This is a genomic window from Nocardia sp. NPDC047038 (assembly GCF_040644075.1).
Classification (GTDB): Bacteria; Actinomycetota; Actinomycetes; order Mycobacteriales; family Mycobacteriaceae; genus Nocardia; species Nocardia sichangensis.
On the sequence record NZ_JBEYVQ010000002.1, the window covers coordinates 107,788 to 163,649 of the forward strand.

A 55,862-nucleotide genomic window follows, 5' to 3' on the forward strand; every position below is an offset into this window, starting at 1 on the left:
GCCGCCAGTCCGATCAGGCGCTGTCGCGGGCGAGCGCGATCGACCCCAGCCTGGACGGGTGGGTCAGCACGTTCGTCATGGCCGCGCACAACACCAAGATCGTGCGCCGCAGCAACGGCCTGCTCGGCTGGGTGTACGGCAAGAACTTCCGCTACCGCGAAGTGATGAGCGCGGGGAAGTCCCGGGTGGCGCCGCTGGTAGCGGCGGGGATGGCGGGCGGCATCGTGGCGGGCATGACCGCGGGTGCCCTGCTGTCGCGGGCATCGGCGGGCCGCAAGCTGCTCGATCGCGTGCTGCCCAAGCCGGGCACCGGACCGAGCGAGCAGGCCCGCAAGAGCGGCTGGTTCAGCATGAAGACGTTCGCGCACACCACCTCGGGCGCGAAGTACGTGGCCACCTTCTCCGGCACCGGCGACCCGGGATACCAGGCCACCGCCGTACTGCTCGGCGAGAGCGGTCTGTGCCTGGCGTTCGACACGGAGAAGCAACCCGAGCTCGCGGGCATTCTCACCCCGGCCGCGGCGATGGGCGACGCCCTCACCGAGCGACTGCGCGCGGCGGGCATGACGATCACCGTCGACCGCGCCTGAGGGACGCGCTCCGGTGAATCTCGCACGCAAGACGATGAATGCCCCCGCGCTCGCCGCGGTGTACGAACGCGCCTGGCGGCCGACGCTGTTCTATCTCGCCAGTGGGCGGACGACCGCGTCCGACCGCCGCGACGCGGTCACCGCCCTGCGGCTCGGCGGCGCGCAGAAGGTGCTCGACATCGCCTGCGGACCGGGCAATTTCACCAGATACCTGAGTGAGGCGCTGTCCGGCGAGGGCTATGCGATCGGCGTGGACTACTCGGAGCCGATGCTGGCGCGCGCCGTCGCGGACAACGCCGGACCGCGCGTCGGGTATCTCCGCGGCGACGCGCGCAGGCTCCCGTTCGCGGACGGAACCTTCGACGCGGTCTGCTGTTTCGGCGCGCTCTACCTCATTCCGGACCCACTCGTCGCCGCTCGCGAGATGATTCGCGTTCTCGCTCCCGGTGGCCGGATCGCCATCACCACCAGCCACCGGGCGGCCAACCCCATCGGTGAGATGAGCCGCGTGGTCGGCGGTTTGAGCGGGCTGCGGGTGTTCGGCGCCCGGACCTTTCCCGCCCTGTTCGCCGAGGAGGGTTTGGTGGAGATCGACCAGCGGGTCCATCGCCTGCTCCAGTACGTCAGCGCGACGAAGCCCGCGCACTAGACCTCCGAGGTGACGGCCCGGATCAGGAACTCGAGCTTGTCCACGGTCCGATCGAGCGGAAGGGTGCTGCGCTCCACCCGGCACATCGCCACCGTGCCCTCGACCGCGGCGACGATCAGGGTGGCGGTCGGCTCGGCGTCGGCCTCGCTCGCGCCGTGGTCGCGCAACGACCGCGTCAGCAGGCCGGTCCAGTTCTCGAACGCGGCCGCGGCGGCCCGCTGCGGCTCGTCGTCGTCCCCCTGGCCCTCGATCGCGACCGCGAGCACCGGGCAGCCGGCCTGGAAATCATTGTCCGCCAGAACCTTCCGCCACATGTCGACGAACGACCGCAATCCCGCGACCGGCCCGGCGGGCAGCCCTTGCGCGAGTTTGCGGGCGGCCAGCGCATCGGCGAAGCGCACGGCTTCGGCCGCCAGCTGCGCTTTGCCGCCGGGGAAGTAGTGGTAGGTGGATCCCAGCGGAGCCTGGGCGTGCTTGGCCAGTTCCCGCACGCTGGTCGCGTTCAGACCGCGGCGGCGGATCATGTCGGCCGCGCCTGCCACCATTCGATCCCGCGCCTGCGGCGTTTCGGCCACCATTCTCCTCCCATGTTCATGACGACTGTCATAGCCTATCGCGCGCAGGCGTGCGCGCGGCCGTGCGCGGTGGAACGCGACCCGCCGCGCGCGGTCAGCCGATGTCCTGCACTATCCGCCGCTGCGGGTCACCGGTATCGCAGCCGGTTCCGACGACCAACGCGGTGACGGCGGGCGGGTGCGGGCCGTTGAGCAGGATGAGCACCGCGTCGCCGCCCTGGAACGCGATGTCGGCCGAACCGAGGACGGTGCGGTCGAGCCCGTTCGCGTGGACACAGCGTTGCAGCGCTTCGGGGTCGGAGAGGGAGCCGCTGACGGCGTGGCGGCCCAGCGCGCCGAGGGCCATGGTGGCGGTGACTTCGTCATTTCCGATGGCGGGTCGCGCGGTGGGGGCTCGGTGGTCACGGCCGTCCATCGCCGAGATGGCCGAGCCGGCTGCGGCAAGGGCGACGATCGCCGCGGCTGCCGCGGCGAACCAGCGCGCCCTGGCGCGGCGATGCTCGTCGACAGCGACCGAAGGAGCCGTGCCGCGTTGGGAATATCCGATATCGAGCCGGGCCTCGCCCGCCCGCCCGCGCGCGATCGCGTGGACCGTGGTGTCCTGGGGTGATCGGAGCGCTTCGATGAATTCGGTCAGCCGGGCGGTGACGTCCTCGGGCATGGAGTGGATGACGCGTTCCTCCCGGCTCAGTGCACCCAATTCCGCGCTGATCTCATCCAGCCCGCGCAGATACCGCACCGCCTGCGGATCACGCGAGACGATCGGCCACAACTGCTCGCGCTGCGCGGCCGTCACATTGCCGGCATGCAGATCGGCCAGCAACCCCGGCGGGAACGGAGGCTGCGGCACCGTCCGGGTCGCCATCGCACCTCCGTTGTTCGCGTCCGACATCGCACCGATCCCCTCACCCCCAGGCCCGCCTGTGCATCGTTCAAACGGTCGTCACTGTTATTGGACGCATCCCGACTGCTCTCGGTTCCCCGGATCGCCGAGAAAATCCAATTGCTTTTTCAACCACTGCCGCGTATGAACGCACCGGCTTCGATCGTCCCATCGGGCACGGCGAGCAACCGCCCTCGAGCCGCTGTAAACAGCTCGGGGACAACGGATCTGTCACGCTCCCGGCGAATGCCAGCTAGCCTCACTCCACAAGATCGCGTATTCCAGCCAGAGGACCCCGCCATGAACAGTCCCCTACCCACGCCCGCGTCCGCCCGAGGAGAGGCAACCGGGGATCTGCTCGCGGGAAGGACCGCCGTTGTCACCGGGGCGAGCCGTGGCATCGGCCTGGCGATCGCGATCAGGTTCGCGTCGGAGGGCGCGAACGTCGCGATGATCGCCCGCACCCAGGAGCCGCACCCCAAGCTGCCCGGCACCATCCACACGGCCGCCGCGGAAGCGGAGGCCGCGGGTGGCGCGGTACTGCCGCTGGTGGCGGATGTCCGCGACGACAAGGCGATGGCGGAGGCGGTCGATCGGATCGCCGAGCGCTTCGGCGGCATCGATATCCTGGTCAACAACGCGGGATCGGTCGATCTCACCGGCGCCGAGCAGATCGGCATGCAGCGCTACGACCACATGCAAGCCGTCAATCTCCGCGCGCCGTTCCTGCTGTCCAAGCTGGCGCTGCCGCATCTGCGCGCCTCGGCGACGGCCGGGCGGAATCCACATATCCTCACCCTCTCCCCGCCGCTCAACATGAACCCCGAGCACGTGGGCAACGGCGTGGCCTACACCGTCTCCAAATACGGTGTCAGCATCGCCACCGTCGGTCTGGCACACGAGTTCCGGCCCTACGGCATCGCCGTGAACTCCCTGTGGCCGCGCACGAAGATCGACACCGCCGCGGTGCGCAACCTGCTCGGCGGTGCGGAAGCCGTCGCCGCGTCCCGCAACCCGTTCATCTGCGCGGACGCCGCTTTGCTGATCGTGACCAGCCCCGCCGCGACCTACACCGGCCGGCTGCTCCTGGACGAGGATGTCCTCGCTTCCCATGGCCGCACCGACCTGGACCACTACCGAGTCGTACCGGGCTCCGGCGCACTCGCCAACGACCTTTTCATCGACGCGTAGAACACAACCGCGGAGATAGCCGAAGCACGCACCCGCACTGGCTTTTCGGCCTCGAGATCAGCTTGTTCCGCAGGCGTCGGCAGGAACCGCCGCGACCCACGGTGCGCGTAAGGCGATCCGCCGCGGTGGTGGCTCGCCGATGTCACGGCGCGGACGGGGCGGTCCCGAGATCGACCATGCGGTGCAGGATCGCGGGCGCCAAGGCCAATTCGAATTCGGTTCCGCTGCTTTCGAACACGAAGGCCAGGAAGTCGTCGCGCGGTACCGGGGCCAAGCGGACCGAGCACTGCTCCCCCACGACCACCCAGCCGCCGACGGTCAACTGATCGGACATCGCCCCTCCCACCCTTCGATACTTCCGACAAGTGGACTATGCCAGTTGCGGCGCAGGGGTGTCAACGGCGGAAATCGGTCGCTGACCTGGCCGGATACTCCTGCTCCATGATCGGGCGGCCGGGCGGGTGGACGCTCTGGCGGTACTCCAGCGCGACGCCTCGGACGTCAAGACCGATGCGGTGCACGACCAGCACCGCCGCCGGATGCGGGAGCGCGAGACGGCGGCGTTCGTCGTCCGTGGCCAGCCGGGCGCCGACGCTCTCGCGCACGACTGCGGCGGCGCGGCCGATCACGGCCTCCAGACACCGCACGACTCCGCCCGGCACGGGCACCGTCCCGTGCACCAGCGTCGCGGCCGCGGCGAATTCATCGGGATACCAGCATGTGACCAGCCGAACGGCCCCGGAGCCGTTCTCGTACAACAGCTTCACACTGATCACCGGACTGGCCGTCGGGAGACCGAGCGATTCGGTGACCTCTCGCGGTCCTTCCACCATTTCAGCTCCCAGCACGGTCACCGAATCGGGCTGGGACGCGGACGGTCCGTATCGGGGCGCGCTCTCGCGCATCAGCGCCGAGCGTTCGGCCACGTAGGTGCCCGACCCACGACGTGACGTCACGATTCCCTGCTGCCGCAGCGTGTTCAGCGCCTTGGCGGCGGTGGGCCGGGCGACCTTCCAGCGGGCGGCGAGTTCGCGCTCGGACGGCACCTCGGCGCCGGGAGCCAACTCCCCGCGCTCGATCAGATCCCGCAGATGCCCCGAGATCTGCAGATACTTCGGGACTACGCCATCGATTCCGGCCACCGGTCGCCTTCCCCACACCGCCCCTCGGACCGCTGGTCAGTGTAACAACGGCGGAGACGGGCGCAGAGGCCTTCACACAAGCCCGTACCGAGGCGGTCCGCCGCGCTGAACCGCCCGGTAAAGTGCGAATCCAGTACAGCGCGGTACGAACAGGACCGAGCGGAAGGGGGCTTCCACGTGGCGGTACCCGATACCGGACAGGGGACGGCGCGCGAGCTGTACGCGGCGGCCATCGGCGCGGGCGGGAGCGAAAGGTTCGAGCTGGACACGGCGGTCGCGGAGAATCTCGCCGCCGCGTGCGACCAACTGGTCGACGATCTGGGCCGCGCGATGGCGGGCGAACACCTCGTCACCGAGGTGACCGGCTTCCCCGATCTGCCGACCGGGCACGGCCTCACCCGCGGGTTCTCCGCCAAGGGAAGGCAATACCTGGACACCCTGGCCGCGTTCCAGGAAACGGCGCTGCTGTTCAAGGCCGCGTATCTCGCCGCGGCCAATCGGCTGGCCGACGCCGAGGCGGCGAATCAGGCCGCACTGCGGCTGGTCGCCGACTATCTGGAGCCCCGTTGAGCGCGCACCCGCGCGCCGGGACCGACTGAGGGGGACGACGGATGGCAGACTCCACGGCACGCGCCGCCGCCGACGGCATCCGGCAGGAACTGGCCGGATTCACCGACGACGCAACCGATCCCGCCTACGCGCCGGATCGGGAACTGTTCGGCGCCTACACCCACCAGCAGATCTGGGAGCTGGTGCACGAAGCGCTCGATCCGGCGGCATTGGGCCGGATCGCCGCGGCATGGCAGGCCAACGCGACCGCGGTGGCCGAAGCGTTCCAAGCCTTCTCCGATGCCACCAACCGGGAATTCGCGCGCTGGTCGGGCCGGGCAGCCGACGCCGCGGTGAGCGCGACCAGGCAGTTCGTCCGCGCGGGCGGGGATACGCACGACGTGTGCCGGGCGGTCGCTCGGCTGATGGAGTTGAATAGCGATGCCGCGCAGACGGTCCGGGGCGCGATCGCGCCGCCGCAGCGGTATCGGCCGCTGGCGGACCCGGCCGCAGAAGCGGTTTACGGTGGAAAACGTAGGATGGAACACGATAGTGCGGCGGCAGACATCGAAGCGGATGTCCGGGACACGATGACTTACGTCTACACCCCGACGATGCCCGCCACCGGCGACCGCGTTCCCCGATTCCCCCGGCCGCAGGAAGGTTCGGCGGCCGACAACGCACCCGGCGATCCGGATTCCGCGCGCGGAGGCGGCGCACGGTGAAATGGGTGCTCACCCCGGACGAGTTCACGCATGTCTGGACGAACGAAACGAGCCTGGACCGTAGGCCCTACCCGGTCAACATGGTCCCTTCGGCCACCGCGCGGACCGAGTCGGAGTACCACGCCCTCCATCTGCCGCAGCGCTTCGCCCGCCAAGCCGATCCCGATCTCGCCGCCGCGCTGGTGCTCTGCGCGCGCAACGACGCGACCACCATCACCGTCTCGGGCGAGCGTTCGGCGCTCTCGCGCAACGGCAGCGGGTCCGAGACCGAACGGATCCTCGCGTTCGCCGCGGTGGTGCACAACCACGCGGGCATCCTGGTCGCCACACCGGACCGCGTGACCGTACAGATGTGCCACGCCCGTGCCGTGGGCGAACGCTTGGTGCAGATCATCGGCTCGGCGCGACCGGGCAAGCTCGCCCCGATGCGGGAGCCGCAGGACGCGGTGCTGAATCCGGATCGCACCGAGCCGTTCGTCACCAACGGTCATCGCGGCGCGGCGAAGTTCCGCCAAACCCTGCGCAAGCCGGTGGACGGGCGTGGCTTCATCACCGTCACGGTGGAGCCGGAGAACCCGATGTCCCCGCCCACTCGCCATCGCACCTGGCTGGACTTCACCGGCGACGGTCGCTACTTGCTCACCACCGCGCACGATCTCATCCTCACCCCGGTGTCGGACGAGGAATTCGCCACTCAGTTACTGCGGCTCGCGCAAGTGTGACGTGGCCGAACCGCCGCGCGATTAGGTTGGAGCCATGCCGAAATTGTGGACGGTGCCGCCCACCGAGGCCATGCGAGCCGATGGCTTGCGCGTAGCCGAGCTGGACACCTCCGGGACGCCGGGGTTCACCGGCGGCAAGAAGGCGGGCGTGCCCTTGCTCGCCGAACGCGCCCAGGTGCTGTCGGATCTGCAGGAGAAGCTGTACGCCAACGGCCGGGCCGGCGGCGACCGCCGCAACGTGCTGCTGATCCTGCAAGGCATGGACACAGCGGGCAAGGGCGGTATCGTCCGGCACGTCATCGGATCGGTCGACCCGCAGGGCGTGGACCACGCCGCGTTCGGGGTGCCGACGCCGGAGGAGAGCCGCCATCACTATCTGTGGCGCATCCGGAAGGCACTGCCGCGCGCGGGTCAGCTCGGTGTGTTCGATCGCTCGCATTACGAGGACGTGCTCGTGGTGCGGGTACACAATCTGGTTCCGCCGACGGTGTGGGAGCCGCGCTACGACGAGATCAACGCGTTCGAGCAGGAATTGGTGGACGAGGGCACCTCGCTGGTGAAGGTGGCCATGTTCGTCTCGCTCGACGAACAGAAGCGGCGCCTGGCCGAGCGGCTGGAACGCACGGACAAATTCTGGAAGTTCAACCCGTCCGACATCGACGAGCGCGCGTTCTGGCCCGCTTACCAGGACGCGTACCAGGCGGTGCTGGACCGCACGTCCACCGAGTACGCGCCCTGGCATGTCGTGCCCGCCGACCGCAAGTGGTTCTCCCGCCTCGCCGTCACCGAGCTGCTGATCGCGGCCCTCGAGCGGCTCGACCTCGACTGGCCCCCGGCGACCTTCGACGTCGAACAGCAGAAGCGGCGGCTGGCGCGGGCATAGCGTCAGCGGACCAGCGGCCTGACCTCCTCCGCCACGAAGCGGATGAACGCGGCCGGGTCGGTGTCGTCGGCGGTGGTCTGCAGGACGACCGTGTCGGCGCCCGCCTCGGCCAGCCGCGTGACGGCTCCGGCGACCGCGTGCGCGTCACCGGCGACGCCCGCACCGGGCGCGTGCTCCGGCGTCCGTTCGGCGGCCAGGCGAGCCTCGGCGTCCGGACCGGTCACCGCGAGTAGATTCGCGATCACCTCGTGCCGGTCGGCGCGGCCCGCGGCGGCGCGACCCGCATCGATCAGCGTGCGGACGGCGCGGACGCCGTCGGCGTCGGTGACGGAATCGAGCAGGGTGCCGTCGGCGTGCTCGCCGGACAGCCGGATCGACCGTGGGCCGCGCGCGCCCGCGTAGACCTTCGGCGCTCGAGCGGGCGGCCAGTCCAGCGCGACGGCGTCGAGATGCACGTAGCGCCCCGAGGTGGTGACCCGCTCACCGGCCAGTAGCGCGCGCAGCGCGGACAGGTGCTCGCCGAGCAGGGTCACCGGCGACTCCACGCGTGCGCCGACTTGCCCCATCCAGCTCTGGACGCCGTGCCCGACACCGAGGATCAGCCTGTCGGGGAACAGCCGATGCAGCGTCGCCGCTTCCATGGCGGTGACCGCGACGTTGCGCAACGGTACGGGCAACAGCCCGATGCCGACGCGCAGCCGTTCGGTCCAGGCCAGCGCGGCTGCGGCGGTGGCGATGCCGCTTTCCAGAAAGCAGTCCTCCCACAGCCACAATTCCTCCAGCCCCGTCGTCTCGGCCACGCGGGTTGCCTCGCGGAGCAGTTCGGGGGGATTTTGCGGGCGGAACACAACACCGAGAACAGTCATCCCACCATTCATACCGCCTGCCCCCGGCCGGTATCGGCGCCTTCCGAAGCGCCGCTACGCCCTGTTTTACGGAATCTCTCAGGTAGGCCGACGATGATGGCGGCTGTGGGCCGATCACGCGGGGAGATGGTCGGCGGATCTACGATCGTGGCGGCAGAAACCGTCCGGCGAGCGAAAGGCGTGGTGAGCGCACGGTGAGCAAGAACCAGGGTGGGAAGTCGAACCCGCTGCTGGCGGCGGAACGCGCCGACCGCAACCGCAAGATCTTGATCCAGGTGGGCGTCGCCGCCGTGCTCGTCGCGCTGATCGCGGCGATCGGCATCGGCATCGCGGTGAAGAAGGCGCACAAGGACGATCCCGGCCCCGCTCCGTCCATCGCCGCCACCGGCACCGCGAATGCGGGCCCCGTGCCCGCCTCGATCACCGACAACGGCGCCGTCCGCGTCGGCAAGCCGGACGCGAAGGTCACCGTGCGGGTCGTCGCCGACCTCCAGTGCCCCGCGTGCAAGGCCTTCGAGGCGGCCAATGGACAGGTGCTCGAGGAAGCGGTGGCCAACGGCACCGCGGTGGTCGAGTACAACATCATCGCCTTCCTGGACAAGGCGTCCACCACGCGCTACTCCTCGCGCGCGGCCAACGCCGCCTACTGCGTCGCGGAGGCCGACCCGTCGAAGTACCAGGCCTGGCTGAAGACGATGTTCGCCCAGCAGCCCCCGGAGGGCGGCGCGGGCCTGACCGACGATCAGCTGGTCCAGATCGCCAAGAGCGCCGGTTACACCGACGACGCGATCGCCCAGTGCATCACCGACCACAAGTACGACAAGTACGTCCAGGCCCGCACCAAGGAAGTGCTGGACAGCGGTATCCAGTCGACCCCGTCGGTGTTCGTCAACGGCAAGAAGGTCGAGTCCAGCCAGCAGGTCTTCGGCGCGGGCGGTCTCGCACCCGTGATCAGCGCCGCCGCGGGCCAGTGATCACCGCGGGGCCCCGGGCCGCGTGGGTCCTGTTGATCGGTGGGCTGGCCGGCTGGCTGGCCGCCGTGGCGCTGACCGTGGAACGGTTCAAGCTGTTCACCGATCCCGGCTACACGCCGTCGTGCAGCATCAACCCGATCCTGTCCTGCGGGTCGGTGATGGTGACCGATCAGGCCGCGGTTTTCGGGTTCCCGAACCCGCTGATCGGCATCGTCGGGTTCACGGTCGTCGTCACGCTCGGCGTGCTGTCGGTAGCCGGGGTCGGCTTCCCGCGCTGGGTCTGGGGCGGGCTGTGGCTGGGCACCCTGCTCGGGGTCGGCTTCATCTGCTGGCTGATCTTCCAGAGCCTGTACCGGATCAACGCGCTGTGCCCGTACTGCATGGTGGTGTGGGCGATCATCACGCCGCTGCTCGCGGTGTGCACCGATCAGCTGTGGGGGCGCTCGCGCGGTCCGCTGGGGGTGCTCGCCGAGTGGCGCTGGACGATCGTCGCGCTGTTCTACGCGGTCGTGCTGCTGCTGGTGTTCCTGCGCTTCCAGGACTACTGGCTGTCGCTGGTCTGATCCGGATCAGTTCGGCGGCCCCGCGACCAGCGCCACCGGCACCGTGCGCGCGCCGCCCGCGCCGGTGACGCCCAATCGGACGGTCTCGTTGGGCTTGCGCCTGTTCAGCGCGATGCGCAGCGACTGCGCGTTGCTGACGGTGTGGTCGTCGAGCGAGGTGATCACGTCCCCGGCGGCCAGACCGGCGGTATAGGCGGGCATGCCGTAGATCGCCATGTCCACGCGCGCTCCGGTACCGGCCGGAAGCGCGTTGGAGACGAGCACGCCGAGCGTGGCCGTGGGGCCGATGTGCACGGTGTCGGTCGGGGTGCCGGAGCGAATCTGCTGGACCACTCGCATCGCGGCATCGATCGGCACCGCGTAGCCGTTGGCCGGGTGGTCGGCCGTGCGCGCCCCGTCGCCCGACGCCGCCGCGATGACGCCGACGACGGACGCCTTGTGATCGACCAGGGCTCCGCCGGACTGTCCCGGCGTGACCGCCGCCGCGACCTCGAGCATCCCGTTGAGCGCCTTGCGCGACAGATCGGCGGCGTTGATCGCCACGATCGCGCTGTCCAGGTCGGTGAGCGGGCCGTGCACCGCGGTGGGCGTGCCGCCGGTCCCGCCCGCGTTGCCGATCGCCAGGAGCTCCTCACGCAGCCGCAATCCGGTCGAACTGCCGATGGTCGCGGTCGGCAGCGCGTTGGCCGCGGCCAAGTCCAGCAGGGCGATGTCGGCGTCGGCGTCGTAGCCGAGCACCGCCGCGTCGTAGACCTTGCCGTTGCCCACGTCGGTGACGGTCACGGTGTCCGCGCCCTTGACCACGTGGTGGCTGGTGAGCACCTCGCCGTCGGCGGTGAGGACGATGCCGGAGCCCGCGGCACCTGGCCCGGATCGCTCGGCAGAGGCGTTGATGTTGACCAGCGCCGGGCGCACCGCCGCGGTGACGAGTCCCGCGTCGAGCGGCTCGGGCGGGACGAACGCGACCGAGGCCGCCGTCCCGGCGGGGCCGGGCCGGTCGCGGTCCGGGAGATCGCCGCGATACCCGAGGAACGCGGCGACCACGAGCATGAGGGTGACGACCAGCACGAACACCCGGCCACCACCGGGCGCGCGACGCGCCCCGATCCACTGCTGCCGTTTTTCGTCCATGGCTCTCCCGCCTCGGCCGAACCTCCCGAATCCATTGTCGCCGGTGCGCGCCGCCGAAGATCATCGAACCGTGCAGCCCGCCGGAAAAATAGCTCGTGAGCGTGCCTTTTCCGTGTCACAGTTGGCAACCGCACCCATGCGACGGTAGGCATGTCCTCATGAGTACTGCCGCCGCCTATGCCCTGTCCACCGCCGATGGCTCGTTCGAGAAGGTCACGATCCACCGCAGGGACCTGGGTCCACGCGACGTGCTGATCGACATCAAGTTCGCGGGCATCTGCCACTCCGACATCCACACCGCCCGCAACGAGTGGGGCAGAACCCGCTACCCCTGCGTGCCGGGCCACGAGATCGCGGGCGTGGTCGCCGCGGTCGGATCCGCGGTCACCAAGCACCGGGTCGGCGACCGCGTCGGCGTCGGCTGCATGGTCGATTCCTGTGGGGTCTGCGCGCCCTGTCTCGCCGACGAGGAGCAGTACTGCACCGCGGGCGCGACCATGACCTACAACACCCCGGTCGATCCGGCGGTGGAGCCCGGCGGCCACACGCTCGGCGGGTACGCCACGCAGATCGTGGTGACCGAGAACTTCGTGGTCGCCATCCCCGAAGGGATCGGCCTGGACGTCGCGGCGCCGCTGCTGTGCGCGGGCGTCACGCTGTACTCGCCGCTGCGGCACTGGGGCGCTGGGCCGGGCAAGAAGATCGCGATCATCGGCATGGGCGGACTCGGCCACGTCGGGGTCAAACTCGCGGCCGCGATGGGCGCCGAGGTCACGGTGCTGAGCCACTCGCTGAGCAAACAGGACGACGGCAAGCTCTTCGGCGCCACCAACTACTACGCGACCAGCGACAAACAGACCTTCCGCGAGTTGCGCGGCCGGTTCGACCTGATCCTCAACACGGTGTCGGCGAACCTGCCCATGGACGACTATCTGCGCCTGCTGAACCTGGACGGCACCCTGGTGGTCCTCGGTCTGCCCGAGAAGCCCCTGAGCGTCAAGCCGCTCAACCTCGCCGGTTACCGCCGCTCGCTGGCGGGCTCGATGATCGGCGGCATCGCGCAGACCCAGGAGATGCTGAACTTCTGCGCCGAGCACGGCATCGGCGCCGAGATCGAGCTGATCGCCGCCGACGAGATCGACGGCGCCTACGACCGGGTGGTGGCCAGCGACGTGCGCTACCGGTTCGTCATCGACGTCTCCACCATGTGAGCCCGCTCGCTCCACCGGTGCGGCCGCGCGGTGTCGTGCGCTAACCGGTCGTCGCGTGGGTACCTTGGCCTTGTGCCTGCGGAGGACGAAGACGAGACGCCACGACCGGCCATCGCCGCAAGCGGCATGCCGCCGTGGCTGCCGCGCGCGTTCCTGCTCGCCGCGGCGACGGTCACCGGGTTGCTGGCGGCCTTCTGGGTGCTCGAGCGACTGCGGAGTCTGCTGACGATTCTGCTCGTCTCGCTGTTTCTCGCCTTCGCGATCGAACCGGCGGTGAACTGGCTGGCGCGGCGCGGCATGCGGCGTGGTCCGGCGACCGGATTGGTGTTCCTCGTCCTGACCGCACTCGTCGTCGGCTTCTTCTGGACGCTCGGAGCGCTGCTGGTCGAGCAGGTCACCACGTTGGTGCAGCACGCCCCCGAATACGCCGACCGCGGCGTGGACTGGATCAACCACACCTTCCACAAGGACCTGTCCAGTACGGACATCCAGAAGTACGCCACCGACTGGAGCTCGACCCTGGAGGGCTACCTCACCGGATTGGCGGGCAACGTCTGGGGCATCGGCACGGCCGCGATCGGCGCGCTCTTCCAGATCCTCGGCATCCTGCTGTTCACCTACTACTTCGCCGCCGACGGCCCCCGGATCCGCACCACCGTCTGCTCGCTCCTGCCGCCGCGCCGCCAGCGCCATGTGTTGCGCGCCTGGGACATCGCGGTGGACAAGACCGGCGGCTACATCTACTCCCGTGCACTGCTCGCGCTCGCTTCGACACTCGCGCACTACGTCATGCTGCGGCTGCTGGACGTGCCGTCGGCGTTCGCCCTCGCGCTGTGGGTCGGTGTGGTCTCGCAGTTCATCCCCACGGTCGGCACGTATCTCGCCGGTGCGCTACCGGTGATCGTGGGTCTGGTGCACGGGCCGAGCACGGCGCTGTGGATCCTCGGCTTCATCGTGCTCTACCAGCAGTTCGAGAACTACGTGCTGCAACCGCGCATCACCGCGACCACCCTGGACATGCACCCCGCCGTGGCCTTCGGCGCGGTGCTGGCGGGCGCGGCGCTGCTCGGCGCCACGGGCGCGTTGCTCGCCATTCCGGTCACCGCGACGGTGCAGGCGTTCTCCAGCGCCTACATCCGCCGCTACGACGTCCCGGCCGACGTAGAGGCCGACATCGATCGCATGACCGGCTCACCCAAGCGCCGCCGAAAGTTCGCCAGGAAGCTGACCCTTCGCCTGGCCGGCCGTCACGAGCCGCCCGCGGAGTGAGACCGCGACCGGGCCGATCGCGGGCCTCGCCGGCCTGTCGAGTTCGAACCCGCCCCATCCCGCTTGCGTCGTGGCATCTGCACTGGCAGGCCATCGGAGGGAACCGGCGACGGCGCGTGGCTAGGCGGCGCGAACGGCGGCCAACGTCCGGGTCAGCGCCTGGCTCACCGCGCCCAGCTGCGACCGGCTGTGCCGTGCGGTGTCGTACTCCACCTGGATGGTCATCCGGTCGCCGACCGTGAACACCGTCAGCTTCGGCGGCATGCCCACCGTCATGGCGAAGACGTCGTTGCGGACGATACGCAGTCCCGGTGGGGCCGAGAACGCGGGCAGGCGACCGATATTGGAGATGGCGAAGGTGTTCGGCGAGGAGAACAGCGCGGCGGTCACCGGGTCGGTGACCCGCTGGGCGGCGAGCATCACCAGCAGGGCTTCTCTGCGCTCGACCGAGGAGCGCATGCCCGATGCCACCGTGTGCGCCAGCGCGATCGGATCGGCTTCCGGTTCTACGAGCGCGTAGGTGCCCACTCCCGATACGCAGTTCAGCACGGTGCTCGCGGGCAGCGGCGGCACGAGTTCCGCGCGAACGTCGACCGCGTGACCGCAGATCATCGGCAGCGCTCCCGCCGACGGCTCCAGCTCCGCGCGGAAGGCGGCGAGCGCCCCTCCGGTGACCAAGCTGTTCACCGAGACACCGTGGAGGCGGGCGGCGGCGACCACCGCGGCGGTCTCGCTCTCGTCCAGTTCGATCCGGTCCAGGGTCAACCGGTTCGGCCGGTGCGCGCCGTCGCCGAGCTCGGGCAGGTGCCGCGGCGCGAGATCCGGGCTCATCATGGCCGCGCCCGCGCTCATCAGGTCGAGCAGGCCCGCGACCTCCTCGTCGGAGACGATCCGCGCCAGCCTGGTGTCCATTGCCTCGGGCAGGCGTTGATCCGGATTCGCCTGTGGCGCAGGCGCGCCCGTCACCTGCGCGGTGTAGCGCTCCCACAGCTCGGCGAGCAGCGCGAAAGCGGATCTGCCGTCGGCGATTCCGTGGTGGATGACCAGCACGATCCGATCGTGGTCGCCGTCGCGCAGGAGATGCGCGTGGAACAACCCGCCGGTCCAGTCCTGGGGGGTGTTCACCAATTCCAGGTACTCCGGCTCGCCGCCCTCGGTGATCGTCAAGCGCGGCCGATAGGACTCGTCGCGCCGGAAGCATTTCGCGCCTTCGGCGTCGATCACCTGGCTGCGCAGTAGTGGGTGCGCGGCCGCCAGTTCGGCGAGGACGCGGCGCAGCGCGGACACGTCGAGGACGCCTTGCACGGTCGAACCGATGAACAGCGGCATGCCACCCACCGGGATGCTGCCGATTCTGGTGTCGGAGCCGAAGTAGCTGCTTTCGAAGGGGGACAGGGGGCGGTGATCGGTCATCATCTCGTTCCTTCTCGTGCGGACGAACCCCACCATACGTACGTTTCAAACGCCTGTCACATACGCTTGTTTGAAACGAACGTTACAAACGCACGTATGGCCCCTTGCTAAGGTGCTGGAGTGGGAACCCGCGAAGACCTGCTCGCCGCGGCCAAGCAATGCTTGGCCGAGCGCGGCTACGCACGCACGACCGTGCGCGAGATAGTCGCCGCCTCCGGCAGCAACCTGGCCGCGATCAACTACCACTTCGGCACCCGGGACAAGCTGCTCAACCAGGCGATGATCGAATCGAGTGCGGAGGCGGTGCAGCGAATCGCCGAGGCATTGCCGCAGGACGACCTCGTTACGCCCGCGGCGCGCCTGGAAATCTTCTGGCGCAAGCTCATCGCGTCGTTCACCGAGGACCGGCCGCTCTGGTCGGCGAATATCGAAGGCCTCGCGCAGGCGCTGCACTCCCCCGAGGTACGCGCGGAGCTGGCGACCGCGGAGGAACACGCGCGCCAGCAGCTCTGGCAGTTGTTCGGCCCGAGCCGCGGCGCGGAGGCCGACCGCGCCGTGGGCGCGGTGCTGCACGCGTTGATCGGCGGTCTCATGGCCCAGTGGCTGGTCGATCCCGACCACGCGCCGTCGCCCGACGAGCTGATCGCCGGATTGCGCACGTTGGCCACCGAGATCGGCCCCGACTGAACCGTCTCGCACCGGGCCTATCCCACGCCACGGGTAGCCATGAATCGCGCGCCGATGTAGAACTCTCGGAAAAGGATCCGCACCATTCGGTGCCGAGGCTGGAATGGGAACAATGCTGAAGCGGCCGCCGGACCTGGCCTTCGACCTCGGCAAGATGCACCGCAGGCGCAACGACGTGGCGGCCGCGCGCGAGGCGTTCCAGATCGCGATCGCCTCCGGCCATCCGAACTGGGCGCCGCTGGCCGCCGCGGAGCTGGGCGGACTGCTGAGCGCGGCGGGTGACAAACCGGCCGCGGAAGGCGCCTACCACGTCGCGGTCGATTCCGGCCATGAGGACGCCGGGCCGCGCGCGGCCTACAACCTGGGCCTGCTGCTGGCCGAGCGCGGCGACACGGCGGCAGCCGAGGCGATGTACGAGCACGCTGCCGAATCCGGCCATCCCGACGCGGCGCCGCGGGCGTGGATCAATCTCGGCTACTCGCGCGCCAAGCGCGGGGACTCGGATTCGGCGCGCACGGCCTACCAGCACGCGATCGACGCGGGCCCCGGCGACATCGCCCGGCTCGCCTTGTCCAACCTGGCCTACCTTCTGCGCTCCGAGGACGACCTGGACGGCGTGAAGGCCGCCTACCGCGCCGTCATCGACGGCTGGCCGGAGGATCAGTCGCTCATCGTCGCGGGCGATCTCGTCCAGCATCTGAGCGAGGCGGGCGATCTGCCGGGGGCCAGGGAGGTGAGCCGGTCCTTGGCCGGTTCGGACGATCCCGCGGTGGCCGCGCGGGCCAGTTTCGATATCGGGGTGTTCAGCGAACAACTCGGCGAGCCGGACGTGGCGCTGGCGGCCTTCCAGCGCGCACTCGATTCGACGGACGCGGAAGCTCGCGTCCGGGCGGCGGCCGCGCTCGCGCCGATCTACCACGAACGCGCGGCGACCGTGCTGCGCGAGACGGACTGGGCCGGGCTGGCGCACGCCCACGGATCCGCGAGCGATGCCCCCGCCATGCTCGCCGACCTGATCAGCGCGGCTGTCGAGGACCAGGCGCGCGGCATCGTCTTCCTGTACTCCGCGGTGCTGCACCAGGGTTCGATCTACTCGGTCACCGCGCCCGCCGCCGAAGTCGTGCTCGGCGCCCTGCTGCACGAGCGCACCGACGTGACCTATGTCCGCGCCTGGCTGCGCGATCCGCAACCACTGCGCTTGGAGCTGCTCAACTGGTTGCACGAGGTGATCGCCACCGCGGCATGGCAATCCGCCGCCGAGGACGACGCCGAGCTCGCCCCGGCCGACCGTACCGCCGCAGCGGCCTGCTTGGCACTGCTGCCGCGCGTGCGGGCCGCCACGGCGGCCGCGCTGGCGATGGCCGAGGTCGAAGCGGTGGCCAATGCCGCGACCGAGGTGCTCGCGACGCTCAGCGCGCTGCCTGCCGTCAACGACTGATCGCGCGCAGCACCGCCGTGACCGACTGCTCGGCGAGTTCATCGGTCAGCGGTAGGTGTCCGAACAACGCCCGGTAATAGATCGGCGCGGCGACCGCGTCCAGCACGAAATCCGGATCGATGCCCGGGTCCACTTCGCCGCGGGCGATGGCCGAGCGCAACGCCGTCGCCGTGGTCCGCCGCCGCGGTTCGAAGACCGTGGCCAGGAAGTGGGCGCGCAACCGCTCGTCACCCGCCAGGTCCGCGACCAGCGCGGGCAACACCCGGTGCAGCGACGTATCACGCAGTGCCGCGACCAGATCCCGCATGGCGCGGTTCAGGTCGGCGCGCAGGTCGCCGGTGTCCGGGGTCGGTCGCAAGCCGAGCATTTCGGCGACGACGTCGACCACCAGGTGCCGCTTCGACGGCCATCTGCGGTAGATCGCGGGACGGTGCAGACCCGCACGGGCCGCGACCTGCCCGATGGACAGGTCCGCGTATCCCACCTCGTCGAGCAGTTCCCGCGCGGCGGCGAGCACCGCGGCGTCGATGCGGTCGTCGCGGGTTCGTCCCGCCATCAGAAGACCGGTCGCGGCATCAGCACGACGCGCCAACCGTCCGGATCGGGAAAGGTCAAGCCGCCGTTGGCCGCCCAGAACGGATTCTCGGCGGGCACCGGCTCGACGCCGAACTCACCGAGCCGTTGCGCCACGTCGTACATGTGCGACTCGCTTGTGAAGTACAGCACCAACAGGTTCTCCCGGCTCGGCGCATCGCCGGGGCTGCCGTCCACATGCGTGGTGAATTCCAGGTGGTATCCGGCCCCGGGCAGTCCGAGCATCACGCCGTCGTAGCCCGCGTGGCCGCGGAATCGGTAGAGCTCGCGCAGGCCGAGCCCGTCGACGTAGAACCGCACCACTTCCTCGAGCCGGTCGGTCGGGCGGGCGATCCTGACCTGCGCGACGCGCAGTGAGTCCGGCCAGCCGTTATCGGTGTCCATGGTTCAACGATACAGTACGCACTGTACTGAATTACCTCTCGGAAAACACCGCGGGCCGCCCCCGTTCGATCGAACGAAGACGGCCCTCGGCGCGTTCTGCCTCAGCTCACTCGGCGGACTCCACCCGTCTGCGGATGCGGCGCGCCGCCGCGACCAAGTTGCGCAGCGACGGCTCGAGCTGCCAGTAGTGCCTGGTCTTCAGGCCGCCGTCCGGATTCGCCCACAACCGCTGCGGCGTCACCGCTTCGGCTGCCGCCGTGAGCAATTCGTCCAGCTCGTCGATGTCCGGGATACGCGCGGACCGGCTCTCGTACACGCCGGGGCCGACGCCGTGGCTGAGCCCGTGCCCCGAGCCGCAGTCCTCCTTCAACGCACGCAGCACCCATTCGATCGAGCGCGTCGCGACGATGGCGGTGACGTCGGCGTCGAGTTCTTCGATCGCCTCGACCACCTCGGCGCGGCCGGAATACCCGATGTGCGTGTGGATCTGCGTTTCCGCCTGCACCCCCGAGGTGGCCAGACGAAACGCGCCGATCGCCCAGCGCAGGTACTCGGCGCGCCCCTCCGGGCGCAGCGGCAGCATCTCCCGGATCGCGGGCTCGTCGACCTGGATGATCGCGATGCCCGCCTTCTCCAGGTCCACCACTTCGTCGCGGATGGCCAGCGCCACCTGGTCGGCGGTCTCGTGCAGCGGCTGGTCCTGCCGGACGAACGAGCGGGCGATCATGGTGACCGGCCCGGTCACCATGCCCTTGACCGGCCGGTCGGTGAGCGACTGCGCGTAGGTGATCCACTCCACCGACATCGGCGCCGGGCGCGACACGTCGCCGTAGATGATCGGCGGCCGCACACAGCGTGATCCGTACACCTGCACCCAGCCGAAGCGGGTGGTCGCGAAGCCGTCGAGCAGCTCGGCGAAATACTGGATCATGTCGTTGCGCTCGTGCTCGCCGTGCACCAGCACGTCCAGGCCGATGTCCTCCTGCAATCGGATCGTCGCCTCGATCTCGGCTTCGATCCGCTTGCGGTACTCCTCGTAGGACAACCTGCCCTCGCCGAGCTCGTAGCGCGCCTGGCGAATCCGGGCGGTCTGCGGAAAGGAGCCGAGCGTGGTCGCGGGCACCGGAGGCAGGTTCAGCTTGCGCTGCTGGGCTTCCCGGCGCACCTCGTAGGGCTCCCGCGAGCGCATGTCCGAGGTGATCGCGTAGACCCGTTGCCGCACCGCGTGCTTCTGCTTGAAGTGCACCTCGGTCGGCCGCTTGCGCCACTTGTCCGACGGGCCTTCGGTGAGCGCCTTGGCGAGCGAGACCACCTCGCCCACCTTCTGTTTCGCGAACGCGAGCCGATCGGCGACATGCCCCTCGATGTCGTATTCGACCAGCAGGTCGTAGGGCACGTGCAGCAGCGTGGTCCCGGTCGAGACGACCAGGTCCGGGCACACCTGCGCCAGTTCGTTCAGGTATTCCAGCGTGACGTAGCGGTCGGCGCGCCACACGTTGCGGCCGCTGATCACGCCCGCGTACAAGCGCTTGCGGCGGATGCCTGGCACCTCGGCCAGATCCTCCGGGCGCATCCGGTGACTGGCGAGGTCGAGGCCGATCGCCTCGATGTTCGTGCTCGCGAGAATGGCCAGCGCCTCACCGAAATCGCCGTACTGTCCGGTGACCAGGATGCGCGGACGCAGCGGGGCCCTGCCCAACCGGTGATAGGCCGACTCGAACGCGGCCAGTTCCGCGGGCGTGCGCTCGCTGGTGAACGCGGGCTCGTCCAGCTGCACACAGGTGGCGCCGCGCTTGGCGAGGATCTCGAACAGTTCCTCGTAGACCGGCAGCAGCTTGTCCAGCAGGCTCAGCGTGTCGAATCCGCCCGACTCGCCGGGGATGTGCCCGGCCTTGGACAGCAGCAGCAGCGACACCGGGCCGAGGACGACCGGCCGCAGTTCGATGTCGACCGCCTTCGCGCGGTCGAATTCGTCGAGCAGCGCCTCGGGGTGCAGCGAGAACTCGGTGTCGGCGTCCATTTCCGGCTGGCGGTAGTGGTAGTTCGTACCCAGGAACCGGACCAGCTCGAGCGGCGGCAGGTCCGGACGGCCGCGCGCCATCAGAAAGTAGAAGTCCAGCGGATGCAGGCCCTCGCGATACGGCTCGAACCGCTTGGGCACCGCGCCGAACAACAGCGCGTTGTCGAGCACGTGATCGTAGAACGAGAAGGTATTGCCCGGCACCTGGGTCAGTCCGGTAGCGGCCAGCTCGTTGAACTGGGTCTCCTGGATCTCACGGCCGACCGCGAGCAACTTCTCTCGGTCGAGCGAACCGTGCCAGTAGGCCTCCAGGGCCCGCTTGAGTTCGCGGTGCGGCCCGATCCTGGGATAGCCGAGGATGCTCGACCCGTAGCCGTCGGTCACGTTCACCATGAGCGGGATACCTTCTTTCGATCACCTGCGCGGCCCTTGCCGGGATCGACGGATCGACCCGGCGCTGCGCTCCGGATACCCAGTCGAGCCGTCACCATGGCCCGGCTGTTGTGCAGCTTATGCCGATTGCCGTCAACGGCCCGGCGACACCGATTTCTGGTCGACTCCGCGTCGAGGTTCGCCGGTGCCGTTTCCTACCGGTCGCGGCCCGTCTCACGTCCGAGTGTCCGTTGCGCCTTCGCCACGGGCGCGGGCAACGGACGCTCGGACGCGAGACTTCAGAGATCTAGCGATTGTTGTATTGGTAGAAACCCGCGCCGGTCTTCTTGCCGAGCAGTCCCGCCTCGACCATGCGCATCAGCAGCGGCGGTGCCGAGTACAGCGGCTCCTTGAACTCGCCGTACATCGAGTCGGCGATGGACTTCACGGTGTCCAGGCCGACCAGGTCGGTCAGCGCCAGCGGGCCCATCGGGTGGGCGCAGCCGAGCACCATCGCCTTGTCGACGTCCTCCTTGGTGGCGAAGCCGGACTCGACCATCCGGATCGCCGACAGCAGGTACGGCACCAGCAGCGCGTTGACCACGAAACCGGAGCGGTCGGCCGAGCGCACGACCTGCTTGCCGAGCACGTCGCCCGCGAACGCCTCGGCCCGCGCGGAGACCGACTCACTGGTCTTGAGCGTGGTGACCAGCTCGACCAGCGGCAACACCGGGACGGGGTTGAAGAAGTGCATGCCGACCACGCGCTCGGGGTTCGCCGTGGCGACCGCGATCTTCATGATCGGGATGGAGGAAGTGTTGGAGGCCAGTACGGCCGAAGGGTCGGTGACGACCTTGTCGAGCTCGGCGAAGATGCTCGTCTTCACCTTCTCGTCCTCGAGCACCGCCTCGACCGCCAGCTGACGGTCGGCGAAGTCGCCGAGGTCGGAGGTGAACCGCAGCCGCCAGGCGGCCTGCTCGCGTTCGCGCTCGGTGATCTTGCCGCTGCTCACGCCGCGATCGAGGGACCGCAGGATGCGCGCGCGGCCCGCCGCGGCCAGTTCCCGGGTCTGCTCGTACACCAGTACGTCGACGTGCGCCCTGGCACACACCTCCGCGATTCCGGCGCCCATCTGGCCGGCGCCGATGACACCGACGCGTTGGATCTTTTCGCTGCTCACGTCCCGCTCCTGCTGGGTTGTCTGGCTCTGGGGTGGCTGGTCTGCGAAGGTGTCGCTCCGGTGTGAGCGCGCCCTTCGATGGTCCAAGGTATAGGGATGCCCTCCCCGCCGGGGCTGTTCAGCGGGGAGGGCAGTACACCCCTACCGGAGTAGAGGATTGTCGGTTTTCACGTCGGGAACCTCACTTCCCTTGGCGAGCACCAGTTGTTGTAGGCATCCGTTCGTGAGTTCGGCCGCTTACGCAACCACCCACGCGCGAGGCCATCGAGCGCTGTTCGCGGCCCGGCTTGCGTCCGAGTGGCCGAAGCGCATGCGCCGGAGGCGCGAGTCTCGGACGCTCGGACGCAAGCCATGAGGGGCCGTGAACACCAGCGCCGGAGGCGCTGCATTCAACACAGCTCAGTGGAACTGGCCCTCTTCGGTGGAGCCCTTGAGCGCCGCGGTGGAGGTGTTCGGGTCCACGGTGGTGGCGATGGTGTCGAAGTAACCCGCGCCGACCTCACGCTGGTGCTTGATGGCCGTGAAGCCACGCTCGGCGGCGGCCTTGAACTCGCGCTCCTGCAGGTCGACGAAGGCGGTCATGCCCTCGCGGGCGTAGCCGTAGGCCAGGTCGAACATGCCGTAGTTGAGCGAGTGGAAGCCGGCCAGGGTGATGAACTGGAACTTGAAGCCCATCGCGCCGAGCTCACGCTGGAACTTCGCGATGGTCGCGTCGTCCAGGTGCGCCTTCCAGTTGAAGGACGGCGAGCAGTTGTAGGCCAGCAGCTGGTCCGGGAACTCGCCACGGACGGCCTCGGCGAACTTGCGCGCGACCTCGAGGTCCGGCACGCCGGTCTCCATCCAGATGAGGTCGGCGTAGGGGGCGTAGGCCTTGGCACGCGCGATGCAGGGCTCGATGCCGTTCTTCACACCGAAGAAGCCCTCGGGGGTGCGGGTGCCGTCCAGGAACTCACGGTCGCGCTCGTCCACGTCCGAGGTGATCAGGGTGGCGGCCTCGGCGTCGGTGCGGGCGATGATCACCGACGGCACGTCGGCGACGTCGGCGGCCAGACGCGCGGAGGTCAGGGTGCGGATGTGCTGCTGGGTGGGGATCAGCACCTTGCCGCCCAGGTGGCCGCACTTCTTCTCGGAGGCCAGCTGGTCCTCCCAGTGCACACCGGCGGCGCCGGCGGCGATCATGGCCTTCTGCAGCTCGTAGGCGTTCAGCGCGCCACCGAAGCCGGCCTCGGCGTCGGCGACGATCGGGGCCAGCCAGTTCTGAACCGAGGTGTCGCCCTCGACCTTGGCGATCTCGTCGGCGCGCAGCAGCGCGTTGTTGATGCGGCGGACCACGGACGGAACCGAGTTGGCCGGGTACAGCGACTGGTCGGGGTAGGTGTGGCCGGACAGGTTCGCGTCACCGGCGACCTGCCAACCCGACAGGTAGATGGCCTTCAGGCCGGCGCGGACCTGCTGGACCGCCTGGTTGCCGGTGAGAGCGCCGAGGGAGTTGATGTAGTCCTCGTTGTTGACGAGATCCCACAGGATCTCCGAGCCGCGGCGGGCGAGGGTGGCCTCCTCGACGACCGTGCCCTGGAGCTTCGACACCTGCTCCGCGGTGTAGTTACGGGTGACGCCCTTCCAGCGCGGGTTGGTGTCCCAATCCTTCTGGATTTCCGCGGTGGTCCTCGGGGTGCCGGTGGTCGACATCTGTGACTCCACTTCCTCGTTCGGTGCTGCCGCCCGGTCGAGCTACGAAACAGCTCGTACTGCTGGAGCGGCGATTTGCAGGCTTGCTAGGCCCTTGGGGTGTACTTCCACACGATGGCACATGAAGAAATAGGCGTCTACCTGTTGTTAGTGTGAATCTGAGCTAGGTTTTCCGCCCTCTTTGCTAAGTCTGCAAAATTTGCCCTCGAATTGCAGTAGTGCAATCTACCGGCCGGTAGCTCTGACGTGGGATTTTAGCGTAACGCTCGTACTGTTAGCGATCGGCGAGCGGCCCCCTTATCCCGGCTCCGCCATTCCCAACTGTGAGGACCTTCACAAGTCCCGGCGGCTGCCTTTTGTGTGGGCCACGCCACCGCACTGCCCGGCGAGGGCTTGTTTCCGACGAGCCCCTGCGGTTCGGGAGCGCCGACATTCACGCTCCGGCCACCCTCACTCCTTACCGGGAGGCTCAGGGTTCACCGAGGACTTCGCATACTTTCGCGGCCCATCCGGCTGGATGTGTCAGATTTCCGTTGTGCCCGCCAGGGAACTCCACCACCGGCACGCCGCGCAGTGCCGCCAGCTCGTGGGCGGCCTTGTAATCGAACACGTGCTGCGGTGTGGTGCTGCCGCAGGCCGGGACGATGCGCACCGGCGACTGCCGCAAGGCCGCGACGTCGAGGTGGTCGGCGCGGATCGCGGCGAAGTCGTGTCCGAGGAAATATTCGAAATTCGCGGCGCGCTCGGGGCCGAGCGGCGGCGCGGTGACGCCGGGTTCGCGATCCTGGCTCTCCGGAGCGATCCCCAGCGTCCGCACCATCGGGGCGAGCGCCGCCTGCCACCCGCGCTCGGCGAACACCTGCTCACAGTGTTCGAGCTCGCCGAGTTGGGCGGCGCGGTCGGCGGCGGCGAGCAGCCACGGCGTGACGGGCTCGTGCGCGACGAGAGTGTGCAGCCGGTCCGGGTGCTCGACCGCCAGATGCAATCCGATGGCCGCGCCCATGCTGCACCCGAGCATTGCCACGGGCTCGTCGGTCAACGTGGACAGCAGGCGATAGACGTCGTCGGCGTGCGTCGCGACCGAGGCGGGAGCGCCCGGATCGCGAAGGACGCTGCGGGACAGTCCGCGCCGGTCGTACGTGACGACGGTGAAGCGCCGCTCGAGATGACGGACCAGATCTTCGCTGCGCCGCGCGTCTCCCTCGCCGCTCTGCGAGATCAGGAGCATCGGGCCGCTGCCGCGAACTTCGTAGTAGAGGTCGGCTCCGGGGACTTCGAGAGTGCCGGTGGCAATCGTGTTCATGCGGACAAGGCTAATCCATCAATTCAGATACATCAAGTCTGATGCATCTGAATTGATGTAAAGTTCTCCGTCGTGGAAGGAGTCGAACTGTTCCTGCTGGGCCGGACGTTGATCAAGATCGGCGAGGAGGCGCTGCCGACGGCGGGACTCGGCGGCGGACACCGCCCCGTGCTCGTCGTGTCGAGCGACATCCTCGAGCACCCGGACAGCACCGTGGGCGAGATCGCCGCCCGCACCGGATTACCGCAAAGCGCGGTATCCACCGCCGTCGCCAGACTCAAGGAGGCCGGTGCGATCACCTCGACGGTCGACCCACGCGACCGCCGGCGCACCCTCGTCCGCGCGGCCGACCATGCCTCACCACGAGTCGCCGAAGTACGAGCAACACCAGTGGACGACGCGGTGGCGGCGGCGCTGGCCGACAACAACCCAGCCGCCCTGCGCGAGGTGCTCGACGCGCTCACGACCCTGACCCGCCACCTACGCCCCCGCGAACCCCGCGCCGATCTCTGACGCCCGCCACGAGCCCGACGACTGCGAGCGGCACATCACCGAGCGGTCTTCTCGCGCTTCGCCACAGCCATGTGCCGCTCGCGACGCGTCAGGGAAGGTAGACGCAGCCGCCCATGCCGAGGTAGCTACGGATCGAGCAGATCAGGTTGTTCACTGTTTTGCCTGAGCCGGAGGATGAACCAGTGCTGAGCGGGGCGGCTATCGCGGCGGGCGCGGTGGCCGTGACCGGCAGTGATAGGGCGGCGGTGACCAGCACGGTGGCCGCGATTTTCTTCGTCATGTTTTCTCCTGCCGTCATGAACGCGAGAACTAGCTCCGGCACTCGTCTTCACTGTCTCCAAGAAGCGTATGAATGACTGAATGCCGGTGATAGCCCCTACTTTTCGCGTCTCACCTCGGCGTGCGCACCTATCGGTTTCCGGCTCTGAAAGCCAACGCTCATGTGATGGTTCGGCTACTTCGTTGCTGGTTGCGGTCCGAGCGAACTCAAAAGGATGCAACCGGTGGGTGCACCGCGCGCCAATGTCGCGCTATGTCGATGCGGCGGGTGATCCAGACCTGGTCGTAGGACTGGATGTGGTCGAGTAGGCGTTCCAAGGCGGCGGTGCGGGCGGGGCGGCCGATGAGGCGGCAGTGCAGGCCGATGGACAGCATTTTCGGATTACCTTCCGCTCCTTCGCGGTAGAGGACGTCGAAGGCGTCGCGGACGTGTGCGAAGAATTGTTCGCCGGTGGGGAAACCGGCGGGCGAGGCGAATCGCATGTCGTTGGTGTCCAAGGTGTAGGGCACCACCAAGTGGTCGCGGTCGAGCACGCGCACCCAATAGGGCAGGTCGTCGGCGTAGGAATCGGCGTCGTAGGCGAAGCCGCCGTGCTCGACCACCAGCTCCCTGGTGTTCGGCGAATCGCGGCCGGTGTACCAGCCCAGCGGCGCGGAGCCGGTCAGTTCGGTGAGGACGCGCACCGCCTCGGCCATGTGCGCACGCTCGGTGTCGCGGTCGGTGAGCTGGTAGGACTTCCAGCGCAGACCGTGGCAGGCGATCTCATGGCCCAATTCGCCGAAGGCGGCCACCGCCTCCGGGTTACGTTGCAGAGCTCGGGCGACCGCGAAGATCGTCAGCGGCAACGCGCGCCGTTCGAAGACGCGCAGCACTCGCCACAACCCGGCGCGTGAGCCGTACTCGTAGAGCGACTCCATGCTCATGTGGCGGTTCGGAAAGGCTTCGGCGGGAGTCATTTCCGACAGGAACGTCTCAGAGAACTCGTCACCGTCGAGGACGTTGTTCTCGCCGCCCTCCTCGTAGTTGAGCACGAACTGGACCGCGATCCGCGCCTCTCCCGGCCACTGCGGGTCCGGCGGACGCGGGCCGTAGCCGACGAAGTCCCTCATCAGCGCGCCTCACGAAAACACGGCTCGGTACGCGCTGCCGATGCCCGCGTGTTCATGTGCCGAGCTCGCCCCGCAGGCGCGGCTCCACACTGTGTGGACGCCCACGCGTACATACGCCGAGCAGGCGCGGCCCGACACACCGCCGACATTCGCCCGCTCATGCGCCGAGCTCTCCGTACAGGCGCAGCCGCGCCAGCCCGCCGTCCGGGTAGATGTCCAGCCGCACCTCCTCCACCGACGCCGCCATCGGCGCGATCGGGAACCGGTGCCTGGTGTCGGGTTGGAGCGGGGTGCGCGGCAACAACTCCAGCTCGGTGCCGTCGTTGGTGCGACCGGTCAGCCGGGCGGCGCCCGGACTGTTGCCCAGGAAGTAGGACGTATCCAGCTCGGCGAGCCGGATCAGTCCCGGCCCGGCCAGGCGGATGCGCACCCAGTCGTTGCCGTCGTCCCTGCGGCGGGCGGTCTCCCAGCCCTCACCCATGGACCGGGCCCAGCCGGGATACAGCAACTGGTTCGGCGAGCTGTAGAAGCGATTGGAGCAGTCCAGCACCAGCGCGCCGTTCTCCAGCGCGGCCAGGTCCAGCGGACCGAGGCCGAGCAGGCGCGGGTCGGGACGTCCTTCGCCGTGCACCCGCAGCCTGGCCACGCCGCCGTCGGGGTGCATGGTGAGTTTCACATGCGTCCAGCGCTTCTCGTTCTCGACGGCGAAAGGATTGCGGTGGTCGCCCGCAATCGGCGAGCGATCGACCAGCATCACCCAATCGTCGCGTGCGGCGATGGTTTCCGCGGGCGGATAGTCCTCGACCTCCAACGCGGACACCGAGACGGCGGGCGGGTAATTGCCCTTGAACCACGCCGTGTCCACCACGATCCCGCGGATCACGCCGGGCACGCCGAGCCGCACGATCGCGGCGTCGTCGCCGGGTTGCCCGCGGTGTCGGCGGGTCTCCCAGCCGTCGTAGATCTGTCCTTTGTGCCCGAAGTCGGACGGCCGGTACTGGGCGGGCCCCGGGTTGATCAGATTCTCTTTCTCCGCGAAGAATTCGTCGTTCGCCCAGATCACCGAACCGCCCAGCGGCCGGACCGCCAGGTCCGGCAGCAGCGTGAATTCGTCGTCGTCGCCCCGGTCACGCATCGCGTCTCCTGTGTCGTGCGGGATAGTCCCGTTCGGATGGCCGATCACGGCGCCTCCGGTATCGGCGCGCGTGCCGCCAGGGCTCGCAGAACCGTCTCGGTGAGTTCCGGAGTCCCCGCGTTCGGGCGGGCACCGCAATCGATGCCACGCAGCACCGTGGCGGCCAGCGCTTCCGCGGTGGCGGGCTCGTCGACGATGTCGCCGCCGCGTCGAGCGAGGTAGTCCCGCAGTCGCGGCACCGCGACGTCGATCGCCCGGCGGAAGAAGTCGTAGGTGGCCAGCCAGCGGGTGACCAAGTGACCCGGATGCATGTCCCAGCCCTGGTAGTACCCGCGCCGCAACGCCCGGGCAACCAATCGGTGGTGGTTGCGCAGCGCGGCCTCCGGGTCGGCGTCGGGCACGATCTGGGTGGAACCATCGCATACCCACACCCCGGTCTGCGCGGCCGCGACTTGCATGACCGCCTTGGCGTAATCGGCGGCCGGGTGGTCGAGCGCCTGATCCGGTGCGGCGACCCCACAAGCGGCGGTGTAGTCGTACGTACCGAAATGCAACGCGCTGCATCGTCCTTCGGAGAGGGTGAGCATGGCGGCCACCGGCGCGGTGCCATCCGCGGCCAGGATCGCCTGCGGGCTCTCGATCTGCAGTTCGAAGCACAGGCTGCCCTCGGCGATGCCGTACCCGCGTTCCAGCCCTACGCACAGCTGCACCAGGGCGGGAACCTGCTGCGCCGCACGGATCTTCGGCACCGTGAAGACGAACCCCTCGGGCACGCCGCCCGCGCCCTCCAACACGAGGCCGAGCGTGCGCAGCGCCCGGCGACGCTCGCCGCCGCCCAAACCCTTCATCCGGATGCCGCTGCTCGCCGGGCCTCCGGGGCGCCGTGCCCAGGCAGCCAGCACCGCGCCCGCCGCCGTGGCCGCGCGGTCCTCCTCGGCGTCGGCGCGCAGGCCGTAGCCGTCCTCGAAGTCGATGCGCAGATCCTGGACCGGGTCGGCTTCCAGCCGTTTGCGCACGTCGGGAAGCGAATCGGTGCCGTCGAGAGTGGTCAGCAGATCGTGGTGGCGGTCGAGTAGTTCGACCGCGGTCGCGCCCCATTCCCCGGGAGTCTCCTCGGTGACCCGGTCGGCCGGGACGTACACGGTGTGGCTCGGTTGCGAGCGACCGTTCGAGCCGGGGTATCGGCGGCGCAGCTCGGTGTCGACCGCGTCGAGCATCGCCTCGATCCGGGCGCGGACGTTCTCCGGCACCTTGTTCATCGTGATCCCTTCTCCCGCAGGGCGGCCCAGACCCGGTCCGCGGTCATCGGCAGCCCGTACAGGCGCACGCCGACCGCGTCGCGGATCGCGTTGGCCAGCGCGGGCGCGACCGGGTTGTACGGCGATTCGCTCATCGACTTGGCCCCCAACGGACCGAGCGCGTCGGACGTCTCGGCGAAGTAGACCTCTGTGCGCGGCACGTCGGCGAATTGCGGTATGTGGTAGTGCCGCAGGGTCTGCGCACCCACCACACCGTGCGCGCTGCGCATGTCCTCGTACAGCGCCGTGCCGATGGCCTGAGCCGCGCCGCCCTCGATCTGCCCGCGGCACTGCACCGGGTTGAGCACCGTCCCCGCGTCGGCGGCCTGGATCGATTGGAGGATGCGCACCGCCCCGGTGTCCGGGTGCACGGCGACGCGGAAAGCGTGCACGTTGAAGCTCACCGACCTGGGACTGCCGTCGTGCTCGGCGCGCGCGGTGAGGTCGCCACCGGTCAGCAGTTCGGCGGCGGTGAGCAGCCGGTCGCCGCAGTGCACGCCGCCGGAGTTCAGCGCGCAGTCCCGCTCGGCGACGCCGGTCAGTTCCGCCGCCCTGGCCAGCAGAAGCCCGCGCAACGCGCACGCCGCCGCGTAGACGGCCTTGCCCGCGACCACGATGCCGGTGGAGCCGAACGCGCCGGTGTCGTGGTCCACCAGGTCGGTGTCGCCGTGCCGGACCACGATGCGGTCCACCTCGGTGTCCAGCGCGGTAGCGGCGAGCTGCGCGTGCACCGTCGTCGTTCCGTTGCCGAATTCCGCCGTGCCGACCCGGATCTCGTAGCGGCCGTCGGGCAGCAGCGCGGCCGTCGCGGTCGACCGGTGACCGCGCGGCGGGACGGTCGCGATCATCGCGGCGGCCATGCCCGTACCCACCCGCCACTCCGGGCCGGGCGCGTGCACGTCGTTGCCGCGCAGCAGCGCTCGTTCGGCGAGGTCGAGGCATTGGTCCAGGCCGTAGCTGCCGAACATGAGGTCGCTCTCGTTCACCGCGGCGCCGACGAACCGGTCGCCCGGCGCTACCGCGTTGCTGCGGCGCAGTTCGAACGGGTCCATGCCGAGCGCGTGCGCGAGTTCGTCGAGAGCCGACTCCACCGCGAAGATCACCTGCCCGAGGCCGTATCCGCGGAACGCGCCGGAGGGAACGTTGTTGGTGTACACCGCCTGCGCGTCGACCCGCTTGTTGGCACAGCGGTACAGCTCCACCGACTCACCGACGCCGTGATACATCACCCCGCCGCTGTGATTGCCGTACGCGCCGGTGTCGGCGAGCACGTCGACGGCCAAGGCGGTCAGCACACCGCGCGCGTCGGCCCCCGCCGTCACCGCGACCCGCATGGGATGGCGGCAGGTCGCGGCGGTGAATTCGTCGGAGCGCGTGAACTCGTATTGCACCGGTCTGCCGGTGCGCAGCACGGCCAGCGCGATCAGGTCCTCGGCCAGCATCTCCTGTTTCGCGCCGAACCCGCCGCCGACCCTGGCCGCGAACACCCGCACCTGCGCGGACGACCGGCCGAACAGGCGGCACAATTCGTCGCGGACCAGGAACGGGACCTGGGTGCTGCACCGGATGACCAGGCGTCCGGCGTCGTCCAGCCAGCCGACGCCGCCGTGTGTCTCCAAGTGCACATGCTGACCCCGCGGCGAATCCCAGACGCCGCGTACGACATGCGCCGCGGCAGCCAGACCCGCGGCGACGTCACCCACCTCGCCGTGCAGTTCGGCGACCAGGTTGCGGCCGGGATCGACGATCCGGGCCGAGGGGGGCTTGTCGCCGTGCAGTTTCGGCGCGCCGGGGCGCAGCGCGTCCTGCGGATCGAACACCGCGGGCAGGACCTCGTAGTCGACCTCCAGCAGACGGCATCCCTCGCGGGCGATCGCGACGCTGTCGGCCACCACCGCGGCCACCCGCTGCCCCACGAAGCGAACCGTGCGGTCGAGCACATAGGTGTCGTCGGGGTCGTCGGTGCGCAGCTCGTGCCGCGCGGTGGAGAACGGCACGTCCGGCGCGTCGGCATGGGTGAGCACCGCGTGCACGCCGGGTAGTGCCTCGGCGGCGGTGGTGCCGATCGAGCGGATTCGCGCGTGCGGGTGCGGGCTTCGCAGCACCGCGATGTGCAGCGGCGCGGACGGTGGCGCGGTGTCGGCGTCGCCCGGTCGCGGCAAGTCGAAGGTGTACGGCTCGCGTCCGGAGACGATGCGCGGCCCGGCCGGGGCGCACGCTCCTACGATCGCCGCGGCCGGATCCGGTGCCACGGCGGCAGGATCGTCCGGAGTGAGCTGCTCGCCCAGCGCGGCGCGGATGGCGCGGTAACCCGTGCAGCGGCAGAGGTTGCCCTTCATCAGCTCGGCGAGTTCGTCGCCCGCCACGCCGGCCTGCTCGTCGGCGGCACACCCGAGCCCCGCGGCCGTGACCACCATGCCCGCGGTGCAGAACCCGCATTGGAACGCGGCGTCGGCGACGAACCGGCGCTGCACCGGGTGCGGATGCTCGGGCGTTCCGAGTCCGGCGGCGGTGGTGACAGCGCGTCCGGCGGCGCGAAAGGCGGGAAAGACGCAGGAGTGCACCGTCATTCCGTCGACCAGCACCGAGCAGGCCCCGCAATCGCCCGTGTCACAGCCCTTCTTCACCGCCAGGTTGCCGCTGTCGCGCAGCGCCGTCCGCAGGCACTGACCCGGCCGCGCCGCGATGTCGACGGTCCTGCCGTCCACTTCGAATCGCATCAGCTTCCCCGCAGTTCCGCGGCGACCTCGTCGGCGAGCACTCCCGAGACATGCCTGCGCCACTCCGGCGACCCGTGCGGATCGTCGAACCACAACGCCGAGTCGATCGTGTGCATGGCATCGCGCATCTCGCCCTCGGAGGGCGGGGCGGCGAAGTCCAGGACGACGGGCCTGATCGTGGCGGCCGTGATCGTTACCGCGCTACGGCCACTGCCTTCCCTCCGCCCCATTACGACGGCACCGGAGCGGCCGAGCGGGGCGAGCGCGATCTTTCGAAAGCTGGTGCGGGCCAAGAGACTCGAGCGCGGTAGGCGAATCGAGCGCAGCACGTCGCCGGGCCGCAGCGCCGTACGACCCGGACCGAGGACGAACTCCCGCATCGGAATCTCCCGATCGGCGCCGTCCGCGGCCCACACCAGCGCCGTTCCGTCGAGCGCCACCAGCGCGCCGAGCACCGCACCCGCGGGCAACGCCAGGCAGACGTTGCCCCCGACGGTCGCGGTGCGCCAGATCTTGTGCGAGGCCAGCAGCGCCCGGCAGGACCGGGCGAACAGCGCGGTCCCCGGCCACGGGTCGCGCAACACCCCCGTCCCCAGCTCACGGCCCGGCGCGGCTCCGGCGAACTCGGCCAGGGTGCAAGTGGCGGCGATGTCCAGTCCGCCATCCACGATCTCGAACGCGGGCCACCCCAGGCCGGTGATGTCGACCAGGCGCAGCAGCTGATCCTGCGGCTCGGAGAACAGGAAGGTTCCTCCGGCGAGCACCGCGGTGGACGCACCGAGCACGGCCAGGTCTTCGCGCTCGCGAGCGACCACCACCTCGCGAATCGTGTCCAGGTCCACGTCTCACCTCGTTCCTGCCTCTCCGTCACCGTAGAGCCAGTCGGTTGCCGCCGTATTGCGCGCGACGCACGTCAGATTGCGCGGCCGTTACCTCGCCGCGCGACGGGCACCAGCGACCGGGAACCGTCCCGGCCGCGCGCTTACGCGGGCGTGCCGTCCGCGACACCACGGCTCGCGCCCGCTACCGGCCGTCCGAGCCGACACTGCTTCAGTATTGCTCGTCCGGCCTGACCAGGCACGACACCCCGCCCAGATCAGCGCGGCGATTCTCACTTGGGCGAAGGTGACGCGACACCACCGTCACCGCTCCCGGCATTCCCGACCACCGCGCGGCTATGGCGAGAGTGCCGCACCGACCGCGCCGCCTGGTTCCCGGTGCTGCTCGCCCGCGCAGTCGAGCAGGTGGGTGGCCGGGCCACATCACCCGCCTCGACCAGCACAGGCCGTACGCGACAGCAGCCGCTCACGGTAGGCCGATTCCCACTCCGGCAGGACCACCGACGCCCGATCCGCCGAGTCGCTCACCCCGCCTTCGCGAGCAGCTTCGCCTGCGCCCGCGCCACCTCGGCGGCGACCACGTCGGTGTCGACCGTCCGCACCTCACCGTCGCGCACCACCTCGCGCCCGTTCACCAGCAGCGCCGCCAGCGGTGGAGGCGAGCCGAGCACCAGTGCGGTCACCGGATCCGCGATCCCGGCGTGCGCGGCGGTGTCCAGCCGCCACAGCGCCAGGTCCGCCAGCTTGCCGACCTCGATCGAACCGATGTCGGCGGCGCGGCCGAGCACCCGCGCGCCGCCCATGGTGGCCAGTTCCAGCGCGGTGCGCACAGTCATCGCGTGCGGGCCGCCCCGATTGCGCGCCCACAGCAAGGCGTGGCGCGGCTCCTCGATCATCGAGCCGGCCTCGTTGCTCGCCGCGCCGTCCACGCCGAGCCCCACCGCAACGCCCGCGCGGACCAGGTCGGCGACGCGGGCGATGCCCGCGCCCAGCCGCGCGTTCGACGTGGGGCAGTGCGCCACGCCGGTACCGGTCTCCGCGAGGGCGGCGAGCGCGTCGTCGTCCAGGTGGACGGCGTGCGCGTACCAGACGTCCGGACCGAGCCAGTCCAGCCGCTGCAGGTACCGCGCGGGCGTACAGCCGAAAGTCGCCAGGCAATAGTCCTGCTCGTCGATGGTCTCGGCGAGGTGGGTGTGCAGCCGGACCCCGAGCTCGCGGGCCAGCGCCGCCGACTCGCGCAGCAGGTCGGGGGTGACCGAGAAGGGCGAACACGGTGCGAGCGCGATCCGCAGCATGGCGTCGGACGACGGGTCGTGCCACCGCGCGACGGCCTCCGCGCTCGCGGCGAGGATGTCGTCCAGGCGTTCCACCAGGTGATCGGGCGGCAGGCCGCCCGCGCTCGCGCCCAGATCCATCGAGCCGCGACAGGGATGGAACCGCAGGCCCACCTGCGCCGCCGCGGCGATCTCGGCGGCGAGCGGGTCACCGCCGTCGCGCGGGAACACGTAGTGGTGATCGGTGGTGGTGGTGCACCCGGTGCGCGCGAGAGTGGCGAGCGCACCGGTGGCGGCCACGCGCACCCCGTCCTCGTCGATGCCCGCCCAGACCGGGTAGAGCGTGGTGAGCCATTCGAACAGCGTGTGGTCGGTGGCCAGGCCGCGGGTGATCCATTGGTAGAGGTGCTGGTGGGTGTTCACCAACCCGGGCGTCAGCAGGCAGCCGCGCCCGTCGACGCGCCGCGCGTCCGCGCCGAGGTCCGGCGGATCCCCCGCGCCGACCGCGTCGATCCGGTTGCCCCGCACGACGACGTACCCGCGGGCGTACTCGGTCCCCTGGGCGTCGACGGTCGCGACGGCGCAGTCCGCGATGACGGTCACCTGCTCCACGCGGGACCCGCTTCCGGCGCGTCGGCCCGCGCAACGGTGGCGTGGATCAGCCCGTAGGGGCGGTCGTCGGCGTGGTAGACCTCCCCGTGGTTCTCGATGCCGAAGCGGCCCAAGTCGTAGTCGAAGTGATGCTTGTTCGGCGCCGCGAGCCGGATCTCGGCCAGCACCGGGTACGCGGTCAGCGCGGCCTTGCCCATCTCGAACAGCGTCTGCTGCAACGCCTTCGAATGCAGCGTCGCGAAGGTCTCCACCAGCCGCGCCCGCACGCCGGTGTAGACCTCGTCCCAGTCGATGCCCGCGCTGCTCGCGAAACGCCATTCGGCGATCAGTGACGTGGCCAGCATTCGATCACGGGTCGGCGCGAGCACGGTGAACTCGTCGTTCAGGAAGTCGGCGAACTCCGAGCCGGTCGACTTGAGGATGGTCAGGTCCTTCACCCCGCCGACGACCCAGGCCCGCCGCTCGGCGCCCTTCCCCGCCACGGTGACCGCCGCGGTGCGCACTTCCGGTCCCTGCCGCACCCAGGTGTGATCATGTTCCACACCGTCGACCGTCACGCGCTGCCAGGCGTATTCGTCGACCTCGATACGCGCGCTGCGCACCGGTTCGATCTCGGCGACGAAATGATCGGCCAACGCGAGCGCGTAGTCCTCGATGGCCCGCAGCCCGGGCCGCTTCGCGAAGGCATAGGCCGTCTGCTTCTGTGAGTCGGTGGGCAGGACCTTCGCCTGGTCGCCCGCGACGTACGCGTCGGCGAAATCGCCGCGCAGCAACGTGGACACGTTCACGTCGCGAATCTCGTGCCGTGCGCTCTGCCGGTGGATCCGGACGATGCGGTTCTCCGCCTTGCCGTATCGGTGGTCGGTCAGCACGATGGGCCCGGTCAGTTCCATGCTCAGCTCCCTCGATAGGTGGAAAAGGCGAAGGGCGACAACAGCAATGGGACGTGATAGCGCCGTTCCTCCGTCACGGCGAACGCGATGCTCACCTCGGGATAGAAGGTCTCCACCCCCTGACCCGCGAAGTAGGCGCCGGTGTCGAACACCAGCCGATAGGTTCCGGCTTCGAGCGCTTCGCCCAATGCCCGGATTCGCCCGTCCGCGCCCGTTTCGCCCGAATCGAGCTGCCGCTCCTGCTGGTACAACGTCACCGTGACACCCGCGGCGGGCACGCCGCGCACCGCGTCCAGCACATGGGTGCTCAGCGTGCTCATGACAGCTCCGCCAGCAGCGCCCGCAGCCGGATCCGATTGATCTTGCCCAATTCTGTTCGCACGACCTGCCTTTCGGTCTCGGGATCATTGCGTAACCGGGCAGTGAGCAGCGCGAGCAGCTCCTTACCCGACTTTCCGCTCGCACACACCAGGTAGATGTGCCCGAACCGTTCCTCATAGGCGCGGTTGCCCTCGGCGAGCGCCGCGCGTACCGCGTCGGCCGAACCCGCCACTCCGGCCTGCTCCTGCGCCGAAGCGGCGGAATGCGGTCGTTCGCCGATCCTGGGGTGACCTGCCATGGCCGAGTCGAGCTCGGACTCCGGCAGCCGTGCCAACGCTCCGTCCGCCGCCTCGAGCAGCGCCTCGACGCTCCGGTACGGACGGCCCGCGACCAGCGACCGCGCGAACTCCGGCGACGAGCAGCAGCCGAGCGCCGCCCGGTAGGCCGCGTCGGCGGACAGCGCGTCGAACGCCGCGATACCGCGTCGCTGATCCGTCATCGGACCAGCATCGAATACGACCGGACGAGCCGCCACCGGAAGCGGAGGGATCGCCTTCGGCGTGTCGCTCCGGAACCACGCCTGAGCACCGGTTTCCCATCATGCGGCGCAGACCGGCCGGTATTACCTTTGAGGCTATGGCCGACCCTGATCGCCCCGCCGTCGCACCCTGCGCCGGCGTCGTGCTCGCCGCGGGCGCCGGAACCCGCTACGGAAAACCCAAAGTGCTCGCCGAGGACGGCGCCTGGCTGCGGTCCACGGTCGCCGCGCTGCGCGGCGGAGGTTGCGACCCGGTCATCGTGGTCCTCGGCGCGACCGGCCCGACGCCGGGGATCGTCGATCTGCCGCCGGGCGTACGGCACGTCTGGGCGGCGGACTGGGCGACCGGACTGAGCGCATCGCTACGGGCGGGCCTGATCGCCGCGGCGAGCACCCCCGCGCGTTACGCCGCGATCATGCCGGTGGACACCCCCGATGTCGGCGCCGACGCGGTCGCCCGAGTGCTCGCCGCCGCGCTCGCGGCCCCCAGCGGCCTGGCGCGCGCTGTGTTCCACGACACACCTGGACACCCTGTTGTTATAGCCCACAAGCACTGGAATGCGGTTTGTGGGTCGGCCGCAGGAGATTCCGGCGCCCGTACCTATTTGACCGGCAGAAACGATATGGTGTGCGTCACGTGCGACGATTTGGCGACGGGCGTCGATCGTGACTTCCCGGCCACGACCGCACGGTGATCGGAGCTAGCTGATGCGGGACATCGTCGACGACCTGTTGCGGGTGTGGTACTCGGGCCGGACCGGCGGACTCGGCACCATCGTGCGCACCGTGGGCGCCGCGCCCTTACCGGTGGGCTCGGCGATGCTGGTCGACCCGGACGGGGGCGTCTACGGATCGGTCGCCGCGGGCGGGCTGGAGGACATCGCCTACGAGTCCGTGCTCCAGGCCGCGCGGACCGGCCGCCGCGCGATGCACCGTTTCGGCGTGGCCGGCGGCGTGGACGGGGGCGCGCACGGCGAGGGAATGATGGACGTCTTCACCGAACCGTTCTCTCGAAGACACTTCCCGGAGTTCCCGGAGGTCGCCGCCGAGATCGCGGCCCACCGCAGGGTCACCGTCTTCACGGTGGTGTGGAACTCCGATGCCGACCTGATCGGCCAGCACCTGATCACCGACAAACGGCACGCCACCGAATTGGTCGCGCTACCCGATTCCGATGTCTTCGTCGCCTCGTTCGCTCCGCCGCCGCGCCTGATCATCTTCGGCGCCAATTCCTTCGCCGCCGCACTCACCGTGCAGGCCAGGTTGCTCGGTTACCGAGTGACCATCTGCGACTCTCGCCCCAATTTCGCTACGCCGGAATCGTTTCCCGGCGCCGAGGTCGTGGTCGACTGGCCGCACCGCTACCTCAACATCCTCTCCTCGGCAGGTGAAATCGACAGCAGCACCGCCATAGTCGTGCTGTCGCACGATCCCACATTCGAAATTCCACTACTCACCGTGGCGCTGCGACTACCCGAGGTCGGCTATCTCGGCGCCATGGGGTCACGCCAGGTGCACATCCGGCGCATGGAGGACCTGCGCGCAGGTGGTTTCGGCGAGGAGACGCTGTCGCGGCTGCACTCGCCCGCGGGATTCGACATCGGCGCACGCACCGCGCCCGAGATGGCCGTCGCGATCGCGGCCGAACTGCTGGCCGCCCGCGCCGCGCAGCCGGTGCGAGCGGTCGATCCGTACAGCGGCGAAATCCCGATCACGCCGAAAACCGCTGTGGGTCTCTGATCATTTCAGGCCGGGGTGCTCGGCATACACCTCGCGCAATACGGACAGGTCGAACAGTTGCGCGGCCTTGATGTCTATTTTCGCGGCACGCAGCGCGGCGATGTTCTGTTCGATCAGGGCGTCGGTCATCGAGAGCAGTCCGCCCGTGGCGGTATCCCCCGAAACCACTAGATCGTTCTGCGCGACAGCCTCTTTCGTCTGCTCGGCGAGATCGAGCTTCTGATCCTTGCCGTACACCTCGACCGCGAGCCGGGCCGCTTCGGCCGGATCGGCCACCGCGTCCTTCCAGCCCTTGATCTCGGCGGCCAGAAACGCCTTCAACTTGTCGCGCTCTTTGTCGATGGTGGACTGCGCGACCGTGAGCGTCTCGGCGACCAGCGGCAGATTGAAGTCGGCGAACAAGAAGTGTGTGTTCTGGAAGCCCTTGGCCGCCAGCGTGATCGGCTCGTTCGTCACGTAGCTGACCCATCCGTCGACCTCCCCGTTGGCCAGCGGGGTCGGGTCGAATTGGGCGGGCACGACGGTGACATCGCCCGGCTTCAACCCGTTGGCGGTGAGCAGCGCGTTGAAGATCAACTGGTTGGTGTCCTGCACACCGATCTTGCGGCCCTTCATGTCCTCGGGCGTCTTGATCGGTTTCGCCGCGGAGGACACGATCGCGAACGGGTTCTTCTGATACGTGGTGGCGACGATCTTGGCGGGCAGGCCCTCCAGGATCGCGGGTGCGGTGGTCTGCGGCGCGGACAGGCCCAGCCACACCTTCCCGGTATCCAATCCGGCCTCTACCGACGTGCTGGCCGCGCCGCCCGCGATCAAGTCGACCGAGCCGAAACCCGCCTCCTTGAAATAGCCTTTCGAGTCGGCGAAGTATTCGCCCGCGAATTCGATGTTCTTCAGCCAGGAAAGCTGCACCGCGACGCCGCCGTATTTCGATCCGTCCGCGGTGGTGCCGCCCGGCGAATCACCGGAGCTCCCTCCGCAGGCGGCCAGTGCGCCCGCACCGCCGAGCGCGGCGCCGGCGAATGCGGAGTAACGGAGGAAGGAGCGTCGGTTCAGGTGCCCGAACGTGGAGCGGTGCGCGGGTGTCATGGGCCGAATCTAAGCGCAGCGCGTTTCATTTTCTTTACTTTGGCGTTCCGAGCGAGGAATTCGGTTCGGTCAGAGTCGTCCCGCTTCCGGTCCGAACCGGGCCAGCACCAGGTTCTCCACGACACCGACGATCGCGTAGAGCGCCACCGAGACCAGCGTGACGATGACGATCGATGCCCACAACTTGCTGTACTGGAACGTGGGGATCGCCCGGATCAAGCCGGCGCCCAGGCCGGTGCCGCTGCCGAGCCACTCACCGAGCAACGCGCCGATCAGCGCACCCGGCACCGAGATCCGCGCGGCGGCGAACACCGAGGGCAGCGCCGCGGGCACGGCCACCATGCGCAGCCCGGTCCAGCGCGATCCGCCGTACGCGGCCACCAGTTCCAGCGCCTGCCGCGGCGCGTTGCGCAATCCCGCCATGATCATGACCAGCGCGGGGAAGAACACCACGATCGCGGCGAGCACCGCGACCCCGGCCTGGCCGCGGCCGAACACCAGCACGATGATCGGCGTGAGCGCCACCAGCGGTACCGAGCGCAGCAGCATCGCCACCGGCAGGAAGGTCTGCTCGATCGCGGCGAACGACACGAACAGCGCGGCGACCACCAACGCGGCGAGCATGCCCGCGCCGAACCCGAGCGCCGCGTCACGCAGCGTGATCTGCAGGTCGTCCAGGATCGCCTGCCGCGCGGTCGCGGCGTTGGGCGCCGTCACCAAGTAGGTCCAGATATCGCCGGGCGTCTTGCCCACCCGCGGGCCGACCTGCGGAAACGCTTTCAGGAAGACGTACCAGATCACCAGCATCAGCACCAGCGATGTGCACAGCGGGAAAAGGAAGATCCCGATCCGTCGCAGCAGATTCATCGGGCCTCCCCTGTGACCTGGTGCAGCGCAACGCGCGTGGAGATCTTCATCGCGCCTCCCGGACGGTCCAGGGCGCGGCCAGGCGGGCGGCCAGCGCCACCAGCGCGTAGCCGAGTCCGGCCAGCGCGGCGGCGGCCAGCGCCATGCCCCAGGTGCGTGGCACGTTGTAGGAGGTCTGGGCGGCGGTCAACGCCACCCCGATGCCGCTGTCCACGCCACCGAGGTACTCGCCGATGATCGCGCCGAGCACGGCCGACGGCGCGGCGATCTTCAACGCCGCGAACGTGCTCGGCAGCGCCGAGATCGCCTGCACCCGGTACAACTGCTGCCAGCGTCCGCCGCCGTAGGCGCGCACCAGTTCCAGGCTGGTCCGGTCGGCCGAGCGCAACCCGGCGACGGTGCCGACCATAGTGGTGAAGAAGCAGTACATCGCGGCCAGGAAGACCGTCGGGGTGCGTCCGCCGAACACCACAAGGATGATCGGGCCCAGCGCGAGCAGCGGAGTGCAATAGCTCAGGATCGCCAACTGGGTCGCCAGCGACTCGATCGGCGGGACCAGCACGATCAGGACGGCCAGGGCGATGGCCAGGCCGTTGCCCCAGACGAATCCCTGCAGCGCGCCGAGCGCGGTGATCCGGAAATTAGGGCCGTACAGGCCCCATCCGTCGGAGTACATGGTGTGCAGCACCTGCCAGGGACTCGGTATGGTGCCGCCCGCTACCTCGAACGCCGCGAGCGCCCACCACACCGCGACCAGCCCCAGCACGCCGAGCACGCCGCCGAAGCGCTTCACGCCGTATCCCCTGTCCGCCGGACGCACGGCTGCCGCCGCAGCGGCCGAGTGCGCACGCTCGCCCGCTGCCAGCCCGGCTTACGGTGCCGCAGACAGCGTTCCGGTTGGTGCTCGTTCATGCGACGCCCCCTTTTCCGGCGGTCCCGAACAGCAGCTCGGACAGATAGTCGTGCAGCTTGTGGAATTCCGGTGTCCGCATCATCTCGGGCAGCCGTGGACGCGGCAGATCGATCTCGACCAGTTCCAGCACCCGCCCCGGCCGCGGGCTCATCACGGCCACCACGTCGGACAGGAACACCGCCTCCGCGATGCCATGGGTCACCATCAACGTCGTCGCGGGCTTCTCGGTCCAGATCCGCAGCAACTCCAGATTGAGCCGCTGCCTGGTCATGTCGTCCAGCGCTCCGAACGGTTCGTCCAGCAGCAGCACGGTGGGCTTCACCACCAGTGCGCGCGCGATCGAGACGCGCTGGCGCATGCCGCCGGACAGCTGCGCGGGCTTGGCCTTCTCGAAGCCGTCCAGCCCGACCAGGCGGATCAGGTCATCGATCTGCCCCGGCTCCGGCGTGATGCCAGCGACCTGGAGCGGCAGCGCGATATTCGACGCCACCGATCGCCACGGCAGCAGCGCCGAATCCTGGAAGGCGATGCCGAACGCGTGCTTGCCGCGCAGTTCGGCGGGCGTCGAGCCGTCGATCAGCGCCTTGCCCGCCGTCGGCGTCTCCAGGCCGGCGAGAATGCGCAGCACCGTCGACTTGCCGCAGCCGGACGGACCGAGCAGCGACAGGAACGCGCCCTGCTCGGTGTGCAGATCGACGCTCGCCAGCGCCTGCACGGTTTTCCGCCCGACCCGGAAGGTCTTGGTCAATCCGCTGAGATGAATTCCGGTCCCCCCGGCGGTATCGCTCTCCGTGCTCATGACGGCCACCATAGGAGCACCCCGTTGCACGGACATTGCGAATGGCGTCGCCAGATTGCGCAATCGTTACGGTCCGCACCGCGCATTTCCGATCGCGGCGATCCGAACGGATGAGATACGCCCCGCCGCGGGTTACACGACAGGTGAACCCGATCCTCACGCTGCTCGACGCCAAGCTGCACATCGCGGGCTCGGAGATCCTCTGGCGCGAGGTGGTCGGCAACGGCTTCGGCTTGGCTTCCGCGATCGGCGGCATGCGGCGGCGGGTCTGGGCCTGGCCCGTCGGCATCGCCGGAAACGCGCTGCTGTTCACCGTATTCGTCGGTGGGGTGTTCCACACTCCGCAGCAGCTGAACATGGCCGGACAGGCCGGACGCCAGCTGATGTTCATCGCGGTCAGCGTGTACGGCTGGTGGAGCTGGTACCGGCACGCAGCACGCGGGACCGCGCTCGAGCACCGCGGCGTCGACCCGCGCTGGGCGAGCACGCGCGAACGCGTCGTCCTGGTGGTGGCGATGCTCGCGGGCACGGCCGTTTTCGCCCAGCTCTTCGAATGGCTCGGTTCCTACGGCCCGTGGGCCGAGGCATGGATCTTCACCGGCTCGGTGCTGGCCACCTACGGCATGGCCAGGGGGCTGGCCGAGTTCTGGTTGATCTGGATCGCGGTCGACCTGGTCGGCATTCCACTGCTGGTGCGTGCGGGTTACTACCCGTCGGCGACGCTGTATCTGGTCTACGCGGGATTCGTAGCCTGGGGATTCCTCGTTTGGGCGCGAGCCATGCGCCGACCCACCGGCGCCGATGCGCCGCTGAATCGGTTCAGCACCGCCGATCGGTGACCGGCCGACACCCGGTCCATCAATCAGTAATTCGTTCGCTACCAGCCTGATCCAGCCTTCACACCATTCCCAATACTGGGGATATATGCGGTGCCACATGTTTGCCACACTTGCGAAGAAGCCCAAAACCGCACAGAGCCCGAGTTGCTCGACATCCCGATGACCGCGCCGCACCACCGCTGGTAGGAACGATTTCCGGCATGTGAGCGTCATGATCCGCGGGCCTGAGCACTTCGGCCCGCGGAGGAACAGCCAGCATGACATCGCCATACATCCGCGATATCCGACTGATTGCCAATCATGTACTGGCGGTCCCAGAATGCTTCACACCACACTATGTCTCCTCGGCGTGCGCGATGGAGTTCAGTGCAGTACCCTGCGCGAATCCGCATACAAGCGAATTCGTGGCATACCCGGACGGCGGGCCGTTCTCGTCAATCGTGTTCCGCGGCCCGCGCACGGGGGCAGTCGGTTCACATGCCCTGGTGATCATGCACGTCGCGATGGACGTCCGCATCACCCGCGCGGATATGGCCGGGATCTTCGAACTCCCGATGGAAAACACACGGGTCGACCCGAGGATTCCGCCCGAAGGAGCGGTTTCGTTCACCTCTGAGCATGGGGCGAGAAAGCTGCACATCAGATTCCATGCCCGCTCGCAACTCCTCAGAGACATATCCGTACACGAGAACCGTGGACGAGCTCGGAGCCTCGGCAGCGGTAGCCCGGAATGAGACGTCTCCGCGAACTATTCCTGAACCTGACGACCGGCCTACGCCGCGATCTATCGAGATACGCGAATGCCGCATCGCACAATGTCCATAATCTCAGCGGAGAAGTCAACCTGACCGTCGCCAAGACAATGGACGCCGATCTCGCCGGTCGGGATGCCATCCGAGGGGAAACCCTGGAAATCCCGGAATACCAGAAACGCCTACAGCGGCTCGGCTACCCGACGTCCGTAGAGACCGGGCTGGGCGGAGAAGTCGACGAAATCGCCGGGTTGTCCGAGGACCTCATTCGTCAGATCCAGGACGTGCAGCAGTTCGGATGGACCATTCGCTACGGAAAGAGAGGGGACGGAACCTATGCCGACTACGAAGAGAAGGCTGTTGTTCTCGATCGCAATATGGAAGGCAACGCCAGAGCCTCCGCCGATGCGCTCGCACATGAGATCGACCATGCCCACCCCGGTAATCCGCATAACGACGCCCCCTCGCCGCCGATGGGCCGAACGCGGGAGCAATGGGTGGCCGATCATGTGGACCGGTCGCTGCGGAACGAGGGCCATGCCGTCATGTCACAGCTCGCCATACGCCGCCAGATACTCGAAAATGGCGGGCCGGACATCAATCACAGCGTCTCGGGGAAATACCGCAGGATTTATGAGAGATATCGCGGTGGAGAGTTCTCCCACGACGAGGCGGTACAACGAATAGCTGATCACTATCGCTTCGAGAGAGGAAGCCACAGCAATATGTCGTACGGCCAGAACTTCCGTCAGTGGTACGAAGATTATTGGGACACCTGGATCGCGCAGACGGCGTGAGCGCCTACACCACGTCGACCCGCACGCCCGCCGCCCGGATCGCCTGCACCGCGGCTGGATCCGCGCCGGTATCGGTGACCAGCACCTGCACCTGCTCGATGCCGCAGATGCGGGCCAGTGCGGTGCGCTCGAGCTTCTCCGCGGTGGCCACCACCAGCACCCGGCCGGAACGCCGCACCATCTCGGTGGTCACCCCGGCCTCGTCGATGTGCCTGCACTGGGCGCCGCCCTCGACGGAGATCGCGTTCACGCCGAGCACGAGATCGTCGAGCCGCAGTTCGGCCAGCGCCCGTTCGGCCAGCGGCCCGTGCAGCTCATAGGACTCGCGCCGGGCCACACCGCCGAGAACGATCGTGCGCACGTGTGGCCGCAGCACCATCTCCCCCGCGATGTTCAGCGCGTTGGTGACCAGAGTGAGCTGCTCGTCACCGGCCGATCCGAGATCCGTGCGCACGGCCAGCGCCCTGGCCACCGCCGTGGTGGTGGTGCCGCCGTTCATCCCGACCACCGCGCACGGATCGACCAGCGACGCGGCGTGTTCGGCGATGCGCTGCTTGGCCTCGCCCGCACTCTGCCGGTAACGCGCGGGCAGATCGTAGGCCACCGAGGTCGCCACCACACCGCCGTGCGTCCTGGTGGCCAGCTGCTGTTCGGCGAGCGCGGTGAAATCGCGACGCACCGTAGCGGCGGACACACCGAGCCGCTCGGCGGCCTCCTCCACCGAAAGCCGCCCGGATTCGGCGAGCAATTCCAGCAACCGGTTCCACCGTTGCGGACGATCCGACGGCCCGGTCATCTCACACCGCCCCGCTCGCGCGGGCAACCTGCTGTTTCGGCGAACACGCGAACAATATGAACACACGCACCCACCGACCGCGGAAATCCGCACGGCCGACACCGGCCCCGCTCAGAACACATCGGCCTCGACGGTGGGCCGGGCCGGAAGCGCCGCGGTAGCGGGAAGACGCCCGTCTTCCGCACCCGGATCGCGCGCCTGGGAAAGGCCGGAATTCACGAAGTAGGCGATCTCTTCGCAGATCTCCTCCAGACTCACCGCCGAACCCGGCGCCGTACCCTGCACCAATTCCTGGGCGAGTGAGGTGACCGCGCCGATCACGGCCAGCGCGAAGAGATCGAAACGCCGCGGACCGGTCTCGCCACGGCCGACAGCGCGTTCGGCCTCGCTGATCAGCAGCGCCGACAGCAGGCCACGCTGCTGCCTGCGCCACTGCTCCACCGCCGTGCTCACGCCGACCACCTCGACATAACAGACCCGCGCGGACCGGGCGTCGGCGCACGTGACGCTCAGATAAGCGCGGAAACTCGCTACCACGCGGGTGGGCAAGGACTCGTTCTCGGTGGCCGCCAGTGCGGTCAGCGCGCGTTCCAGCGCACGGGAGGTGATGCGATTCGCCAGGGCGATGAGCAGTGCTTCGCGGCTGCCCATGTCCTCGTAGAAGCTGCGCGTGGAGACGTTCGCCACGGCGCAGAGGCGCTCGATCGAGGTGGCCGCGTATCCCTGGGTGCCGAATAGTTCGAGAGCGGCATCGATCAGGCGGGTCTGCCGCTGGGCAACCCGCTGTTCCTTGGACAGCCCGCCGTAGCTGCGACCGTCCTTGGGTCCGTGATCCCGCCGTGTCACCTCTCGATGCTACCGCGCGGCTACCTTCCATCAGCGCGCCGAACAGTGGCGGCGCGGCGATTCCGTCATCCCGGTGCGCCAGTTCTCGCAGGCTATTTCACGCTTCCCGCGGTCAACCCCGCCACCAGACGCTTCTCGATGAGAGCGAACAGCAGCACCACCGGGACGATGCCGACGGTGGAGATCGCGAACACGTATTGCCACGCGGTGTCGTACTGGCCGACGAACTTGGTCAGCGCCACCGACAGCGGTTGGTTCTCCGGCGTGGTGAGCACGACCAGGCTGGCGGCGAATTCGTTCCAGCACGCCACCACGACGAAGATCGTCGCCGTCACGATGCCGGGCCACACCAGCGGCAGGCTCACCCGGACCAGGATCTGCCCGCGCCCGAGCCCGTCGAGCATCGCGGCTTCCTCGATCTCCACCGGGATCGCGGCGAAGAAACTGTGCAGGATCCACACCGCGAACGACAGGTTGAACGCGGCGTTCACCAAGATCATCGCCAGCCAGGTGTCGTTGATGCCGAGCGCGAAGAACTCCCGGATCAACCCGGTGACCAGCACCGTCGGCTGCAACATCTGGGTCACCAGCACAACGCCGAGAAACACCAGGCGCCCCGGAAAACGGTGCCGCGCCGTGTAATACCCGGCCGGAATCGCCACGGCCAGCACCAAAGCGGTGGCGCAGACCGCGATGATGATCGTGCTGGCCAGGTTGAACGGAAGCGGAGTCTCGGGGGTGTCCCACATCGTCGCGTAGTTGTCCGGATGCCAGGACTGCGGCAGATACGTCGGCGGGATGCGCAGGATCTCGGCTCTGCTCTTCAGCGAACCGAGCACCATCACGACGAACGGCAGCAGGAACACCGCGGCGAGCACCACGCCGACGGCGGTGAGCTCCCAGCGGCGTCGTGCACGCCGCGCGGGCGCCGCCGTGGCGGGCGGCGTCGCCGTGGCCTGCTCGCGTACCTCCACCCGCGTCGTCATCGGTCGATCTCCGCGGTCGGACGGACCAGCTTCACGTAGATCGCGATGACGACGACGATCAGCGCGAAGTTCAGCACGCTCATCGCCGCGGCGGTGTCGACCTGCTGGTTCTGCCGGATCAGCTTGAAGGTCAGCGTCGTCGTGGTGTCCGCCGAGAAGCCTGCGATGCTTCCGGTGATCACTTGCAGGATCGGCAGCGAGTTGAACACGTTGATGATGTTGATGATGGTCGCCACCGCGATCGCCGGACGCAGCTGCGGCAATGTGAGATGGCGGTAGCGCTGCCAGGCGCTCGCGCCGTCGACCCGCCCCGCCTCCTCGATCTCCGCCGGAATGGCTTGCAGTCCGGCCAGAATCGTGTAGGTGGTGAACGGCACCGAGACGAACACCGCGACGCCCATCGCCACGAGGAACGCCTGCGTCGGCTGCTTGGTGAACCCGTATCCGCGGTCGAGCAGGCCGATGTCCACCAGGAACCGATTGGCGATGCCCACGTCCGGATCGAGCATGTAGTAGAAAATCGTGGTCGTCATCACGACCGACGCCGCCCACGGCACCAGGATCGCCATCCGCACCGCGGCGCGGCCGGGGAAATCCTTGTTCAGGAATTGGGCCAGCGCCGCGGACAACGCCAGCGTGACCAGCACGACGCCGACCACCCAGACCACCGTGTGGACCAGCACCGAGCCGAGTTCCGAGATGTCGAACAGCGCCCGGTAATTGGCCAGTCCGGCGGCGCCCCGGTCCTGGCCGTAGGCGCTGAGGTCCCTGGTGCTGGTCCACAGCATGTAGCAGGCCGGGAAGGCGACAACGGCCGCGATCAGGACCAGTGACGGCCCGATCCACGGCAGTGCCGCCAGTACTCCTCTGCGCCGCACGCTATTTCGTTGCTTCCTGGATTCGTTGCAACACCTGAGCGGGGTCGGCGCCCTGTGCGATGGTGCCCATCTGCTGGCGGATCACCCCTTGCGCCACGGCCCATTTCGGGTTGTTGCTCGGATAGAACCTCGCGACCGGAAGCGTGGCGGCGAACGCCTTCGTCACCGGGTCCTCGGCGAGGGCGGTGGCGGCACTGTGGGTGATCGGGATGAAGCCCTCGTGCTTGACGAAGTCCGCGTATACCGCCGCCGAATAGAAGTAGTCGAGGAACTTCTTGATCGACTCGGCCTTGGCGCCGTCCTTCTTGAACGCCATCAGATGATCGGCCACCCCGAGCGTGACCGGGTTCCCGGTCTTTGTCGGCGAAGGCGCGGTCGCGTACCGCAGACCCGGATTCTTCGCGGTGATCTGACCGATGGTGGGCGGCAGGGCTTCGATCATGCCGATCTTGCCCTGGATGAAGGCGTTGATCACGTCCTTGCGGTCGGTCGCGCCCGGATTCGGCTGCGTCGCACCGGCGTCGATCAGCTCACGCATGGCCCGCACCCCTTCCAGGTTCTCCGGGGTGTCCACGGTGACCCGGTCGCCGTCGGCCCACGAGCCACCCGCGCCGAAGGTCCAGATGGAGGTTTCGCCTTGCGCCTCCTCGCTGCCCAGCGGGAGCCCGTACCCGGAGACGCCGCCGCCCAGCGCCTGAATCTTCTTCGCCGCGTCGGTCAGCTCGGCCCAGGTCTTCGGCGGCCGGACGATGCCCGCTTTCTCGAACAGTTCGGTGTTGTAGAACAGGGTTCGGGTGGAGGCGAACAGCGGCAGCGCGTATTGCGTGCCGTTCAGCGCCGCGTTCTGCGCGAAAGCGGGCTGGATGTCGGCCAGCACCGGCGCGGAGACGATGTCGGTCGCCGGGTAGAGCAGGCCGTCGCCCGCGAAGCTGGCGTAGGCGTCGATGTTGAGGATGTCCGGGGTGGTCGACTGCGACTGGAGCTTGGTGCGCACCACGTCGTTGATCGAGTTCCACGACTCCATCTGCAGATTGACGGTGATGCCCGGGTTCTGCTTCTGGAATTCGGCGATGATGCCGTCCCACAGCGCCTTGGTGCCCGTGGCGCCGTCGCTGTAGGCGGGAGCGAGGAAATTGATCGTGGTAGCCGAGTCCGCACCACTTTTCGCACCGAACCCACAGGACGACAGGGCCAGCGCGACGCCGGTGACCATCGCGACTCCGGCAAGCACGCGGTGGAATGGTCTTTTCACGAGCAGAACCTTTCAGATTTACCCACCCGGCGCCAGCGGAGCCGCCGATGATGGGAGGACACACCGTCGGTGCACCTCAATCTAGCCCGAATTGTGATCATATGTGACCGTTTTCGTCTGAAATTTGACATAAACGATCATCCAGAGTGAAGCTGGTGGCGTGCCTACGCCTGCCGACCCCACGCCGCAGCCGCATCTGGTCACCGAAGTGGCCACCCAGCCGGACGATTGGACGCACGCCGCCGCCGTCGCGGCGGAACATCGCGCCGTACTGCCGAAACCGGGCGAGCGTGTCGCGGTGATCGGTTGCGGCACGTCGTATTTCATGGCGCGCGCCATCGCGGCACTGCGCGAGGGCGCGGGTCAGGGCCTCACCGACGCCTGGCCCGCCAGCGCGGTCCGCGCTCGCGAGTACGACCGCTACCTGGTGATCTGCCGCTCCGGCACCACCACCGAAGTGGTGCGCGCGATGCGGGACATCCCGGCGCACGTCCCTCGGACGGTGATCTGCTCCAGTCCCGGCACGCCCGTCCTCGAACTGGGCGACCCGATCCTCATCGACCAGGTCGACGAGCGGTCGGTGGTGCAGACCCGCTTCGCGACGACCACCCTCGCCATCCTGCGCAACCACCTCGGCGAAGACCTCACCTCGGTGATCGCCCGAGCGCGCGCGGTGCTCACCGAGGATCCCGCCGAGTCGCTGGCCGCGGTCCGCCACGCCGAGCAGATCAGTTTCGTCGGTATGGGATTCGCGGCGGCCATCGCCGAGGAGGCGGCGCTCAAGCTGCGCGAATCCTGTCAGTCCTGGACGGAGGCGTATCCGGCGACGGAGTACCGCCACGGCCCGATCGCCATCGCGGCGCCCGGCCGGGCGGTCTGGGCGTTCGGCCCACTCGAGCCGGGCTTCGCCGACGACGTCGCCGCCACCGGCGCCCACCTGGAGCATCGCGACATCGACCCGATGGCGGACCTGGTCCGAGTGCATCGGCTCTGCCTCCTGCGCTCCGCCGACCTGGGATTGGACCCCGACCACCCGCGCGGCCTGAATCGCTCGGTGGTTTTGAAGTCGTGACCGAGGGCCTGCGGTGAGCATTCGCCGTACCGCGCCGGGTACGGACGGCATCGTCGCGCCCGCAGCCACACCGTCGGCCTCGAGTCGACTCGAACTCGTGACATCACCACAGGCCGCATGCGCACCGTCGCGGGAGCCACCACGAACTACTGTGCCGAGGATGGGAACCGAGCAGCCGCGTGCGCCGTCGGGTGCGTCCGTGTCCGGATCGCGCGGCGCGGGGACGGACCGCGCCTGCCCCGGCGACCGGCCGACCGCGCGGCGAGGTTCGGCCGGGCAGCCCACGGACATACTCGGCGCAGCGGCGCGGGCGCTGCCGGACGACGCGCTCGTGCTCGGCATGGATGTCGGCGGCACCACCATCAAAGGCGAGATCACCGACGCGGGGGGCGCTGCGCTGGCCGTGGGCACCGTGGCTACACCGCATGGTCCGGCCGCGTTCGATGCCATGGGCGAACTGGGCGATCGGTTACTCGGGGGACTCCCGGAATCCGACCGCCGCCGGGTACGTCGCGCCGCCGTCGTGCTGCCCGGCATCGTCGACACCGCCCGGTCGGTCGCCGTGTTCAGCAGCAACGTCGGCTGGCGGGACGTGCACGTGGGCGACCGCTTCCCCGAGCGCTGGGGTGTACCGACGCTGATCGAACACGATGTCGCCGTGGCCGGTTGGGCGGAATGGCGGTACGGCGCAGGGCAGGGCCACGAGAATGTGTGCGTCGTCATTCTCGGCACCGGTATCTCGGGCACGCTGTCGGTCGGCGGGAGGCTGGTGCGCAGCAGCTACGGCCAGGTCGGCGAGTACGGGCACGTGCCGGTGCGGCGTGCGGGCGGATTGCCCTGCCCCTGCGGCAATACCGGATGCGTCGAGACGGTCGCCTCGGGCGCGGCCATCGCGCGGGCCTACACCCGGCGCACCGGACGCGAGACCGGCGGCGCGGCGGAAGTTTTCGCACTCATGTCCACCGACCCCGACGCCGCCGCCGTCGTGGCGGACGCGGTCGACGCGCTCGCCGACGGTCTGGTCGGCATCGTCCACGCGGCCTGCCCCGAACTCGTCGTCCTCGGCGGCGGGCTCGCCGGAGCGGGCGCGGCGCTCACCGACCCACTGCACCGCGCCCTGTCCGACCGGCTCCGCCTGGTCCCCGCTCCCCGAGTCGTCCTCGGCCGGTTCGGCGCCCGTGCGGGCTTGGCAGGCGCCGCCCTCTTCGCCCGCAGCGGAGCGTTGACATGACGTCACCCGCGCGGCCGGCGAACCGAGGACCCCACGTCTCGCCGAGCGTGCCTCTCGACAAGGGCCCCGCGCGGGTCTTCAGGGCCGGATCGTCGTACGGGCGACCGCGCGGCGGCTCGATGGCAGCACAGCCCGGCCACGTGGTCGGCACCGCGAGTAGCGCCAGTGATCCTGGGTCCAATCCCGTCGAGACGGTTGCCGCCGGACACGGTGACCACCTGCGCGCCTCGAACCCGTGCGGCGCGGTCCCGCATCCGACGACGTACCGCTTCCGGATCATTCCGGCCGCCCGGCCGTTCGTCGATAGTCGCGCACGGCAAACTTCAGCCAGCACAGTGGACATCCCTATCCAGCAGCCGGTCCGCGCGAGCCGAGGGGCACTCGAATGACAGCACACACACAGCTCATCCGGGGGCGCATCGTCTCGGCGAGCGTCACGGTGGACGACGGCGTAGTGATGGTGTCCGAGGATCGGATCGACGCGGTGCGGTCGTTCGCGCAGTGGCGCGCGACGCATCGCGATTTACCTGAGCCGCCATTTTCGGGAACCGTGCTGCCGGGGCTTGTGGACATTCACAATCACGGCGGGTTCGGGTACCGGTTCGATACCGTGCGCGGTGAGCAGGCCCGCGCGGCGGCGCAATCGCACCATGCGCGCGGCTCGACCACCGTGGTGGCGAGCGTGGTCACCGGCCCCGCCGCGGAGATGGTGGCGCAGACCGCCACCTTGCGCGAACTCGCCGAGGAAGGCGCGCTCGGCGGTATCCACGTCGAGGGGCCCTTCCTGTCCGCGGCGCGCTGCGGGGCGCAGGACCCGCGATATCTGTGCGACCCCGATCTCGGGCTGACCGACCGGCTGCTGGAAGCGGGTGGCGCGCACCTGCGCGCGATGACGCTCGCGCCGGAACGTCCCGGCTACGCGGCCGTCGCGCGGCGGCTGACCGACAACGGCGTGGTGGTCGCGCTCGGCCACAGCGACACCGACTACGCGTCGTTCCGGAACGCGCTGGCTCCCAAAGGTTCAGGAAGCCTCGTGACGCACTTGGCGAACGGCATGCCACCGCTGCATCACCGGAACCCGGGCCCGGTCGCCGCGGCGCTGGCGGCCGCCGCGGGCGGTGACGTGACGGTGGAGCTGATCGGCGACGGCGTGCACGTGGATCCGGGCTTCGCCGCGCTGGTGTTCGCGACCGCGCCGGGGCGAGTCGCGCTGGTCACCGATGCCATGCAGGCCGCGGGGCTCGGCGACGGCGAGTACCAGCTCGGTCCGCAGCCGGTGACGGTCCGTGCCGGCGTGGCGCGCATCGCGGACGGCTCGATCGCGGGCGGCGTCAGCACCCTGCTGGAATGCGTCGCGCGGGCCGTGCGCGACGCCGGCGTCCCGCTGCGCGCGGCGGTCCTGGCGGCCACCTCGGTTCCGGCCGCCGCGCTCGGGCTCGCCGACGTCGGTGACCTGCGGCCCGGCTACTTCGCCGACATATTGACAGTCCGTGACAATCTCCACTTGCGTGGGGTGCTCAGACGTGGACAGTGGTTGAAGTGATCCTCACCGTGACAATGAATCCCGCGTACGACATGACCTATCGCGTCGAACGCTTCGAACGCGGGCAGGCCCACCGGGTCCGGTCGGTGGAGCAGCGCATCGGCGGCAAGGGCATCAACGTGACTCGGGTACTGAATCAGCTCGGCAAGTACGCCAGGGCCACCGGGTTCTCCGACCACGCCTTCGCGGCCGCCGCCGAACTGGAGATGCCGGTCGACTTCGTGCACGCGCTGCCCTGGGTGCGCCGCACCGTGGTGATCAGCGAATCCGAGGACGGCACGGCCACCGCGCTCTGGGAGCCGGGTGCGCGAGTCTCCAATCCGCATGCCGCCGAACAGTTGTCGGTCCGGGTGGCGGGACTGCTCCCGGAAATCGCCGGATTGGTCATCTCCGGATCGCTGCCCGGCGGCATCGAACCATCCCTGCCCGCCGAGATCGCCCGCACCGCCATCGCGGCCGACGTGCCCACCATCTGCGACGTCGACGGCGAAGCGCTGCGCTTGGCCGCCCAGGTGCCCGGCATCGTGCTCACTCCGGACGAGACCGAATTACAGCGCCTCATCGGCACCCGGCCGACGACCGCCGACGACATCGTCATCGCCGCGAAGCCGCTGATCGACAACGGAGTGCGCGCCCTGATCGCGACCCGCGGTCCCGAGGGGATCGTCGCGGTGACCGCCGACGGCGCGTGGACCGGGGCGCTCGCCGAACCGCTCGCCGGAAACCCCACCGGCGCGGGCGATGCCGCGGTGGCGGCGGTGATCGCCGCCCTTTCCTCCGAATCGCGCCCGGACTGGGCCGCCCTGCTCGCCGACGTGGTCGCGACCTCCGCGGCCGCCGTGGTGGTTCCGGTGGCCGGTGAGATCGACCGCTCCCTGCGCACCCGCCTCGCCCCGACCGTCCAGGTTCGGGAACTGGACATCTCCACACCGCAGAAGACTTCTCCATGACGGCCGAGCCGGTTCGCCGCTGCGCGCGAACGTGCGGAACGCTCCCGCGATGCGGGCGAGCCGGGCGATCCCGCGACCCTGGTCGCTTACGCGGCTCGCATGGCGAACCACATGCCGCGTTCACCCGCCGACGACCTCGGCATGCGGCGAGCCGGTCACGGACGCACAAGCCGGTCCCCAACGCATCCGGTCGCGCCTCCGCCGTAAACCCTGTACGCCGCTCGCCCTTGAAAGCACGCAACCATGCCGCTGACCTCGATACCGGATCTGATCGCCACGGCCCGCCCCGGCGGACTCGGCGCCTTCAACGTGATAACCCTCGAGCATGCCGAGGCGATCGCGGCCGCCGCGGAATCGGCGAGAAAGCCGGTGGTGCTGCAACTGTCGGAGAACACCGCGCGCCATCACCACGGCATCGCCCCGCTGGCACTGGCGTGCCTGCGCATCGCCGCCGACAGTGAGGCCGCGATCGCGGTGCATCTGGACCACGCCACCAGCGCCGAATTGATCCATGCCGCCGTCGATCTCGGCGTCCGCTCGGTGATGTACGACGGCTCGGCCCTCGACTACGCCGACAACCGCGCCGCCACCGCCGCGATCACCGCTTGGTGCCACGAGCGCGGTGTGCACATCGAAGCCGAGCTCGGCGAGGTGGGCGGCAAGGACGGCGCCCACGCGCCCGGCGCACGCACCGATCCCGACGAGGCGGTCGAATTCGTGACCGCTACCGGCGTCGACGCACTCGCGGTCGCCGTCGGCTCCTCGCACGCCATGCACACCCGCACCGCCGAACTCGACAACGACCTCATCGCCCACTTGGCCGCGAAGGTCCCGGTCCCCCTGGTGCTGCACGGCTCATCCGGCGTCCCCGATCACGGCCTGCGCGCCGCCGTCGAACACGGCATGACGAAGATCAACATCGCCACCCGCCTCAACATCCGGATGACCACCGCCATCCGCGCCCGCCTAGCCGCAGCCCCCGACCTCTCCGACCCACGCGAATACCTCACCCCCGCCCGCACCGCCATCCAGTCCGAAGTCGAACACTTCCTCCACCTCTTCGCCGGTTGACCGTCACGATTGGCACACCATCGAGGCCTCTTCTCGCGTTTTGCCACAGCCATGTGCCACTCGCGAGATTTGTCGGGGGTGGTGGGGAGGATGGGGGTATGGGGGAGATCGGGGAGGTTTTTCCGGGGAGTTGGGCGGTACGCGCAGGGGTGGTAAGCGCTTGGGAGTTGCGGAAGGACTTCGAGCGTGTGTTTCCGGATGTTCATGTCCGGAAGGGGATTCGGCTGGATGCGCGGGGGCGCGCGCAGGCGGTCGCGCATTGGGTCAAGGGCGCCGGGATTCTGGTCGGGTTCTCCGCGGCGGCTATGCATGGGACGCAGTGGCTGGACGATAAGCCCGCCGAGATCGCGCTGTCGACTCGTGCCCGGCCGCCACGGCACGTGCTGGTCTATCGGGACGCCATACCGGCGGACGAAGTATGCGGCGTCGGCGGATTCCGGTGCACCACACCGGCGCGGACCGCGTTCGACCTGGCCCGACGCCTCGACTTCGGCGAGGCGGTCGAAGTCGTCGACGCCCTATGCAACGCGACCCGGCTGACCACCGCGGACATCGAACGGCTGGCCGAACGGCACCCGCGCGCACGCGGCGCCACGAGCTTGCGCCGAGTTCTGCCCTACATCGACGGCGGCGCCGAGTCCATCCAGGAGACGCGTACGCGCTTGCTGCTGCGGCAAGCAGGACTGCCCGCGCCGGAAACCCAGATCCGTATCCATGGCCCGGACGGAATGACCCTCGCACGCCTCGACATGGGCTGGCGCAAATGGCGAGTCGCCGTCGAATACGACGGAGCCCACCACTGGACCGACCGCGACCAGCGCGCCTGGGACATCGACCGCACCGCCGCCCTGGAATCCCTCGGCTGGACCCTCATCCGAGTAAGCGCCGCCCTCCTGACCCACCGCC

At 69.1% G+C, this 55,862-nt stretch carries 57 protein-coding genes (2 of these 57 only partly in view); 25 read left to right on the top strand and 32 right to left on the bottom strand.

Going from position 1 to position 55,862, the window contains the following annotated elements; translation table 11 throughout:
- Nucleotides 1-590: the end of a saccharopine dehydrogenase NADP-binding domain-containing protein gene (locus ABZ824_RS08650; RefSeq protein ID WP_356962619.1), read on the top strand. It extends 661 nt beyond the left edge of the window; only the last 590 of its 1,251 coding nucleotides appear in the window; its start codon lies off the left edge, out of view; the stop codon is at nucleotides 588-590.
- Nucleotides 591-603: 13 nt separating this feature from the next.
- Nucleotides 604-1,239 carry a class I SAM-dependent methyltransferase gene (locus ABZ824_RS08655; RefSeq protein ID WP_356962620.1) on the top strand — a complete coding sequence of 212 codons (636 nt, stop codon included), beginning with the start codon at nucleotides 604-606 and terminating at the stop codon, nucleotides 1,237-1,239.
- Here ABZ824_RS08655 and ABZ824_RS08660 read toward each other — a convergent pair.
- Together ABZ824_RS08660 and ABZ824_RS08665 are read right to left on the bottom strand one after the other, a co-directional pair.
- Entirely contained in the window at nucleotides 1,236-1,817 is a 582-nt protein-coding gene (locus tag ABZ824_RS08660; protein WP_356962621.1) for a TetR family transcriptional regulator, read from the bottom strand. The genes ABZ824_RS08655 and ABZ824_RS08660 overlap by 4 nt on opposite strands.
- Nucleotides 1,818-1,908: 91 nt before the next feature.
- A complete protein-coding gene (locus ABZ824_RS08665; protein ID WP_356962622.1) occupies nucleotides 1,909-2,679 on the bottom strand; it encodes a hypothetical protein in 771 nt (256 codons plus the stop codon).
- Nucleotides 2,680-2,997: 318 nt separating this feature from the next.
- On the opposite strand from ABZ824_RS08665, the gene ABZ824_RS08670 reads away from it, so the two are divergent.
- Complete coding sequence (locus tag ABZ824_RS08670) at nucleotides 2,998-3,888, top strand: SDR family oxidoreductase (protein ID WP_356962623.1); 891 nt, start codon at nucleotides 2,998-3,000, stop codon at nucleotides 3,886-3,888.
- A 142-nt stretch (nucleotides 3,889-4,030) separates the two neighbouring features.
- On the opposite strand, the gene ABZ824_RS08675 is transcribed toward ABZ824_RS08670, so the two are convergent.
- The gene (locus tag ABZ824_RS08675) at nucleotides 4,031-4,222 is read right to left on the bottom strand and encodes a hypothetical protein (protein ID WP_356962625.1); all 192 of its coding nucleotides are present in this window, start codon (nucleotides 4,220-4,222) and stop codon (nucleotides 4,031-4,033) included.
- 61 nt (nucleotides 4,223-4,283) lie between these two features.
- On the bottom strand, nucleotides 4,284-5,030 hold the full coding sequence (locus tag ABZ824_RS08680; RefSeq protein ID WP_356962626.1) for a GntR family transcriptional regulator: 747 nt from the start codon (nucleotides 5,028-5,030) through the stop codon (nucleotides 4,284-4,286).
- Between the two features lie 177 nt (nucleotides 5,031-5,207).
- Here ABZ824_RS08680 and ABZ824_RS08685 point away from each other — a divergent pair, with 177 nt between their 5' ends.
- Genes ABZ824_RS08685 through ABZ824_RS08700 form a run of 4 tightly spaced genes read left to right on the top strand, consistent with a single transcriptional unit; the run spans nucleotide 5,208 to nucleotide 7,909 of the window.
- Entirely contained in the window at nucleotides 5,208-5,600 is a 393-nt protein-coding gene (locus ABZ824_RS08685) for a hypothetical protein (protein WP_355071864.1), read from the top strand.
- 41 nt (nucleotides 5,601-5,641) lie between these two features.
- Nucleotides 5,642-6,304 carry a hypothetical protein gene (locus tag ABZ824_RS08690; protein ID WP_355071862.1) on the top strand — a complete coding sequence of 221 codons (663 nt, stop codon included), beginning with the start codon at nucleotides 5,642-5,644 and terminating at the stop codon, nucleotides 6,302-6,304.
- Between the two features lie 5 nt (nucleotides 6,305-6,309).
- Nucleotides 6,310-7,026 carry an ESX secretion-associated protein EspG gene (locus ABZ824_RS08695; RefSeq protein ID WP_356962628.1) on the top strand — a complete coding sequence of 239 codons (717 nt, stop codon included), beginning with the start codon at nucleotides 6,310-6,312 and terminating at the stop codon, nucleotides 7,024-7,026.
- 34 nt (nucleotides 7,027-7,060) lie between these two features.
- Nucleotides 7,061-7,909 (top strand): polyphosphate kinase 2 family protein, encoded by an 849-nt coding sequence (locus ABZ824_RS08700; protein WP_355071859.1) that lies wholly within the window; start codon nucleotides 7,061-7,063, stop codon nucleotides 7,907-7,909.
- 2 nt (nucleotides 7,910-7,911) lie between these two features.
- Here ABZ824_RS08700 and ABZ824_RS08705 read toward each other — a convergent pair whose 3' ends face one another.
- Nucleotides 7,912-8,787 (bottom strand): LLM class flavin-dependent oxidoreductase, encoded by an 876-nt coding sequence (locus ABZ824_RS08705; RefSeq protein WP_356962629.1) that lies wholly within the window; start codon nucleotides 8,785-8,787, stop codon nucleotides 7,912-7,914.
- Between the two features lie 182 nt (nucleotides 8,788-8,969).
- Here ABZ824_RS08705 and ABZ824_RS08710 point away from each other — a divergent pair, with 182 nt between their 5' ends.
- Nucleotides 8,970-9,749: a thioredoxin domain-containing protein gene (locus ABZ824_RS08710; protein WP_356962631.1), complete on the top strand. Its 780-nt coding sequence runs from the start codon at nucleotides 8,970-8,972 to the stop codon at nucleotides 9,747-9,749.
- A complete protein-coding gene (locus ABZ824_RS08715) occupies nucleotides 9,746-10,312 on the top strand; it encodes a vitamin K epoxide reductase family protein (protein WP_355071856.1) in 567 nt (188 codons plus the stop codon). The genes ABZ824_RS08710 and ABZ824_RS08715 overlap by 4 nt, the downstream gene beginning before the upstream one ends.
- A gap of 6 nt (nucleotides 10,313-10,318) precedes the next feature.
- Here the strand turns inward: ABZ824_RS08715 and ABZ824_RS08720 are convergent, their stop codons facing one another.
- Nucleotides 10,319-11,443 carry a trypsin-like peptidase domain-containing protein gene (locus ABZ824_RS08720; protein WP_356962632.1) on the bottom strand — a complete coding sequence of 375 codons (1,125 nt, stop codon included), beginning with the start codon at nucleotides 11,441-11,443 and terminating at the stop codon, nucleotides 10,319-10,321.
- Nucleotides 11,444-11,601: 158 nt separating this feature from the next.
- On the opposite strand from ABZ824_RS08720, the gene ABZ824_RS08725 reads away from it, so the two are divergent.
- The gene (locus tag ABZ824_RS08725; RefSeq protein ID WP_356962633.1) at nucleotides 11,602-12,654 is read left to right on the top strand and encodes an NAD(P)-dependent alcohol dehydrogenase; all 1,053 of its coding nucleotides are present in this window, start codon (nucleotides 11,602-11,604) and stop codon (nucleotides 12,652-12,654) included.
- A 72-nt stretch (nucleotides 12,655-12,726) separates the two neighbouring features.
- A complete protein-coding gene (locus ABZ824_RS08730; protein WP_356962635.1) occupies nucleotides 12,727-13,923 on the top strand; it encodes an AI-2E family transporter in 1,197 nt (398 codons plus the stop codon).
- Nucleotides 13,924-14,043: 120 nt separating this feature from the next.
- On the opposite strand, the gene ABZ824_RS08735 is transcribed toward ABZ824_RS08730, so the two are convergent.
- Entirely contained in the window at nucleotides 14,044-15,336 is a 1,293-nt protein-coding gene (locus ABZ824_RS08735; protein ID WP_356962636.1) for a hypothetical protein, read from the bottom strand.
- A gap of 120 nt (nucleotides 15,337-15,456) precedes the next feature.
- Between ABZ824_RS08735 and ABZ824_RS08740 the strand changes: the two genes are divergently transcribed.
- Together ABZ824_RS08740 and ABZ824_RS08745 are read left to right on the top strand one after the other, a co-directional pair.
- Nucleotides 15,457-16,023 (top strand): TetR/AcrR family transcriptional regulator, encoded by a 567-nt coding sequence (locus ABZ824_RS08740; RefSeq protein WP_356962638.1) that lies wholly within the window; start codon nucleotides 15,457-15,459, stop codon nucleotides 16,021-16,023.
- A 112-nt stretch (nucleotides 16,024-16,135) separates the two neighbouring features.
- Nucleotides 16,136-17,461 carry a tetratricopeptide repeat protein gene (locus ABZ824_RS08745; RefSeq protein ID WP_356962639.1) on the top strand — a complete coding sequence of 442 codons (1,326 nt, stop codon included), beginning with the start codon at nucleotides 16,136-16,138 and terminating at the stop codon, nucleotides 17,459-17,461.
- Here ABZ824_RS08745 and ABZ824_RS08750 read toward each other — a convergent pair.
- From ABZ824_RS08750 to ABZ824_RS08775, 6 genes are all read right to left on the bottom strand, one after another.
- On the bottom strand, nucleotides 17,451-18,017 hold the full coding sequence (locus ABZ824_RS08750; protein WP_356962641.1) for a TetR/AcrR family transcriptional regulator: 567 nt from the start codon (nucleotides 18,015-18,017) through the stop codon (nucleotides 17,451-17,453). The two genes, ABZ824_RS08745 and ABZ824_RS08750, sit on opposite strands and share 11 nt — an antisense overlap.
- Nucleotides 18,017-18,439, bottom strand: coding sequence for a VOC family protein (locus ABZ824_RS08755; RefSeq protein ID WP_356962643.1), 423 nt, complete (start codon nucleotides 18,437-18,439; stop codon nucleotides 18,017-18,019). Before ABZ824_RS08755 ends, ABZ824_RS08750 begins: the two co-directional genes overlap by 1 nt.
- Before the next feature lie 106 nt (nucleotides 18,440-18,545).
- Complete coding sequence (metE, locus tag ABZ824_RS08760; protein ID WP_355071842.1) at nucleotides 18,546-20,852, bottom strand: 5-methyltetrahydropteroyltriglutamate--homocysteine S-methyltransferase; 2,307 nt, start codon at nucleotides 20,850-20,852, stop codon at nucleotides 18,546-18,548.
- A 286-nt stretch (nucleotides 20,853-21,138) separates the two neighbouring features.
- Nucleotides 21,139-22,011, bottom strand: coding sequence for a 3-hydroxybutyryl-CoA dehydrogenase (locus ABZ824_RS08765; protein WP_355071840.1), 873 nt, complete (start codon nucleotides 22,009-22,011; stop codon nucleotides 21,139-21,141).
- A 399-nt stretch (nucleotides 22,012-22,410) separates the two neighbouring features.
- A complete protein-coding gene (gene aceA, locus ABZ824_RS08770) occupies nucleotides 22,411-23,700 on the bottom strand; it encodes an isocitrate lyase (protein WP_355071838.1) in 1,290 nt (429 codons plus the stop codon).
- A 469-nt stretch (nucleotides 23,701-24,169) separates the two neighbouring features.
- Nucleotides 24,170-25,003, bottom strand: coding sequence for an alpha/beta fold hydrolase (locus tag ABZ824_RS08775; protein WP_356962645.1), 834 nt, complete (start codon nucleotides 25,001-25,003; stop codon nucleotides 24,170-24,172).
- Between the two features lie 72 nt (nucleotides 25,004-25,075).
- On the opposite strand from ABZ824_RS08775, the gene ABZ824_RS08780 reads away from it, so the two are divergent.
- Entirely contained in the window at nucleotides 25,076-25,516 is a 441-nt protein-coding gene (locus tag ABZ824_RS08780) for a helix-turn-helix domain-containing protein (protein WP_356962646.1), read from the top strand.
- Between the two features lie 88 nt (nucleotides 25,517-25,604).
- Here the strand turns inward: ABZ824_RS08780 and ABZ824_RS08785 are convergent, their stop codons facing one another.
- The 10 genes from ABZ824_RS08785 to uraD form a co-directional block, all read right to left on the bottom strand.
- Nucleotides 25,605-25,796 (bottom strand): hypothetical protein, encoded by a 192-nt coding sequence (locus tag ABZ824_RS08785; protein WP_356962648.1) that lies wholly within the window; start codon nucleotides 25,794-25,796, stop codon nucleotides 25,605-25,607.
- Nucleotides 25,797-26,002: 206 nt separating this feature from the next.
- Nucleotides 26,003-26,905 (bottom strand): allantoinase PuuE, encoded by a 903-nt coding sequence (puuE, locus tag ABZ824_RS08790; RefSeq protein ID WP_356962649.1) that lies wholly within the window; start codon nucleotides 26,903-26,905, stop codon nucleotides 26,003-26,005.
- A gap of 157 nt (nucleotides 26,906-27,062) precedes the next feature.
- Complete coding sequence (gene alc, locus ABZ824_RS08795) at nucleotides 27,063-28,040, bottom strand: allantoicase (RefSeq protein WP_355071820.1); 978 nt, start codon at nucleotides 28,038-28,040, stop codon at nucleotides 27,063-27,065.
- 44 nt (nucleotides 28,041-28,084) lie between these two features.
- On the bottom strand, nucleotides 28,085-29,299 hold the full coding sequence (locus ABZ824_RS08800; RefSeq protein WP_356962651.1) for an aldolase/citrate lyase family protein: 1,215 nt from the start codon (nucleotides 29,297-29,299) through the stop codon (nucleotides 28,085-28,087).
- Nucleotides 29,296-32,058, bottom strand: coding sequence for a molybdopterin cofactor-binding domain-containing protein (locus tag ABZ824_RS08805; protein WP_356962652.1), 2,763 nt, complete (start codon nucleotides 32,056-32,058; stop codon nucleotides 29,296-29,298). Before ABZ824_RS08805 ends, ABZ824_RS08800 begins: the two co-directional genes overlap by 4 nt.
- On the bottom strand, nucleotides 32,058-32,900 hold the full coding sequence (locus ABZ824_RS08810; protein ID WP_356962653.1) for an FAD binding domain-containing protein: 843 nt from the start codon (nucleotides 32,898-32,900) through the stop codon (nucleotides 32,058-32,060). Before ABZ824_RS08810 ends, ABZ824_RS08805 begins: the two co-directional genes overlap by 1 nt.
- Before the next feature lie 521 nt (nucleotides 32,901-33,421).
- A complete protein-coding gene (locus ABZ824_RS08815; RefSeq protein ID WP_356962654.1) occupies nucleotides 33,422-34,783 on the bottom strand; it encodes an 8-oxoguanine deaminase in 1,362 nt (453 codons plus the stop codon).
- Entirely contained in the window at nucleotides 34,771-35,676 is a 906-nt protein-coding gene (gene pucL / locus ABZ824_RS08820) for a factor-independent urate hydroxylase (RefSeq protein ID WP_356962655.1), read from the bottom strand. Before pucL ends, ABZ824_RS08815 begins: the two co-directional genes overlap by 13 nt.
- A 2-nt stretch (nucleotides 35,677-35,678) precedes the next feature.
- Nucleotides 35,679-35,996, bottom strand: coding sequence for a hydroxyisourate hydrolase (gene uraH, locus ABZ824_RS08825; protein WP_355071813.1), 318 nt, complete (start codon nucleotides 35,994-35,996; stop codon nucleotides 35,679-35,681).
- A complete protein-coding gene (uraD, locus tag ABZ824_RS08830) occupies nucleotides 35,993-36,496 on the bottom strand; it encodes a 2-oxo-4-hydroxy-4-carboxy-5-ureidoimidazoline decarboxylase (RefSeq protein ID WP_356962656.1) in 504 nt (167 codons plus the stop codon). Before uraD ends, uraH begins: the two co-directional genes overlap by 4 nt.
- Nucleotides 36,497-36,633: 137 nt before the next feature.
- Here uraD and ABZ824_RS08835 point away from each other — a divergent pair, with 137 nt between their 5' ends.
- Nucleotides 36,634-37,230 (top strand): NTP transferase domain-containing protein, encoded by a 597-nt coding sequence (locus ABZ824_RS08835; protein ID WP_356962658.1) that lies wholly within the window; start codon nucleotides 36,634-36,636, stop codon nucleotides 37,228-37,230.
- Nucleotides 37,231-37,243: 13 nt separating this feature from the next.
- Complete coding sequence (locus ABZ824_RS08840) at nucleotides 37,244-38,275, top strand: XdhC family protein (RefSeq protein WP_355071809.1); 1,032 nt, start codon at nucleotides 37,244-37,246, stop codon at nucleotides 38,273-38,275.
- On the opposite strand, the gene ABZ824_RS08845 is transcribed toward ABZ824_RS08840, so the two are convergent.
- The 4 genes from ABZ824_RS08845 to ABZ824_RS08860 all read right to left on the bottom strand — a co-directional run bounded on the left by ABZ824_RS08845 (nucleotide 38,276) and on the right by ABZ824_RS08860 (nucleotide 41,943).
- Entirely contained in the window at nucleotides 38,276-39,364 is a 1,089-nt protein-coding gene (locus ABZ824_RS08845) for an ABC transporter substrate-binding protein (protein ID WP_356962659.1), read from the bottom strand. It lies immediately after the preceding gene.
- A gap of 69 nt (nucleotides 39,365-39,433) precedes the next feature.
- Nucleotides 39,434-40,231 (bottom strand): ABC transporter permease subunit, encoded by a 798-nt coding sequence (locus ABZ824_RS08850; RefSeq protein WP_355071806.1) that lies wholly within the window; start codon nucleotides 40,229-40,231, stop codon nucleotides 39,434-39,436.
- Nucleotides 40,232-40,277: 46 nt separating this feature from the next.
- The gene (locus ABZ824_RS08855) at nucleotides 40,278-41,024 is read right to left on the bottom strand and encodes an ABC transporter permease subunit (protein WP_355071804.1); all 747 of its coding nucleotides are present in this window, start codon (nucleotides 41,022-41,024) and stop codon (nucleotides 40,278-40,280) included.
- Nucleotides 41,025-41,139: 115 nt separating this feature from the next.
- Complete coding sequence (locus tag ABZ824_RS08860; protein WP_355071802.1) at nucleotides 41,140-41,943, bottom strand: ABC transporter ATP-binding protein; 804 nt, start codon at nucleotides 41,941-41,943, stop codon at nucleotides 41,140-41,142.
- Between the two features lie 143 nt (nucleotides 41,944-42,086).
- Here ABZ824_RS08860 and pnuC point away from each other — a divergent pair, with 143 nt between their 5' ends.
- The 3 genes from pnuC to ABZ824_RS08875 all read left to right on the top strand — a co-directional run bounded on the left by pnuC (nucleotide 42,087) and on the right by ABZ824_RS08875 (nucleotide 44,331).
- A complete protein-coding gene (gene pnuC, locus ABZ824_RS08865; protein ID WP_356962661.1) occupies nucleotides 42,087-42,782 on the top strand; it encodes a nicotinamide riboside transporter PnuC in 696 nt (231 codons plus the stop codon).
- Nucleotides 42,783-43,039: 257 nt separating this feature from the next.
- Entirely contained in the window at nucleotides 43,040-43,516 is a 477-nt protein-coding gene (locus ABZ824_RS08870; RefSeq protein WP_356962663.1) for a hypothetical protein, read from the top strand.
- On the top strand, nucleotides 43,513-44,331 hold the full coding sequence (locus tag ABZ824_RS08875) for a hypothetical protein (protein ID WP_356962665.1): 819 nt from the start codon (nucleotides 43,513-43,515) through the stop codon (nucleotides 44,329-44,331). Before ABZ824_RS08870 ends, ABZ824_RS08875 begins: the two co-directional genes overlap by 4 nt.
- A gap of 4 nt (nucleotides 44,332-44,335) precedes the next feature.
- Here the strand turns inward: ABZ824_RS08875 and ABZ824_RS08880 are convergent, their stop codons facing one another.
- From ABZ824_RS08880 to ABZ824_RS08900, 5 genes are all read right to left on the bottom strand, one after another.
- Complete coding sequence (locus ABZ824_RS08880; protein ID WP_356962666.1) at nucleotides 44,336-45,127, bottom strand: DeoR/GlpR family DNA-binding transcription regulator; 792 nt, start codon at nucleotides 45,125-45,127, stop codon at nucleotides 44,336-44,338.
- Nucleotides 45,128-45,238: 111 nt separating this feature from the next.
- On the bottom strand, nucleotides 45,239-45,973 hold the full coding sequence (locus ABZ824_RS08885; RefSeq protein WP_356962668.1) for a TetR/AcrR family transcriptional regulator: 735 nt from the start codon (nucleotides 45,971-45,973) through the stop codon (nucleotides 45,239-45,241).
- Between the two features lie 92 nt (nucleotides 45,974-46,065).
- Nucleotides 46,066-46,959: a carbohydrate ABC transporter permease gene (locus tag ABZ824_RS08890; RefSeq protein WP_356962670.1), complete on the bottom strand. Its 894-nt coding sequence runs from the start codon at nucleotides 46,957-46,959 to the stop codon at nucleotides 46,066-46,068.
- Nucleotides 46,956-47,837, bottom strand: coding sequence for a sugar ABC transporter permease (locus tag ABZ824_RS08895; RefSeq protein ID WP_356962671.1), 882 nt, complete (start codon nucleotides 47,835-47,837; stop codon nucleotides 46,956-46,958). Before ABZ824_RS08895 ends, ABZ824_RS08890 begins: the two co-directional genes overlap by 4 nt.
- Nucleotide 47,838: 1 nt before the next feature.
- A complete protein-coding gene (locus tag ABZ824_RS08900; RefSeq protein WP_356962672.1) occupies nucleotides 47,839-49,089 on the bottom strand; it encodes an extracellular solute-binding protein in 1,251 nt (416 codons plus the stop codon).
- 160 nt (nucleotides 49,090-49,249) lie between these two features.
- On the opposite strand from ABZ824_RS08900, the gene ABZ824_RS08905 reads away from it, so the two are divergent.
- From ABZ824_RS08905 to ABZ824_RS08930, 6 genes are all read left to right on the top strand, one after another.
- A complete protein-coding gene (locus tag ABZ824_RS08905) occupies nucleotides 49,250-50,161 on the top strand; it encodes a sugar isomerase (RefSeq protein ID WP_356962674.1) in 912 nt (303 codons plus the stop codon).
- A gap of 160 nt (nucleotides 50,162-50,321) precedes the next feature.
- Nucleotides 50,322-51,392: an ROK family protein gene (locus tag ABZ824_RS08910; protein ID WP_356962675.1), complete on the top strand. Its 1,071-nt coding sequence runs from the start codon at nucleotides 50,322-50,324 to the stop codon at nucleotides 51,390-51,392.
- A 385-nt stretch (nucleotides 51,393-51,777) separates the two neighbouring features.
- Entirely contained in the window at nucleotides 51,778-52,935 is a 1,158-nt protein-coding gene (locus ABZ824_RS08915) for an amidohydrolase family protein (protein ID WP_356962677.1), read from the top strand.
- The gene (locus ABZ824_RS08920; protein ID WP_355071779.1) at nucleotides 52,932-53,885 is read left to right on the top strand and encodes a hexose kinase; all 954 of its coding nucleotides are present in this window, start codon (nucleotides 52,932-52,934) and stop codon (nucleotides 53,883-53,885) included. The genes ABZ824_RS08915 and ABZ824_RS08920 overlap by 4 nt, the downstream gene beginning before the upstream one ends.
- Before the next feature lie 243 nt (nucleotides 53,886-54,128).
- Nucleotides 54,129-54,956, top strand: a complete 828-nt coding sequence (locus ABZ824_RS08925) for a class II fructose-bisphosphate aldolase (protein WP_356962679.1) — start codon at nucleotides 54,129-54,131, stop codon at nucleotides 54,954-54,956.
- 98 nt (nucleotides 54,957-55,054) lie between these two features.
- Nucleotides 55,055-55,862, top strand: partial view of a DUF559 domain-containing protein gene (locus ABZ824_RS08930; RefSeq protein WP_356962681.1) — the 5' portion only. It continues 59 nt past the right edge of the window; the window shows 808 of its 867 coding nt (coding positions 1-808); the start codon lies at nucleotides 55,055-55,057; its stop codon lies beyond the right edge, outside the window.

What these genes read in the sequence shown, in the direction of transcription:
- ABZ824_RS08660 (WP_356962621.1), bottom strand. Translation starts at nt 1,817, where the DNA reads ATGGTGGCCGAAACGCCGCAGGCGCGGGATCGAATGGTGGCAGGCGCG.
- ABZ824_RS08665 (WP_356962622.1), bottom strand. Translation starts at nt 2,679, where the DNA reads ATGGCGACCCGGACGGTGCCGCAGCCTCCGTTCCCGCCGGGGTTGCTG.
- ABZ824_RS08670 (WP_356962623.1), top strand. Translation starts at nt 2,998, where the DNA reads ATGAACAGTCCCCTACCCACGCCCGCGTCCGCCCGAGGAGAGGCAACC.
- ABZ824_RS08675 (WP_356962625.1), bottom strand. Translation starts at nt 4,222, where the DNA reads ATGTCCGATCAGTTGACCGTCGGCGGCTGGGTGGTCGTGGGGGAGCAG.
- ABZ824_RS08690 (WP_355071862.1), top strand. Translation starts at nt 5,642, where the DNA reads ATGGCAGACTCCACGGCACGCGCCGCCGCCGACGGCATCCGGCAGGAA.
- ABZ824_RS08700 (WP_355071859.1), top strand. Translation starts at nt 7,061, where the DNA reads ATGCCGAAATTGTGGACGGTGCCGCCCACCGAGGCCATGCGAGCCGAT.
- ABZ824_RS08705 (WP_356962629.1), bottom strand. Translation starts at nt 8,787, where the DNA reads ATGAATGGTGGGATGACTGTTCTCGGTGTTGTGTTCCGCCCGCAAAAT.
- ABZ824_RS08720 (WP_356962632.1), bottom strand. Translation starts at nt 11,443, where the DNA reads ATGGACGAAAAACGGCAGCAGTGGATCGGGGCGCGTCGCGCGCCCGGT.
- ABZ824_RS08725 (WP_356962633.1), top strand. Translation starts at nt 11,602, where the DNA reads ATGAGTACTGCCGCCGCCTATGCCCTGTCCACCGCCGATGGCTCGTTC.
- ABZ824_RS08735 (WP_356962636.1), bottom strand. Translation starts at nt 15,336, where the DNA reads ATGACCGATCACCGCCCCCTGTCCCCCTTCGAAAGCAGCTACTTCGGC.
- ABZ824_RS08745 (WP_356962639.1), top strand. Translation starts at nt 16,136, where the DNA reads ATGCTGAAGCGGCCGCCGGACCTGGCCTTCGACCTCGGCAAGATGCAC.
- ABZ824_RS08750 (WP_356962641.1), bottom strand. Translation starts at nt 18,017, where the DNA reads ATGGCGGGACGAACCCGCGACGACCGCATCGACGCCGCGGTGCTCGCC.
- ABZ824_RS08755 (WP_356962643.1), bottom strand. Translation starts at nt 18,439, where the DNA reads ATGGACACCGATAACGGCTGGCCGGACTCACTGCGCGTCGCGCAGGTC.
- metE (WP_355071842.1), bottom strand. Translation starts at nt 20,852, where the DNA reads ATGGTGAACGTGACCGACGGCTACGGGTCGAGCATCCTCGGCTATCCC.
- aceA (WP_355071838.1), bottom strand. Translation starts at nt 23,700, where the DNA reads ATGTCGACCACCGGCACCCCGAGGACCACCGCGGAAATCCAGAAGGAT.
- ABZ824_RS08775 (WP_356962645.1), bottom strand. Translation starts at nt 25,003, where the DNA reads ATGAACACGATTGCCACCGGCACTCTCGAAGTCCCCGGAGCCGACCTC.
- ABZ824_RS08785 (WP_356962648.1), bottom strand. Translation starts at nt 25,796, where the DNA reads ATGACGAAGAAAATCGCGGCCACCGTGCTGGTCACCGCCGCCCTATCA.
- puuE (WP_356962649.1), bottom strand. Translation starts at nt 26,905, where the DNA reads ATGAGGGACTTCGTCGGCTACGGCCCGCGTCCGCCGGACCCGCAGTGG.
- alc (WP_355071820.1), bottom strand. Translation starts at nt 28,040, where the DNA reads ATGCGTGACCGGGGCGACGACGACGAATTCACGCTGCTGCCGGACCTG.
- ABZ824_RS08800 (WP_356962651.1), bottom strand. Translation starts at nt 29,299, where the DNA reads ATGAACAAGGTGCCGGAGAACGTCCGCGCCCGGATCGAGGCGATGCTC.
- ABZ824_RS08805 (WP_356962652.1), bottom strand. Translation starts at nt 32,058, where the DNA reads ATGCGATTCGAAGTGGACGGCAGGACCGTCGACATCGCGGCGCGGCCG.
- pucL (WP_356962655.1), bottom strand. Translation starts at nt 35,676, where the DNA reads ATGGAACTGACCGGGCCCATCGTGCTGACCGACCACCGATACGGCAAG.
- uraH (WP_355071813.1), bottom strand. Translation starts at nt 35,996, where the DNA reads ATGAGCACGCTGAGCACCCATGTGCTGGACGCGGTGCGCGGCGTGCCC.
- uraD (WP_356962656.1), bottom strand. Translation starts at nt 36,496, where the DNA reads ATGACGGATCAGCGACGCGGTATCGCGGCGTTCGACGCGCTGTCCGCC.
- ABZ824_RS08835 (WP_356962658.1), top strand. Translation starts at nt 36,634, where the DNA reads ATGGCCGACCCTGATCGCCCCGCCGTCGCACCCTGCGCCGGCGTCGTG.
- ABZ824_RS08840 (WP_355071809.1), top strand. Translation starts at nt 37,244, where the DNA reads ATGCGGGACATCGTCGACGACCTGTTGCGGGTGTGGTACTCGGGCCGG.
- ABZ824_RS08845 (WP_356962659.1), bottom strand. Translation starts at nt 39,364, where the DNA reads ATGACACCCGCGCACCGCTCCACGTTCGGGCACCTGAACCGACGCTCC.
- ABZ824_RS08850 (WP_355071806.1), bottom strand. Translation starts at nt 40,231, where the DNA reads ATGAATCTGCTGCGACGGATCGGGATCTTCCTTTTCCCGCTGTGCACA.
- ABZ824_RS08860 (WP_355071802.1), bottom strand. Translation starts at nt 41,943, where the DNA reads ATGAGCACGGAGAGCGATACCGCCGGGGGGACCGGAATTCATCTCAGC.
- ABZ824_RS08870 (WP_356962663.1), top strand. Translation starts at nt 43,040, where the DNA reads ATGACATCGCCATACATCCGCGATATCCGACTGATTGCCAATCATGTA.
- ABZ824_RS08875 (WP_356962665.1), top strand. Translation starts at nt 43,513, where the DNA reads ATGAGACGTCTCCGCGAACTATTCCTGAACCTGACGACCGGCCTACGC.
- ABZ824_RS08880 (WP_356962666.1), bottom strand. Translation starts at nt 45,127, where the DNA reads ATGACCGGGCCGTCGGATCGTCCGCAACGGTGGAACCGGTTGCTGGAA.
- ABZ824_RS08890 (WP_356962670.1), bottom strand. Translation starts at nt 46,959, where the DNA reads ATGACGACGCGGGTGGAGGTACGCGAGCAGGCCACGGCGACGCCGCCC.
- ABZ824_RS08910 (WP_356962675.1), top strand. Translation starts at nt 50,322, where the DNA reads ATGGGAACCGAGCAGCCGCGTGCGCCGTCGGGTGCGTCCGTGTCCGGA.
- ABZ824_RS08915 (WP_356962677.1), top strand. Translation starts at nt 51,778, where the DNA reads ATGACAGCACACACACAGCTCATCCGGGGGCGCATCGTCTCGGCGAGC.
- ABZ824_RS08925 (WP_356962679.1), top strand. Translation starts at nt 54,129, where the DNA reads ATGCCGCTGACCTCGATACCGGATCTGATCGCCACGGCCCGCCCCGGC.